General features: G+C 72.9%; 42 protein-coding genes and 2 pseudogenes (1 of these 44 only partly in view). 14 read left to right on the top strand and 30 right to left on the bottom strand.

Annotation, left to right across the window (positions count from 1 at the left end; all coding sequences use genetic code 11):
* A partial coding sequence (locus ACFXKG_RS22805) for a hypothetical protein (protein ID WP_384841948.1) occupies positions 1–271 on the bottom strand: 271 nt, incomplete at its 3' end.
* A 289-nt stretch (positions 272–560) separates the two neighbouring features.
* Between ACFXKG_RS22805 and ACFXKG_RS22800 the strand changes: the two genes are divergently transcribed.
* A complete protein-coding gene (locus ACFXKG_RS22800) occupies positions 561–2,390 on the top strand; it encodes a hypothetical protein (protein ID WP_384841945.1) in 1,830 nt (609 codons plus the stop codon).
* Positions 2,391–2,431: 41 nt separating this feature from the next.
* Here ACFXKG_RS22800 and ACFXKG_RS22795 read toward each other — a convergent pair whose 3' ends face one another.
* Complete coding sequence (locus tag ACFXKG_RS22795; protein ID WP_384841942.1) at positions 2,432–3,289, bottom strand: class I SAM-dependent methyltransferase; 858 nt, start codon at positions 3,287–3,289, stop codon at positions 2,432–2,434.
* Positions 3,290–3,373: 84 nt separating this feature from the next.
* On the opposite strand from ACFXKG_RS22795, the gene ACFXKG_RS22790 reads away from it, so the two are divergent.
* Positions 3,374–3,934, top strand: a complete 561-nt coding sequence (locus tag ACFXKG_RS22790; protein ID WP_384841974.1) for a helix-turn-helix domain-containing protein — start codon at positions 3,374–3,376, stop codon at positions 3,932–3,934.
* Positions 3,935–3,995: 61 nt separating this feature from the next.
* Here the strand turns inward: ACFXKG_RS22790 and ACFXKG_RS22785 are convergent, their stop codons facing one another.
* Positions 3,996–4,394: a RidA family protein gene (locus tag ACFXKG_RS22785; protein WP_384841939.1), complete on the bottom strand. Its 399-nt coding sequence runs from the start codon at positions 4,392–4,394 to the stop codon at positions 3,996–3,998.
* Positions 4,391–5,659 (bottom strand): acyl-CoA dehydrogenase family protein, encoded by a 1,269-nt coding sequence (locus tag ACFXKG_RS22780; RefSeq protein ID WP_384841936.1) that lies wholly within the window; start codon positions 5,657–5,659, stop codon positions 4,391–4,393. Before ACFXKG_RS22780 ends, ACFXKG_RS22785 begins: the two co-directional genes overlap by 4 nt.
* A gap of 99 nt (positions 5,660–5,758) precedes the next feature.
* Here ACFXKG_RS22780 and ACFXKG_RS22775 point away from each other — a divergent pair, with 99 nt between their 5' ends.
* Together ACFXKG_RS22775 and ACFXKG_RS22770 are read left to right on the top strand one after the other, a co-directional pair.
* Positions 5,759–7,447, top strand: a complete 1,689-nt coding sequence (locus tag ACFXKG_RS22775) for an AMP-binding protein (protein WP_384841934.1) — start codon at positions 5,759–5,761, stop codon at positions 7,445–7,447.
* 4 nt (positions 7,448–7,451) lie between these two features.
* Entirely contained in the window at positions 7,452–8,288 is an 837-nt protein-coding gene (locus tag ACFXKG_RS22770; RefSeq protein ID WP_384841932.1) for a PaaX family transcriptional regulator C-terminal domain-containing protein, read from the top strand.
* On the opposite strand, the gene ACFXKG_RS22765 is transcribed toward ACFXKG_RS22770, so the two are convergent.
* Complete coding sequence (locus tag ACFXKG_RS22765) at positions 8,275–10,620, bottom strand: bifunctional salicylyl-CoA 5-hydroxylase/oxidoreductase (RefSeq protein ID WP_384841929.1); 2,346 nt, start codon at positions 10,618–10,620, stop codon at positions 8,275–8,277. The genes ACFXKG_RS22770 and ACFXKG_RS22765 overlap by 14 nt on opposite strands.
* Before the next feature lie 2 nt (positions 10,621–10,622).
* A complete protein-coding gene (locus ACFXKG_RS22760) occupies positions 10,623–11,453 on the bottom strand; it encodes an enoyl-CoA hydratase family protein (protein WP_384841926.1) in 831 nt (276 codons plus the stop codon).
* Positions 11,454–11,777: 324 nt separating this feature from the next.
* Here ACFXKG_RS22760 and ACFXKG_RS22755 point away from each other — a divergent pair, with 324 nt between their 5' ends.
* On the top strand, positions 11,778–12,188 hold the full coding sequence (locus tag ACFXKG_RS22755; protein ID WP_384841923.1) for an ATP-binding protein: 411 nt from the start codon (positions 11,778–11,780) through the stop codon (positions 12,186–12,188).
* A 21-nt stretch (positions 12,189–12,209) separates the two neighbouring features.
* Here ACFXKG_RS22755 and argF read toward each other — a convergent pair whose 3' ends face one another.
* The 21 genes and pseudogenes from argF to ACFXKG_RS22650 all read right to left on the bottom strand — a co-directional run bounded on the left by argF (position 12,210) and on the right by ACFXKG_RS22650 (position 46,096).
* A complete protein-coding gene (argF, locus tag ACFXKG_RS22750) occupies positions 12,210–13,235 on the bottom strand; it encodes an ornithine carbamoyltransferase (protein ID WP_384841920.1) in 1,026 nt (341 codons plus the stop codon).
* Positions 13,236–13,389: 154 nt separating this feature from the next.
* Positions 13,390–14,622, bottom strand: a complete 1,233-nt coding sequence (locus ACFXKG_RS22745) for an arginine deiminase (RefSeq protein ID WP_384841917.1) — start codon at positions 14,620–14,622, stop codon at positions 13,390–13,392.
* A gap of 18 nt (positions 14,623–14,640) precedes the next feature.
* On the bottom strand, positions 14,641–17,109 hold the full coding sequence (locus ACFXKG_RS22740) for a hypothetical protein (protein WP_384841915.1): 2,469 nt from the start codon (positions 17,107–17,109) through the stop codon (positions 14,641–14,643).
* Positions 17,109–19,328: a hypothetical protein gene (locus ACFXKG_RS22735; protein WP_384841912.1), complete on the bottom strand. Its 2,220-nt coding sequence runs from the start codon at positions 19,326–19,328 to the stop codon at positions 17,109–17,111. Before ACFXKG_RS22735 ends, ACFXKG_RS22740 begins: the two co-directional genes overlap by 1 nt.
* Positions 19,325–21,961 carry a hypothetical protein gene (locus ACFXKG_RS22730; RefSeq protein WP_384841909.1) on the bottom strand — a complete coding sequence of 879 codons (2,637 nt, stop codon included), beginning with the start codon at positions 21,959–21,961 and terminating at the stop codon, positions 19,325–19,327. The genes ACFXKG_RS22735 and ACFXKG_RS22730 overlap by 4 nt, the downstream gene beginning before the upstream one ends.
* Positions 21,958–25,692, bottom strand: coding sequence for a tubulin-like doman-containing protein (locus tag ACFXKG_RS22725; RefSeq protein ID WP_384841907.1), 3,735 nt, complete (start codon positions 25,690–25,692; stop codon positions 21,958–21,960). The genes ACFXKG_RS22730 and ACFXKG_RS22725 overlap by 4 nt, the downstream gene beginning before the upstream one ends.
* 57 nt (positions 25,693–25,749) lie before the next feature.
* Positions 25,750–28,233 carry a VWA domain-containing protein gene (locus ACFXKG_RS22720; protein WP_384841904.1) on the bottom strand — a complete coding sequence of 828 codons (2,484 nt, stop codon included), beginning with the start codon at positions 28,231–28,233 and terminating at the stop codon, positions 25,750–25,752.
* A gap of 12 nt (positions 28,234–28,245) precedes the next feature.
* Positions 28,246–28,752 (bottom strand): Pycsar system effector family protein, encoded by a 507-nt coding sequence (locus ACFXKG_RS22715; protein WP_384841899.1) that lies wholly within the window; start codon positions 28,750–28,752, stop codon positions 28,246–28,248.
* Positions 28,749–30,266 (bottom strand): hypothetical protein, encoded by a 1,518-nt coding sequence (locus ACFXKG_RS22710; RefSeq protein ID WP_384841896.1) that lies wholly within the window; start codon positions 30,264–30,266, stop codon positions 28,749–28,751. The genes ACFXKG_RS22715 and ACFXKG_RS22710 overlap by 4 nt, the downstream gene beginning before the upstream one ends.
* Complete coding sequence (locus ACFXKG_RS22705) at positions 30,263–32,611, bottom strand: hypothetical protein (RefSeq protein ID WP_384841893.1); 2,349 nt, start codon at positions 32,609–32,611, stop codon at positions 30,263–30,265. Before ACFXKG_RS22705 ends, ACFXKG_RS22710 begins: the two co-directional genes overlap by 4 nt.
* Entirely contained in the window at positions 32,608–33,435 is an 828-nt protein-coding gene (locus tag ACFXKG_RS22700) for a hypothetical protein (protein WP_384841890.1), read from the bottom strand. Before ACFXKG_RS22700 ends, ACFXKG_RS22705 begins: the two co-directional genes overlap by 4 nt.
* Before the next feature lie 65 nt (positions 33,436–33,500).
* Entirely contained in the window at positions 33,501–34,232 is a 732-nt protein-coding gene (locus tag ACFXKG_RS22695) for a Crp/Fnr family transcriptional regulator (RefSeq protein ID WP_384841887.1), read from the bottom strand.
* Between the two features lie 332 nt (positions 34,233–34,564).
* Positions 34,565–37,249 carry a polynucleotide kinase-phosphatase gene (locus ACFXKG_RS22690; protein WP_384841884.1) on the bottom strand — a complete coding sequence of 895 codons (2,685 nt, stop codon included), beginning with the start codon at positions 37,247–37,249 and terminating at the stop codon, positions 34,565–34,567.
* A complete protein-coding gene (locus ACFXKG_RS22685) occupies positions 37,246–38,739 on the bottom strand; it encodes a 3' terminal RNA ribose 2'-O-methyltransferase Hen1 (protein WP_384841881.1) in 1,494 nt (497 codons plus the stop codon). The genes ACFXKG_RS22690 and ACFXKG_RS22685 overlap by 4 nt, the downstream gene beginning before the upstream one ends.
* A gap of 180 nt (positions 38,740–38,919) precedes the next feature.
* Complete coding sequence (gene mmuM / locus ACFXKG_RS22680) at positions 38,920–39,822, bottom strand: homocysteine S-methyltransferase (protein WP_384841878.1); 903 nt, start codon at positions 39,820–39,822, stop codon at positions 38,920–38,922.
* 31 nt (positions 39,823–39,853) lie between these two features.
* Positions 39,854–40,777 carry an LLM class F420-dependent oxidoreductase gene (locus ACFXKG_RS22675; protein WP_365809504.1) on the bottom strand — a complete coding sequence of 308 codons (924 nt, stop codon included), beginning with the start codon at positions 40,775–40,777 and terminating at the stop codon, positions 39,854–39,856.
* A gap of 296 nt (positions 40,778–41,073) precedes the next feature.
* Positions 41,074–41,571 (bottom strand): annotated as a pseudogene (locus ACFXKG_RS22670) (DUF6099 family protein); the annotation flags it as partial.
* Positions 41,572–41,721: 150 nt separating this feature from the next.
* Positions 41,722–42,066, bottom strand: a complete 345-nt coding sequence (locus tag ACFXKG_RS22665) for a nucleotide pyrophosphohydrolase (protein ID WP_384841874.1) — start codon at positions 42,064–42,066, stop codon at positions 41,722–41,724.
* Entirely contained in the window at positions 42,063–43,220 is a 1,158-nt protein-coding gene (locus ACFXKG_RS22660) for an ATP-binding protein (protein ID WP_384841871.1), read from the bottom strand. The genes ACFXKG_RS22665 and ACFXKG_RS22660 overlap by 4 nt, the downstream gene beginning before the upstream one ends.
* Positions 43,221–43,275: 55 nt before the next feature.
* On the bottom strand, positions 43,276–43,680 hold the full coding sequence (locus ACFXKG_RS22655; RefSeq protein ID WP_384841868.1) for a cell division protein SepF: 405 nt from the start codon (positions 43,678–43,680) through the stop codon (positions 43,276–43,278).
* A 286-nt stretch (positions 43,681–43,966) separates the two neighbouring features.
* Positions 43,967–46,096, bottom strand: coding sequence for a glycogen debranching N-terminal domain-containing protein (locus ACFXKG_RS22650; RefSeq protein WP_384841865.1), 2,130 nt, complete (start codon positions 46,094–46,096; stop codon positions 43,967–43,969).
* Positions 46,097–46,359: 263 nt separating this feature from the next.
* Here ACFXKG_RS22650 and ACFXKG_RS22645 point away from each other — a divergent pair, with 263 nt between their 5' ends.
* From ACFXKG_RS22645 to ACFXKG_RS22615, 7 genes are all read left to right on the top strand, one after another.
* A complete protein-coding gene (locus ACFXKG_RS22645; protein WP_384841862.1) occupies positions 46,360–47,409 on the top strand; it encodes a LacI family DNA-binding transcriptional regulator in 1,050 nt (349 codons plus the stop codon).
* A gap of 148 nt (positions 47,410–47,557) precedes the next feature.
* A complete protein-coding gene (locus ACFXKG_RS22640) occupies positions 47,558–48,802 on the top strand; it encodes an extracellular solute-binding protein (protein ID WP_384841859.1) in 1,245 nt (414 codons plus the stop codon).
* A 5-nt stretch (positions 48,803–48,807) separates the two neighbouring features.
* Positions 48,808–49,986, top strand: coding sequence for a carbohydrate ABC transporter permease (locus tag ACFXKG_RS22635; RefSeq protein WP_384841856.1), 1,179 nt, complete (start codon positions 48,808–48,810; stop codon positions 49,984–49,986).
* Positions 49,983–50,882: a carbohydrate ABC transporter permease gene (locus tag ACFXKG_RS22630; protein ID WP_384841853.1), complete on the top strand. Its 900-nt coding sequence runs from the start codon at positions 49,983–49,985 to the stop codon at positions 50,880–50,882. Before ACFXKG_RS22635 ends, ACFXKG_RS22630 begins: the two co-directional genes overlap by 4 nt.
* A gap of 181 nt (positions 50,883–51,063) precedes the next feature.
* Positions 51,064–51,744: a ferritin-like domain-containing protein gene (locus ACFXKG_RS22625; RefSeq protein ID WP_384841850.1), complete on the top strand. Its 681-nt coding sequence runs from the start codon at positions 51,064–51,066 to the stop codon at positions 51,742–51,744.
* Positions 51,741–52,583 carry a ferritin-like domain-containing protein gene (locus ACFXKG_RS22620; RefSeq protein ID WP_384841847.1) on the top strand — a complete coding sequence of 281 codons (843 nt, stop codon included), beginning with the start codon at positions 51,741–51,743 and terminating at the stop codon, positions 52,581–52,583. Before ACFXKG_RS22625 ends, ACFXKG_RS22620 begins: the two co-directional genes overlap by 4 nt.
* A gap of 59 nt (positions 52,584–52,642) precedes the next feature.
* On the top strand, positions 52,643–53,539 hold the full coding sequence (locus tag ACFXKG_RS22615; protein ID WP_384841844.1) for an endo alpha-1,4 polygalactosaminidase: 897 nt from the start codon (positions 52,643–52,645) through the stop codon (positions 53,537–53,539).
* 54 nt (positions 53,540–53,593) lie between these two features.
* Here ACFXKG_RS22615 and ACFXKG_RS22610 read toward each other — a convergent pair whose 3' ends face one another.
* The 3 genes from ACFXKG_RS22610 to ACFXKG_RS22600 all read right to left on the bottom strand — a co-directional run bounded on the left by ACFXKG_RS22610 (position 53,594) and on the right by ACFXKG_RS22600 (position 55,931).
* Positions 53,594–54,001, bottom strand: coding sequence for a hypothetical protein (locus tag ACFXKG_RS22610; RefSeq protein ID WP_384841841.1), 408 nt, complete (start codon positions 53,999–54,001; stop codon positions 53,594–53,596).
* Between the two features lie 58 nt (positions 54,002–54,059).
* A complete protein-coding gene (locus ACFXKG_RS22605; protein WP_384841838.1) occupies positions 54,060–54,779 on the bottom strand; it encodes an HAD family hydrolase in 720 nt (239 codons plus the stop codon).
* A gap of 231 nt (positions 54,780–55,010) precedes the next feature.
* Entirely contained in the window at positions 55,011–55,931 is a 921-nt protein-coding gene (locus ACFXKG_RS22600) for a ScbA/BarX family gamma-butyrolactone biosynthesis protein (RefSeq protein WP_384841834.1), read from the bottom strand.
* Positions 55,932–56,059: 128 nt separating this feature from the next.
* Here ACFXKG_RS22600 and ACFXKG_RS22595 point away from each other — a divergent pair.
* Positions 56,060–56,722, top strand: a pseudogene (locus ACFXKG_RS22595) (ScbR family autoregulator-binding transcription factor); the annotation flags it as partial.
* 518 nt (positions 56,723–57,240) lie between these two features.
* Positions 57,241–57,296, top strand: the 5' portion of a protein-coding gene (gene iolC, locus ACFXKG_RS22590; protein WP_384841831.1) for a 5-dehydro-2-deoxygluconokinase. 973 nt of this gene lie beyond the right edge of the window; 56 of the gene's 1,029 nt are visible here — the first part of the coding sequence; the start codon lies at positions 57,241–57,243; its stop codon lies off the right edge, out of view.

Here is a 57,296-nt window from a genome sequence, read left to right as displayed (position 1 = left end):
ATATCCGGACGCCCTCGCGCCCCTCCGCGGGCTCGACACGGGACACCCGCCCCTTCGCGTCCACGTGCACCCGGTCCCCGGTGATGAGGGTGACCGCGGACGAACTGCCCTGTGCCTGGCGCGCCTTGGCCTCGAAGGCCTGGATGGCGGCGGCGTCCCCGGCGGTGTTCCCCGCCGTGTCCCGGCCGGCCGCGGCGGCGCCTGTCGTCAGTCCCGCCGTGAGCAGTGCGGCGACCATGGCCGCGCCCGCTCGGCGTGTGCTTCTGTGCAACTCTCCCCCAATGATGGAGTAAAGATTGGTCAAACCCCCGGATCGGCTCTGAAGACGGTGGGAAAGAGCGGCCGGTTCATTCACCCGGTGCTCGAATCCGAGAAAATCTCCCGCGCGCCCCGCGGACCGCGTACAAACACACCGACGTCCCGGGGGCCCACGCGACACCCCGCCATAGGTCTGTACCTGGGCCCTGAACTGGGCCCTTGGACCCTGCCGTTGGGCCCACGTTCATCTTTAGGCTTCCCGCGCTCGGGGTGAACGGCGACGGCACGGGTGAGGAGTACGGATGAGGCGTTCCCATGGGGTGCGCGAGGAGCACGGGCACGTGCCCGTGCGGGAGAAGCACGGGCACGGCGGACGTCCGAGATGGTCGCCGCCCCTCCTCCCTCGCGACAGCAGGGGCCAGACGGGGATCGAGTACCTCGCCCTGCTCGGTGTGGTGGTCCTGCTCATCGGGGGCATCTCGGTCACCGCCCTGTCCCGGGCCGAGAACGCGGGGCTCCAGTACGCGGCGTGCCGTGCCATGAATCCGTGGGGCGGGGCCGAGTCCTGCGAGAAGGTCGACACCGCGGACGGCGACGACGGGGACGGCGAGAACGGGGACGACGGGGACGGCGACGACGATCCGGTCGTCCCCGAGAACGATCCCTTCCAGCCCGCGAAGTGTCTGATCGCCGAGGACTCGGCCAAGACCACGGTCGTGGTGCAGATCCTCTTCATCAAGATCAGCAGCTCGGAGCAGGTCAAGGTCAAGCAGTGGTCGGACGGCACCGTCACCCTGGAGCGCGTCACCGAGGTCGGAGGCGGCGTCACGGCGAGCATCGACGCGGGCATCCCGGGGCTGAAGGACTGGGGCGGTGGCGCCGCGCTGAGCGGCAGCTACACGAAGGGCAGCGGCAGCGGCGGGCAGTGGCTGTTCAACGGGAACAAGAGTGACGACCCGCAGGCCGATCTGGAGGCGAACCTTGAGGACGCCAAGCAGTTCGCCGAATTCCTCAAGGCCTCCGAGAAGTGCAACAGCCGCCCCGCCGGGCCGCGTTCGTCCGAACTGGGCATGATATGCGGCTACCACGCCGGCAAGAAGAAGCCGGACATCGACCCGGAGAAGGCGCCGGACGTCGACATCACCAAGACCTCCACGGAGCTGGCCGGCGGGGTGAGTTTCGGCAAGTCGTTCGCCAAGGACGACAAGGCGGTCAAGGCCCTCAAGGACTCCATCGCCAAGGAGGTCGCCAAGAACAATCCGAAGGTGAAGGGTGAGGCGCTGGACAAGCTCGTCAAGGAGGCCCAGAGCAAGAGTGTCATCGGCGAGGCCAAGGACACCAAGGACGTCGGCAATGTCTCCGCCGACGGACTGGCCGGGGCGATGAGCAAGGACGTGGTGGTGCTGCGCGCCAAGACCGGGCCCGACGCCGGGAAGATCACCTTCATCTACACCTTCTCCCTCAACGGCACGGTCGGCGCGGTCGCACAGGCCAAGGGCAGCCGGATGCAGCAGGTGGCCATCACGTACGACGCGGCCGCCTACGACCAGGAGGAGAAGGACGATCAGCCGCACCACCCCGAGAAGCTGGTGATCACGTCCAGCCAGGAGAACGGGGACGGCCCGGGCATCCAGGTCGGCGGGGGCGCCAACGCCGGTCCGGTGACGATCGACGTCGGCGGCGGGGGCGGCAACATCAAGTCGAACATCCACACCGAGTCGGCCGAGGTCAAGCTCGACAACGACGCGGACAGCACGGCCGTGGAGGACTGGCTGCGCGGACGGGGCGACAACCCGGCCACCGGGTCGATCCCCTCCCCCACCTCGGCGGCCGAGCCGCTGACCGACGACGCGGGCCCGATCGAGCGGCTGCTGCACGACAAGGGGAAGCTGACACGGCTGGACTACGAGGCCAACACCGACTGGTGGAACGCCTCGCTCGGCATCGGATTCGGTGTCTCCGCCGGGCAGTTCAACCTCGGGTTCAAGCTCTTCGGCATCGACATCACGCACGAGGAGCGCAATCAGAAGATCACTGGGAACCCGACCTACGCGACGGGCCCGCAGAGCGGCGGCGGGCGCCCCTGGGTCCCGTTCACCAACTGCACGAAGACCACGCCGATCACCTCGTGACACCCCTGCGAGCCCAGCGTGATCCGAACGCGAGGGCCTGGCTAGGCGCGGCGGGCGATCCAGGTGGTGCGTGTGGTGCGGACGCTCAGGTCACCGCGGCGCGTGATGCCGAGCGGATGGGTCTCGTCCAGGAGGGTGTCGAGGGCGGCCAGGTCATCGGCTTCCAGCGCGTCGCCGACGTGGGAGCGCAGCTTGGTCAGGCAGACCTGCGCGTAGCGGCCCAGCGCCGGACCTGCCTGGGAGGCGGTCAGGCCGATCTCGAAGGGGCGGCGCTCGTCCACGGTGAAGCCGGCGTCCCTGAGCGTCCCGTCCCATGCGTGCGGCGGCTCGGTGTTCGTCACCCCGTGCAGCCGCGCCTCCAGCCCAGGGCGGCCGACACCGGCGTCCTCGGGCAGGAAGCGCGGGAAGAAGTCCATCTCGGTGACCGCCAGCAGACCGCCCGGCCGCAGCCGCCCGTACGCCTGACCCAGCGTCCGGGCCGGATCGCTCAGATGGTGAAGGAAAGCGGCGGCCCAGATCAGGTCGTACGGCTCCTCCTTGTCCGGCAGGGGCCATGGCTCGTCCAGGTTCGCCTCCAGAGTGCGGACGCGTGCCGCGACGCCGCGCGCGGCTGCCTGCTTCCGCAGCCGGTGCAGCATCTGGGGCGAGAGGTCCACGGCCGTCACCGACGCGGCGGGGAACCGGTCGGCGAGTGCGAGACTGCCGGTTCCTGGACCACTGCCCATGTCCATGATCCGCGCCGGGACGGAGTCGGCGAGACGCGCGATCCAGCCGGTCAGCTCCGTGAGGTACGGCTGGAGAACCTCGGCGTCCAGCTCCAGCATCTCCGCCATCGCGACGTCGGAGCCGCTCGCATGCCCGTGTCCGATAGGACCGTGATCGGTGGGGTGTTCACTCATGCCCCGACGGTATGACGATCGGTGCCGGCTGGTCATATGCTCTTGCCGGTGAAGCAAGAATCGACGCTCGACACCATCGTCAGGATGCGGATCCGGTCCCTGCGCACAGCACGCGGCTGGTCACTGGACAACCTCGCCGAACGCGTCGGCATCAGCCCGTCCCAGCTCAGCCGGATCGAGACCGGGCACCGCCGCATCAGCCTCGACCAGCTCACCGCCATCGCGAGCGCCCTGGGCACGTCCCTCGACCAGCTCGTCGAGTCCCCCGACGACTCCGGCGTCGTCATCCGTCCCGACCGCGACGAAAAACGGGGCCTGACCACCTGGCTCCTCGGCGGCGGCAACGGCCCCCAGGGCCGGACCGTCGCCAAGCTGCGGGTCACCGACCCTGCGGGCGCCGTCGCGCCGGGCGACCTCGGAGTCCACCCGGGCCGGGACTGGCTCACCGTGCTGTCCGGCACGGTCGTCCTCTACCTCGGCGAACGCGTCGTACGCGTCGAGGCGGGGCAGGCCGCCTCCTTCTCCACCATGACCCCGCACACCCTGCGCTCCGACCGCGGGCCCGCCGAGGTCCTGTGCATCCTCGACCACAACGGCGAACGCGACCACAACGGCGTACGCGACCACCTCCACCCGAGCCCGTGAACCGGACGGCGCGTCGGGCTCGAACCGCTCCCGCGCGTCCGCCGATCCGCGCGGCCCGACCTCAGGACAGGACCGCGATGCCGTCCAGTTCCACCAAGGCCCGCTCGTCCCACAGGCGTACGACGCCGACCACCGCCATCGCCGGGTAGTCGCGGCCCGCCAGCCCGCGCCAGATCCGGCCGAGTTCCGCCGCGTGCGCGCGGTACTCCGCGACATCGGTGGCGTAGACCGTGACCCGGGCCAGATCGCCCGGCGCGCCGCCGGCTGCCGCGAGCGCGGTCAGCAAGTTGCCGAGGGCGGTGGCGAACTGCTCGGGCAGACCGGCGCCGACGATCTTCCCTTCGGCGTCGAGAGCGGTCTGCCCGGCCAGCAGCACGAGCCGGCCGCCGGTGGCGACCACGGCGTGCGAGAAGCCGGTGGCGGGCGCGAGCCCGGCGGGATTGACGCGTTCCGGGCTCATCCGTACAGCTCCTTCGCGATGATCGTGCGCTGGACCTCGGTCGCGCCCTCGTAGATCCGTGGCGCGCGGACCTCCCGGTAGAGGTGCTCCAGCGGATGGCCGCGCTGGAGCGCGCGGGCGCCGTGGAGCTGGACGGCCGCGTCGACGACGTACTGCGCGGCCTCGGTGGCGTACAGCTTCGCCATCGCCGAGCGCGCGGGCACCTCCGGGGCGCCGGTGTCGTACGCGCAGGCCGCCGCGTACACCAGCAGCCGCGCCGCCTCGGTCCTGGTCGCCATCTCCGCGACCTGGTGCGCGACGCTCTGGAGATCCTTGAGCGGGCCGCCGAACGCGGTGCGCGTGGCGGTGTGCTCCAGCGTCGCGTCCAGCGCGGCCTGCGCCATGCCGACGGCGAACGCGCCGACGCTGGGCCGGAACCGGTTCAGGGTGGTCATCGCGGTACGGAAGCCCCGGCCCACCTCGCCGAGAACGTCCTCGGGGGTCACGGGCACCGCGTCGAAGACGAGGGAGCCGACGGGGTGCGGGGAGAGCATCTCGATGGGGGACCCGGTCAGCCCCGGGCGGCCGGCGGGGACGAGGAACGCCGTCACGCCCCGCGAACCGGGGCGCGAGCGCGTGGCCGGGTCCCGGCCGTCCCTGGCGTCCCTGCCTCTGCCGTCCGTGCCGGAGGCCGGGCTCCGGGCCGAGTCCGAGGCCGGGCTCCGGGCCGGGTCCGAGGCCGGGCTCCGGGCCGGGTCCGAGGCCCCGTCCGGGTCCCGGGCCGCTCCCTCGGACGTTCGGGCGAAGACCGTGTAGAAGTCCGCCTCGGGCGCGTTGGAGATCCAGCGCTTCTCCCCGGTCAGCCGCCAGCCGCGGCCGTCCGGCTCGGCGCGCAGGGTGAGCGCCGCCGCGTCCGACCCCGCGCCCGGCTCGCTCAGTGCGAACGCGGCGACCGCGCGCCCCGCGGACACCTCCGGCAGCCACCGGGCGCGCTGGGACTCCGTACCGGTCAGGACGACGGGACAGGTACCGAGCCCCTGGAGCGCGAGCGCCGTCTCGGCCTCCGTGCACCCCTGGGCGAGGGATTCCCTGAGCAGACAGAGGTCCAGCGCGGAGGAGGTGAACACCCGCTCCAGCAGACCCAGTCGGCCGAGTTCCGCGAGAAGGGGTCGGTTCACCCGGCCGGGGTCGCCCCGGTCGGCGAGCGGGCGCAGCCGCCGCGCGGCCAGGGCGCGCAGCTCCGCGCACCACGCGGTCTGTACCGGATCGAGCGAGAATACGGGCATCCGGGCCCCACTTCCAGCACGTCTATGGCGGACCGTTGACTGTCGTCAACTTCACGATACGCTCGATGGGCGACCCCACACACCGTCAGGGGGCGAACGATGGAGCCGACACACTCCGCCCATGTCGACACCTTCCCGCGCGACCAGCTGCCGCCGGTGGAGCAGTGGCCCCGGCTCCTTCCGCTCCCGCGCGGGGCGCGTCCTCCCGAACGCCTCAACTGCGCGGTCGAGTTGCTGGACCGCACGGCCGAGCGGTTCGGCCCCGACCGCCCCGTCTTCCGTACGGCGGTGGGCGAGGTCTGGTCGTACGGTGAACTGCGGAGCCACGTCGACCGGATCGCCCATGTGCTCACGGAGGATCTGGGGGTGGTGCCCGGCAACCGGGTGCTGTTACGCGGGCCCACGACGACCTGGCTGGCAGCGTGCTGGCTCGCGGTGCTGAAGGCGGGCGCGGTGGCCGTCACGGTCCTGGCGCAGCACCGGGCGCCCGAGCTCGCGGCCATGTGCGAGATCGCCCGGATCCGCCACGCCCTGTGTGACGTAAGGGCGTTGGCGGATCTGACCGGGGCGGGCGTGCCGGGGCTGCGGATCACGGCGTACGGCGGGGACGGACCGGAGGATCTGCTGCGCCGGGCGAGCGCCAAGCCGGAGCGGTACGCGGCGGTGGAGACCGCGGCGGACGATGTGGCGCTGATCGCGTTCACCTCGGGGACGACGGGGCGGCCCAAGGGATGCGCGCACTTCCACCGCGATGTGCTGGCGGTGGCGGACACGTTCTCGCGCGAGGTGCTCCGTCCCGGGCCCGGGGATCTCTTCGCGGGCAGCCCGCCGCTCGGTTTCACCTTCGGTCTCGGCGGTCTGGTGATCTTCCCGATGCGGGCCGGGGCCTGTGCGCTGCTGCTCGAACAGGCGCAGCCGAGGCGGCTGTTGGCGGCGATCGGTGAGCACGGGGTGTCGGTCCTGTTCACCGCGCCGACCGCCTACCGGGTGATGCTCGACGCCCTTGAGGAGGCCGGGTCGCGGGCGCCGGACGTGTCCAGTCTGCGACGGTGTGTCTCGGCCGGTGAGAATCTGCCCGCCGCGACCTGGCACGCCTGGCACCGGCGCACCGGGGTGCGCATCATCAACGGCATCGGGGCGACCGAGCTGCTCCACATCTTCATCTCGGCGGCGGACGAGGCGATCAGACCCGGCACGACGGGCGTGCCGGTGCCCGGGTGGCAGGCGCGCGTGGTGGACGGGGCGGGCGCGCCGGTGCCCGACGGGGAGCCGGGGCTGCTGGCCGTACGGGGCCCGGTGGGATGCCGGTATCTCGCCGATCCGCGCCAGTCGGAGTATGTGCGGGACGGCTGGAACCTGACCGGCGACACGTATGTGCGCGAGCCCGACGGCTACTTCCGCTATGTCGCCCGCGCCGACGACATGATCATCTCCGCGGGGTACAACATCCCCGGGCCGCAGGTCGAGGAGGCTCTGCTGGCCCATCCCGATGTGGTGGAAGCGGCGGTCGTCGGCCGCCCGGACGCGCTGCGCGGCCAACTCGTCGCCGCGTACGTCGTCCTGCGGCACGGGGCGGTACCGGGTGAGGAGGGCGTGACGGCGGCCGCGCTGCGGGAGTTCGTCACCGCCCGGCTGGTGCCGTACAAGTGCCCGCGTGTCTTCGTCTTCCTGGACGCGCTCCCCCGTACCGCCACCGGCAAACTCCAGCGCTACCTGCTGCGCGCCCAGGACCCGGCCGCCCCGGCCGCCCCGCCGGCCGCCGGAACGGAAGCAGGGCCCCTAAAGTGATCACGTGGCAGAGCAGCACACCCCCCGATCCCTGATCGTCACCCTGTACGGCGCGTACGGCCGGGCTCCGGACGGCGCGCCGCTCCCCGTCGCGGAGCTGATCCGGCTGCTCGACGCGGTCGGCGTGGACGCGCCCTCGGTGCGCTCGGCGGTCTCCCGGCTCAAGCGGCGCGGGCTGCTGGTCCCTGCGCGTACGGCGGCGGGCGCGGCCGGCTATCTGCTGTCGGGCGAGGCGCGCCAGCTCCTCGACGACGGGGACCGCAGGATCTACGCCCGTCCCGCGCCGCTGCTCACCGAGGGCTGGGTGCTCGCGGTCTTCACCGTCCCGGAGGCCGAGCGCCACAAGCGCCATCTGCTCCGCTCCCGGCTGGGCAGGCTCGGCTTCGGCACGGCCGCGCCCGGCGTCTGGATCGCTCCGGGGCGGCTGCACGAGGAGACGAGCCACACCTTGCGGCGGCTCCAACTCGACTCGTACGTCGACCTGTTCGGCGGCCGGCATCTGGGCTTCGACGCGACCGCCGAGGCCGTGGCGCGCTGGTGGGACCTGCCGGCGATCGCCGGCCGGCACGAGGCGTTCCTCGCCGCGCACGAGCCGGTGCTGCGCCGCTGGGAGGGCGCGGGCCCCGCGGCGGCCGGGGGCACGCCGCGGGACGCCTACCGGGACTATCTGCTGGCCCTGGACTCCTGGCGGCAGCTGCCGTACGCGGACCCCGGACTGCCCGCCGAACTCCTGCCGGACGACTGGCCGGGGGAACGTTCCGCCGAGGTGTTCACCCGGCTGCACGCCCGGCTGCGGGACGCGGGCCTCGCGTTCGTGACGCCGCCGGTCAGCGCAGGGTGAGCCGCGGCTTCGGCGCGTCGGCGCGGCCGGCCGGCGGTGGGCGGCTGCCCGCCCGGTACGGGAGCGGCCAGGGCGCGCCCGGACCCTCGTACCCCTGGGCCGCCGCCGCGTGCAGGGTCCACTGCGGGTCGTGGAGATGGGGGCGGGCGAGGGCGCACAGGTCCGTACGGCCCGCCAGGAGCAGCGAGTTGACGTCGTCCCAGGAGGAGATCGCGCCGACCGCCACCACCGGGACGTGCAGGGTGTTGCGTATCCGGTCGGCGAACGGCGTCTGGTAGGAGCGGCCGAGCTCCGGACGTTCGTCGGCGACGACCTGGCCGGTCGAGACATCGATCGCGTCGGCGCCGTGCGCGGTGAAGGCGCGGGCGATCTCGACGGCCTCCTCTGCGGTGGTGCCGCCGGGTGCCCAGTCGGTGGCGGAGATCCGGACCGTCATGGGCAGGTCGTCGGGCCAGTCCGCGCGGATCGCGTCGAAGACTTCGAGCGGGAAGCGCAGCCGGCCCGCCAGCGATCCGCCGTAGGCGTCGGTCCGCCGGTTGGTCAGGGGGGAGAGGAAGCCGGAGAGCAGATAGCCGTGGGCGCAGTGGAGTTCGAGCAGGTCGAAGCCGCTGCGCCGGGCCCGCCGCGCGGCGGACGCGAACTGCTCCCTTATCGTGTCGAGTTGACGGATCGTCAGCTCCTTCGGCAGCTGACTGATCCCGGGACGGTACGGCAGCGGCGAGGCGGCCCACACCTGCCAGTTGCCCGTGGGCAGCGGCTCGTCCATGCCCTCCCACATCGGCCGGGTGGAGCCCTTGCGGCCCGCGTGGCCGAGCTGGACGCCGATGGCGGTGCCGGGCGAGGACGTGTGGACGAAGTCGGTGACGCGGCGCCAGGCGTCGCCCTGCTCCCGGGTGTAGAGCCCCGTGCAGCCGGGGGTGATCCGGCCCACGGGGCTGACGCACACCATCTCGGTCATGACGAGCCCCGCGCCGCCGAGCGCGCGGGCGCCGAGGTGGACGAGGTGGAAGTCCCCGGGCATCCCGTCGCGCGCCGCGTACATGTCCATGGGCGAGACGACGATCCGGTTGCGCAGGGTCAGTCCGCGCAGCCGGAAGGGCGTGAACATCGGCGGGGTGCCGGGCGGGCAGCCGAAGTCCCGCTCCACGGCCCGGGTGAAGTCCGGGTCGCGCAGCCGCAGGTTGTCGTGGGTGACGCGGCGGCTGCGGGTGAGCAGCCCGAAGGCGAACCGCCGCGGCGGCTGGTCGGTGTAGGTGGCCAGTTCCTCGAACCAGCGCAGGCTGGCCGCCGCCGCGCGCTGGGTGGACTCGACGACCGGGCGGCGTTCGCTCTCGTACGCGGCGAGCGCGGCAGGCAGGTCGGGCCGCTCCTCGATACACGCGGCGAGGGCGAGGGCGTCCTCGACGGCGAGCTTGGTACCGGAGCCGATGGAGAAGTGGGCGGTGTGCGCCGCGTCGCCGATCAGTACCGTACGGCCGTGGCTCCAGCGGCCGTTGGTCACGGTGCGGAACGCGGCCCAGGCGGAGGCGTGGGAGCGCAGCGGGCGTCCGCCGAGCGCGTCCGCGAAGATCCGGGCACACCGTTCGGTGGACCGCCGCTCGTCCAGCGCGGCGAAGCCGGCGGCCCGCCAGACCTCTTCGCGCATCTCGACGATGACGGTGCTGTGGTGCGGGGAGTACGGGTAGCCGTGCAGCTGCATCACCCCGTGCGGTGTCTCGGCGGTCTCGAAGCGGAACGCGTCGAAGGCGAAGTCGGCGGCGAGCCAGATGTAGCGGCAGCGGTGGGTGGTGACGGTGGGGGCGAAGACATCGGCGTGGGCCTCACGGGTACGGCTGTGCACCCCGTCCGCGGCGATCACCAGGTCGTGGGTGGCGGCCAGTCGCCCGGCGGGCGGGGCCTCCGCACGGAAGAGGAGCCGTACACCGAGGGACGCACACCGTTGGCGCAGGATCTCCAGCAGCCGACGCCGGCCGAGGGCCGCGAAGCCGTGGCCGCGGGAGGTGAGCGTACGGCCGCGGTGCACGATGTCGATGGCGTCCCAGCGGACGAACTCGGCCTGGAGCGCGCGGTGCACGACGGGGTCGGCGTCCTCGATACCGCCGAGGGTCTCGTCGGAGAGGACGACGCCGAAGCCGAAGGTGTCGTCGGGTGCGCCCCGTTCCCAGACGGTGATCTCGCGGGCGGGGTCGAGCCGTTTGAGCAGGGCCGCCGCGTACAGCCCGCCGGGCCCGCCGCCGATGACGGCGACCCGCCGCACACCGTGCGCGGTGCCCGCCGCCGGGGCCGGTACGCGGGGTGCGGTGCGGGGTACGGAGTCCGCCGTTGCCGCCATCGTCAGCTCCCCTGCCACTTCGGGGGCCGCCGCTCGGTGAACGCGGCGTGGAACTCGGCGTAGTCCTCGCCGTGCATCAGCAACGCCTGGGTGGCGGCGTCGAGTTCGACGGCCGCGGCGAGCGGCATGTCCAGTTCGGCGGTGAGCAGCGCCTTGGTCTGCGCGTACGCCAGCGAGGGGCCGGAGGCCAGCCGCCGCGCGAGCTCCGCGGCGCGTGCGTCGGCCCGCCCGTCCTCGGTCAACTCGCTGATCAGGCCGATCCGTTCGGCCTCGGGCGCGTGGACGGGTTCGCCGAGCATCAGCAGTCGCGTCGCGTGGCCGAGGCCGACCACGCGGGGCAGTAAGTAGGCCGCTCCCATGTCACCGCCGGCGAGTCCGACACGGGTGAAGAGAAAAGCGAACCGGGCGGAGGGGTCCGCGATCCGGAAGTCGGCGGCGAGCGCGAGGACGGCGCCCGCGCCGGCCGCCACCCCGTGCACGGCGGCGATCACCGGGAAGGGACACTCACGGATCGCCCGGACGACCTGACCGGTCATCCGGTTGAAGTCGAGCAGCCGTGCGGTGTCCATGCCGAGCGTCGCGCCGATGATCTCGTCGACATCGCCGCCCGAGCAGAAGCCGCGCCCCTCACCGGCCAGCACCAGGGCCCGTACGGAACGCTCCCGGGACAGCTCGGCGAGGAGGTCGCGCAGATCGGCGTAGGCACCGAAGGTGAGCGCGTTGAGCTTCTCGGGGCGGGTGAGGGTGACGGTGGCGACTCCGTCGTCACCTCGTGCGAGCCGTAGATGGCGCCAGTCCTGGGTGCGGGGCGCGGAACCGGAGAACGGGCTCATGGAGCGGCCTCCTTCGGCGAGCGCCGTGGGCCGCGGTGGCGGCCACCACCGATGTACGGCCCTTGTCACAGGCTCGCCACGGAACGGTATCACTCGTACGTGACCGCCGTCACGAGGGCGCGATAGACCTGTGACATGGTCGCGACATGCCTCCCGTAGGCTGACAAAGGTCCCGCCCGGCACAGGACATAGGTCCCAAGTCCGGCAGGCCGCCGCCCCTTGTCAGCCCGCTCACCCTCCGTATGGTTGAACGCGCCAGCGATTTCACCCATCACCCCCGTCCCCCACCACGGCCGCGACCGTGCCCCGATCGGACCGTCCCCCATGCCAGAAGCCGCCGATGCCTCTCCCTGGAGAGTCACGCTGCCGCACAGCGCCGAAGCCGTACCGCTCGCGCGCGCCCTGGTCCGCTCGGCACTGGCCCACCTGGACGAGCCCACCCACAGCGAGACGGCGGAACTGCTCACGGCGGAACTGGTCGCCAACGCCATCCAGCACACCACCGGGGAACACCCCATCGAGCTGGTCGTGGAGCTGCTGCCGACCGGCTGTCAGGTCGAGGTCCACGACGGCGACCCGGCACCCCCGGGCAATCTGACCCACCCCGGGTCCATGCCGGACCCCTGGCAGGAGGACGGCCGCGGGCTGCTGCTGATCAGCACGCTCAGCTCGGCCTGCGGCCACCGCACCACGGACCAGGGCAAGGCGGTCTGGTTCACCCTGCCCGCCGTCTAGGAGTGTCGTTCGGCTCGGGTCCTAGAGCGCGACGCCCTCGGCCTCGTCCTTCGCCAGCGTCGCGACCAGCACCGCCTTGATCGTGTGCATCCGGTTCTCGGCCTCGTCGAAGACGACCGAATGCGCCGACTCGAAGACCTCGTCGGTGACCTCCAGCTCGGTCAGCCCGTGCCGCGCGTGGATCTCGCGGCCGACCGCCGTTCCCAGGTCGTGGAAGGCGGGCAGGCAGTGCAGGAACTTCACGTCCGGATTGCCGGTCGCGCGCAGCACGTCCATGGTCACCGCGTACGGGCCGAGCGCCTTGATCCGCTCGTCCCAGACCTCCTTGGGCTCCCCCATCGACACCCAGACATCCGTGACCACGAAGTCCGCGCCGGCCACACCTTCCGTGACGTTCTCGGTGAGGGTGAGCCGCGCACCGCTGACCTCGGCCGCCTCGCGGGCCAGGGTCAGGATCTCGTCGGCGGGCCAGTAGGCGCGCGGCGCGACGATCCGTACGTCCATACCGAGCAGGGCGCCGGTGACGAGATACGAGTTGCCCATGTTGAACCGGGCGTCGCCGAGATAGGCGTAGGCGATCTCCGGCAGCGGCTTGGGGCTGTGCTCGGTCATCGTGAGCACGTCCGCGAGCATCTGCGTGGGGTGCCAGTCGTCCGTCAGACCGTTGAAGACGGGGACTCCGGCGTACGCGGCCAACTCCTCGACCGTCGCCTGACCCGCCCCGCGATACTCGATACCGTCGAACATCCGGCCGAGGACACGGGCCGTGTCCTTCGCGGACTCCTTCGAGCCGATGTGTGAGCCCGCCGGGTCGATGTACGTGGTCGACGCGCCCTGGTCGGCCGCCGCCACCTCGAACGCGCAGCGCGTGCGGGTCGAGGACTTCTCGAAGATCAGCGCGATGTTCCGGCCACCGAGCCGCCGCACCTCGGTGCCCGCCTTCTTCGCCGCCTTCAGCTCGGCGGCCAGATCGATCAGGCCGCGGAACTCCTCGGCCGTGAAGTCCAGCTCCTTGAGGAAGTGGCGGCCTTCGAGGTGTATGGCCATGGTGGCTGCTCCTGGGGCGCGAATCATGAGTGCGAAAATAAGCCGAGATTGGAACTATATACGATGATCCGCATTGCTATACAGACTGACGCGCGGCCGGCGCCGTAACGGGACCCGGAACCGAGCGCCGTAACGGGGCCCTGGACCGGAGGCTCTAGACAGCGTCCCGCTCGACGGGGCAGCTCATGCAGCGCGGGCCGCCCCGGCCCCGGCCCAACTCGCTGCCGGGGATCTCGATCACCTGGATGCCCTGCTTGCGCAGATGGGTGTTGGTGGTGACGTTGCGTTCGTAGGCCACCACGACACCCGGCTCGACGGCCAGCACGTTGCAGCCGTCGTCCCACTGCTCACGGGCCGCCGAGTGCACGTCCTGGGTCGCGGTGAGCACCCGGATCTCCGGCAGCCCGAGCGCCGCCGCGATCGCCCGGTGCATGTGCTCCGGCGGATGGTCGGTGACCTTCAGCTCCGTACCGTCACCGCCCGGTTCGATGGTGTACGAGCGGAGCATGCCGAGCCCCGCGTACTGGGTGAACGTCTCGCGGTCGACCATCGTCATCACCGTGTCCAGGTGCATGAACGCCCGCCGCTTGGGCATGTCCAGCGCCACGATCGTGGTGGCGGAACCGGCCGCGAACATCCCCCGGGCCAGCATCTCGACCGCCTGCGGGGTGGTGCGCTCGCTCATCCCGATCAGTACGGCGCCCTCGCCGATGACCAGGACATCGCCGCCCTCGATGGTGGAGGGGTAGTCGTCCTGCCCCTCCGACCAGTGGTGGAACGCCCCGGCGGACTCCGCCCCGAAGAGCGGGTGGTGCCGGTAGATCGCCTCGAAGTGCACGGTCTCGCGCTGCCGGGCCGGCCAGCGCATGGCGTTGATGGAGACGCCGTCGTAGATCCAGGCGGACGTGTCACGCGTGAAGAGGTGGTTGGGCAGCGGGTCGAGCAGGAAGTCGTCCAGCGCCATCACATGGAAGCGGACCGAGGTCGGCTCCTCGTGCCGCTCCAGGAACTCCCGCTTCGTCAACCCGCCGACCAGCGCCTCCACCAGGTCGGGCGTCGGCAGCCCGTCGAAGATCTCCCGGAGGTGGCCGGTGGCGAGCGGACCGTACTCCTTCTCGTCGAAGACCCGGTCCAGGACGAGACGGCGCGCCTCGGGCAGGGCGAGGCAGTCGCGGAGGAGATCCCCGAAGAGATGGACCTGGACCCCCCGGTCACGCAGGACCGCCGCGAACGCGTCGTGCTCCTCCTGGGCCCGGCGCACCCAGAGCACGTCGTCGAAGAGCAGCGCGTCCTTGTTCTCGGGGGTGAGGCGCTTCAGCTCCAGATCGGGGCGGTGCAGGATGACGCGGCGCAGCCGCCCGGTCTCGGAGTCGACATGGAATCCCATACCCCCATCCTGGCGCGATCAGCTGGACATCTCTATCACCAGATACGGCACGACCACGACAAGGAAGACAATCAGGGCGGCCACGAAGATCCTGCCGTCCGACGGTCTCCGTCCGGGCTCGCGCCCGCCGCCGTCAGCCGCGGCGTCCGCCCCGATCCCGAAGAAGCGGGCGAGGGAGCGGAGGAGGGGAGCGCCGGACGCCCGGTCCGGGGGCCGACCCGGCCGGGGCGGCTCGTGCGGCAGACCCGGTGCGCCGCCGCTTCCGGGGGCGTCGGGGGAGCTCTCCTGGCGCGGCGGGAGCGGGGGGAGCGGTGGTGCCGATGGTGGTGGGGAGGGTGGTGGGGAAGGTGACGGCGGGGGTGATGACGGTGGCGTCGGGGTCCGGTACGGGGTCGCCGACGGGCCAGGGACGGGACCGGGACCAGGACCGTAACCGGGTCGGGCCGGAGTGGCGGGTGCGGGTGCAGGTCCGGGTCCGGGTCCGGCCGGAGTGGCGGGTCCGGGTGCAGGTGCAGGTCCGGGTCCGGCCGGAGTGGCGGAACCGGGTCCGGTGGCGGGGCCGGTCCCGTACGGCGGTCGCGGGGTGGGTAACGCGGGCGTACCGGGCGGCGTGGGCGGGGACGGCGGCACCGGGGCGGGGCCGCCGTCGCGCCAGCCGGCCCGGACGATCGCCAGCCAGACCTCCTTGCCCAGTCCCGGGGCCTTCTCGCCCTCCAGGATCTGTTCGACCGCGGCCCGGCCCGCGCCGCCCGCGTCACAGCTCAGCCGGGGCAGCAGTTCGAGGAGCCGGACCCGCACCGGGTTCAGGCCCGCGAACGGCCCGACCGCCCAGCCGTACAGCGCGGCGGCGTTGGCCGCGCGGGTCTCGCGGGACGGCAGGCCCACGGCGGCCGGCCACGGGCGGCCGCCCACGAACAGCTCCCTCCTGAGCACGGCCTGGCACAGTTCGTGGCGTCTGTCCCTGGGCCAGTCGCCGTACCGCGTGGCGATCTCCTCCACCAGGACCGTGACCGCCGCGTAGTGCAGGCCGTCCTCCTCCATGGCGGCCACCAGACTCTTGTTGCCGCTGCCGCGCAGGGCGTCCCTGACGTTGCGCGACGAGGCGTTCGGTTCGTGGAAGGTGTGCAGCACGGCCAGGAGATGGTCGAGTGGGACCGTGATCTTCCGGCTCCGGCGGGCCGTGAAGAACCCGGCCGATTCCGGCGCGACCGGCCACTCCGGGGGAACGGGCCGGAACATCCGGCGTCCCTGCCGTCGCGGCTCGGGCGCCTGGCGTACGGGCGGCGCCGGGTCGGGCGACGGCGCGGGGTGCGAGGAGTGACGGGACGGGCCCAGGGGTTCGTGGGCGGGGCGCGCCGCACGACGGTCGTCGGGGCCGGACGGCGTCGCGTAACGGTCGTCGGGGTAGGCGCCGCGCCGGTCACCGTACGGATCCTCGTACGGGTCGGGGCTGTGACGGTCGTACGGCACCCGTTGCGGGGACGGCGGGCGCTCCTCGTACGGGTCCCGTTCCCTCGGGTCCCGTTGTCTGAGGTCCTGTTCCCCCGGGTCCCGTTCCCTCCCGCGCGGCTGTCGTTGCGTCAGCCGTACGAGCGCTTCCTCCGCCGTGTCGAGGAGCCGGCCGCGGGCGCCCGGCTGTCGCGGGCCCGAGACCGCCGCCAGTGCCGCGGCCACCTCGTACTCCCCGCCCTCGCCCCGCCCGATGAGGCGCAGGTAGTGGTCGACCAGCCCGGTGGCCAGTGCCTGGGCCCGGTCGTCGGTCCGCTCCACGGGATCCGTACGCAGCCGCTCGGTGGACTGCGGGGCCGGGCCCGGCCAGCGCCGGACGAAGACGAAGCGGGTCGCCGGGGTCTCCACCGTGTCGTGCGTCGCGAACGTCCACCCCTCGGGGAACACCCCGCTGAAGATGCCGTACAGCCCCCACAGCATCCGGCAGGGGCCGTCGCCGCCGTGCCGGTCCAGCACCGTAAACCGCTGGCCCGGGTGGCGGAGCAGTTCCGCGGCCATCGTGGTCAGGGACTCCGCCAGCTCCGGTAACCCGGCGAGCAGTGCGTGCCGGCCGTCCTCGGCCGACGCCAGCAGCTCCGCCACGCGCACCTGTTCCAGCGCTCCCCTGACCTCGCCCAGCGGCAGTCCACCGCCCTCCCACGCCCAGTGGTGCAGCCCGAGGCAGGTCTCGGGGTCGAGGATCTCGGCCGACCCGTACAGCGCGTGGCACACGGCGCCCGAGTGTCCGTCGGGGTCGAGCACGGGGGCCCGGCGGACGAGCAGCGCCTGTCCCCGCCGCTCCAGCCTGACCAGGGCCGGGACCGTCTCCGAGGCCGTGGTGCGCAGCAGCGGCGCGGCGCTGTTGAACAGGGTCTCGGCGGTGTCCCGGTCGCAGGACCAGGCCACCGGGCCGAATCCGGTCGTACCGAGGCTGTTCTCGGTGTCCCAGCGGAAGACGATCTGGTCCACCAGATCCTCCTGACGGGCGATCAGGGCCATCAGGTGCCCACCTCTCTCAGTTCCGCTCCGGGGAGGAGCCCGCACATGGCGAAGATCGACAACAGCGGTGCCAGGACGCGTCGCGGTCTGACGCCATGGGGGTAGACGTCACCGCGTTCCTGCGCCCCGGTCGCCGCCACGAAGTGGAGCGTGCAGCGCGCGCAGTCGTCGAACGGCTTCAGCCAGGCGGGGCTGCCGTGGTGGGCGACGAACGCGTAGGCGTCGCGGCTCTCCGCGCGCAGGGTCTCCTCGTCCAGTTCGGCCGGCAGGGCCCGGCTCAGCCAGCGGTCGGCGGACGGGTCGAAGCGGATCAGGTCGCTCTTGTTGAGGGCGACGGCCGCGGGCGCCTCGATGTAGGAGCCGAGCCGCGGGATCCGGTTGAGGACGGTGGTGAACGCCTCGTCGCCCAGGTCGCGCTGCTGGAGCCTGGTGCGCGCGCGCACCGGGTCGAGGGACGGCAGCCGCAGGGCGCGCAGCGGGTCGAGGACGAAGATGAAGGCGCCCACGCCCATGAGGAAGCTGGTCACCTCGCCGTTCTGCGCGAGGTCCTCGCCCGCCAGGTCGAAGAAGACGACGGGCCGGGTGCCGTCGGCTCCCGTGACCAGCAGTCCGTCGGTGAAGTGCGCGAAGGAGGCGTGCCCGGTGGATTCGAGCACCTTTCCGCGGTGCAGCCGCTGGACCCGTTCCTGGAGGAACTCCCGGTGGGTGTCCGGGTTGAGGGGCAGACACTTCAGTCCGTACGGTTCGAGGCCGCCCTGCTCGATCTCGCCGAGCATCGCGGCGAGCAGATGGGTCTTGCCCGCCGCGGAGCTGCCCACGAGGGCGATGGTGAGCGGTTCGCCGCTGTTGAGGTAGGGGACGGGCAGGTAGTGCGGCGCTCCCGCCGGGGCGTGCGGGCAGGCCTGGTACGCCTGGCGCAGCGCGTCCTGGTAGTGCATGGGACGCCGCTCCGCGCTGAGGTCCAGCGGATTGGCCACCTTCTTGGAGTCGAGGGTGACCAGCCGGCTCTGGTCGAAGGAGACCGGGAGCAGACAGTGCGGGCAGAGCGTGGGGCGGCGCAGCGGCTGCGCGGGGCGCGGCGCCTCTTCGGCGGGGCGGGACGGCGGGACCGGGGCGGTGCCGGTCAGCCAGGAGCGCAGGGTGCGGCGCGGGGGCGGCGACTCGTAGTACGTGCGGGCCTCGGCCAGGTCCGCCGGCGGGTCGTCCCGCCCGGTCTCCTGGCGCTTCTTGGCACGCTGGACGTCGAACTCGGCGCGGGCCCTGCTGAGTACGTCGGGGCCGCCGGGTGCGTGGGCGAGCGGATCGGGGACGTTCAGGAGCCGCATCAGCTCGCCCGCGGCGGGGCGCTGGTCGGCGCGCGCGGCGAAGGCCCCGCCTTGGTGGAGCGCCGCGAGTCTGCGGAACTCCCCGAGGTCGGCGGGGGGTCCGGAGCCCGGCCCGGGGCGTCCGGACAGCAGGAAGTAGACGAGCTGGGCGACGGACCACAGGTCGTCCCTGGAGTCGGCCCTGCCGGTGCCCTCGCGCTGTTCGGGCGAGGCCCAGGGCGCGGCGCCGTAGGCCTCCCGGGGCTCGTCGGCGCGGAGGGCCGCGCCCGGCTCGGCGAGCCGGACATGCGTCCCGTCCCAGCGGACGGTGTACGGAGTGATGGCCCGGTGGACCAGTCCCACCTCCTCCAGCAGGCGTACGGCGAGGACGAGTTGCGCGATCACCTTGCCCTGCTCCTCGACCGTGAGCATGCCCTGGCGGCGGGCGATCGGCTCGCCGTCCGGGACGCGGTAGAGGACGAAGGGCTCGGACGCCTCCAGGTCGAAGCCGACCATGCGGGTGAAGACCTCGCCGTACCGCTCGGAGCCGTACCGCCGCTCCATCGCGACCCCGGCGCTCACCTGCCGCTCCAGCGCGCTGTACGCGGCGGGGTCGCTCTGCGCGCCGACCGGCAGCCGGTACTGGAGGACGCGCCACCCCTCGCCGAGGGTGACGGGACGGACCAGCAGCGGCGCGGAGCCGGGGAGCCTGAGGTCGGCGTGGAGCCGGGCGGCGAAGCGGACCGGCTCACCGCTGTGGGTGAGGAAGTCCAGCTCCACGGAGTCGGCGTCCGCCCCCGTACCGCCGTCGGCCCCGCTACCGGCGGAGTCGCCTCCGTGGTCGCGGGGTGCCCGGCCGGGGTGGCCCGTGGTGGGGTCGTGGTCCTTCCTCGTGCCGTCGTTGCCGGTGATCATGGCGCGTCCCCCTGCTCGGCCCGGACGGTCCTGACGATCTCTCCGCGCAGCGGGACGAGCCGCAGCACGCCCGCGTGCCGCCCGCCCGGTGTCCACACCACGTCCTCGCCCGCCCCGGCTCCGCCGTCCTGCGCGGGGTCCGCTTCGGTGCCCCGGCGCATCGCCTCGGGGGCGAATCTGACCTGCCGTACCCCCGCCGGGTCCTTGGAGAGCATCCGGCGGTCCTCGGCGGCGCACAGCGGCACCGCGTCGTCCGTCCCGTCGGCGGTGGCGACCAGCCGGGCCGCGTGGTCGGCGGCCACCCCCAGCAATTCGGCTGCCCCTGGGCGCAGTTCGGGGTCGCGGGCGAAGTGCGGCGCCGAGGTGGCGCCGTCGCGCCGCAGGACGGTGTGCTCCTCGTCGAGCACATCGAGGAGCGGGGCGCGCAGGGAGACCCGGCCCGCCTCGGCCGGGTCGCGTTCGACGGCGGCCCACCGTCCGGCGAGGATCCCCCGGACGCCGTGGGCGAGATCGTCGAGGAGCGTGTCGACGAGGGCGGGCCCGCCGTCGCCCCACTCCCGCTCCAGCCAGGGCGGATCGGCCGGTGCGGCGGGCTGCCAGGGATCCTCGGGTAGTTCGTACTCCGGCGGGGCCGCCGGCTGCGTCCCCGTCAGACTGCCGGACCAGCCGTCGTCGGCCGAACTGTCGCCCCAGCTGTCCCAGTTCCAGGCATCGCCGGGCTGCTGTCCGGTCCTGTCCTGTCCGGTGCGGTCGTGTCCGGTGCGGGCCCGGGCGCCGTCGGCGGTGGCGCTGTGGGCCGTGGGGTACTCCGGGAAACCGCCGCCCGCGTGCCCGGCCCGGCCCCGGGCGGCCGGGGACGCGGCGGTCATCAACCGGTCCTCGACCGTCTCGGCGAGGCTCCGCACCATCAGGGAGACCGCGCGCGCCCCGTCCGAGCAGTGGTAGCGGGCCTCGGCGAAGAGCCAGTCCTGCACCACGGTCTCGGTGAGCAGCGCGTCGACGGCGTCGAGGGCGTCCGCCGCGAACTCCGTCTCCGTGTCCCGCCACCACGCGTCGACGGCCGCCGTCCAGTCCCGGGCCACGAGCAGCCCGAGGGCGAGGAGGGCCACGACCAGCCCGGCCGCCCCTGCCCAGCGCGGCAGATCGAGCACCTGCCCGGTCAGCGCGCCGGCACCGCCGCCCACCAGGCCCGCGACCAGCCGGCTCCCGGAGCGGGTGCTGCCGCCGCCGTCGAGCCGGCCGTCGTAGGAGCGGCTGGGCCTGCGCCGCACCATGAGCAGGGTCAGGGCCGCCGCGGCGAATCCCGCCAGCGGGCCCAGCGCCCAGCCGAGCAGCGGCCACAGTCCGGCGGCGAACGCCAGCAGGAACACCGGCGCCGCGTGCGCGAAGCGCGAGCCCCGCAGGGTGAACGGAGGTGGCACGGCCAGCTCCGCCACGCGGCGGCCGGGACAGATCTCGTCGAGCCGGGCCAGCCGCGCCGCGCTGCCCGCCGGGGCGGACAGGTCGGAGAGCGCGGCGAGCCGGGCTGCGACGGAGCGCAGCGGCAGCCCGTACGCCAGCAGCCGTTCGGTGTACGTACGCAGGCCGGGGCCGACGTCGGCGCGGGGCGCCTCGGGGAGTTCGGGCAGTTGGATGCCCCGCTTGAGGAGACGGGCGCGCTGATCGGGCCGCAGCCGGTCACCGCCGCCGTCGGTGAGGGCGCCCGCCACGGTGTCGCGGTACGCGCCGAGCGCGTCGGAGAGCGCTTCGAGCCGCTCGGGCAGATCCACGGCGCGGGCCGGCGGGGTGAACAGGGAGGCGGGGCGGCGCACCAGTTCGTAGCCGTCCTCGGCGTCGCGTAACGCCCGGTCGCAGGCGCGCCGCGCTTCCTCGGCCGGTCCGCCGGGCACCAGACAGGAGCCGTCGGCCGGGGTCCCGGCCGGCATGTCGCCGAGGAAGCGGGCCAGCCCGGCGGGGACGGAGTCGCTCCCGCCGGCGCCCGGCCCGTTCGAGGCCGTCCCCGGACGCGTGCCCGACCGGGTGGCCGCAGCCGCGCCCGGAGAGCCCTCGGTGACGAGGACGGGCGCCGGGATGTCCTGGCCCGCCAGGTTCTCCAGCGTCCGCCGCCAGGCGCGGGTCCTGGCCTCCTCCGTCAGGTCGTGCTCGAGAACTTGGGCGGCGGGCACCGCGACGCTGTGCAGCACCTCGCCCAGTTCGCCGAGGACGGTGTCGAAGAGGGAGGCGTCCGCCAGCAGTTCGACCAGGGGGCGCAGCGCCTCGTCGGTCTCCTCGGGGAGCGGTACGGGCCCGCCGTCCCGGCCGCCCGACCCGGCGAACACGTCGGGGATCCACAGCACCCCGGCGGACGGCGGGCTCAGGGCGTGCGGGCGGCGCAGGGCGCGGTCGCCCCCGCCGCCCTGCGCCAGACAGAGCACCTGGGCCGGGCCGTACGCGTACAGCCGTTCGTAGAGGAGCTGGTGCGCGACGAGTTCGGCGGCGTCGTCGAGGACGAGGAAGCGCCGTACGTCCGACTGCCGCGTGCGGGCCAGGGCGTCGTCCACCTCGCCGTGGAGGGCGTCGGGGGCGTCGGCCGGATCGCCGCGGTGGCGCAGGTCGAGGCAGACCACCCCGGCCTGGAGTCGGTCCGTGATCACAGCCTGGTCCCCTCCTGTCCGTCACCGCGCCGGCGCGACACGCCCCGTCCCACATCGCTTCGGTCGGGGGCGTCGGTGTCGTCGGGGGCGCCGTCCCCCCACTCGCCGTCGTCCCACGGGTCGGCCCCGCGCCCCGCGTCCGCCGGGCCCCCGCGCTCGTCGGACCCCGGGTCCTGCTCCCGCTCCCGTTCCCGGTACCGGGAGGTCTCCTCGTACCGGGACTCCTCGTCTCCGGGCTCTTCGTGCCGAGGCTGTTCGTATCGCGAGTCTCTGGGCTCCTCGTACCGGGGCTCCTCGTATCGCGGTTCTTCGTATCGCGCCTCCTCGTACCGGGATTCCGGGCGCCGGGGCCGTTCGTAACGAGGCTCCCCGTACGGCGGGTCGTCATACCGCGGCGGCTCGCTCCGTTTGTCGTCGTACCGCGGGTCGTCGTCGTACCGGGAGTCACCGTCGTGCCGCGGGCCGCCGTCGTGCCTGGTCGGCTCCTCGCGGCGCGGGGGTTCCTCCCGGCGCGGTGGCTCCTCGCGGCGCGGCCGGACGATCCTCGGGTCCTCCTCGCGGCGGTGGCCGTTGGCCCTGGCGGAGGTACCCCGGCCGGCCCCCGGTCCCTGGGTGTGGCGCTGGTCCAGCGCGCGCAGCGTCGGCTTGATGGGCCGCTGCGCGCCCGGGAAGCGCAGGTCGAGCGCGCCGGCGAAGGTGTGCTCCCAGAAGTCCCGCAGCGGTACGAGCCACTCCTCGTCCTCCGCCGCGAACCGCCCCGACAGCTCGTTCAGCAGGGCCAGTTGGCGCGGCGCCACCTCGTGGACCAGTCTGCGGAAGAGGCGGGAGGGCGGGACGGGCGTGGTCGAGAGGCCGGTGGGCTGGGTCCGCATCAGCCGGTCGCAGAAGTCCTCGATGATCTGCCCCTCGTCCAGCAGCGCCCACTGCTCGTACGCGCGCAGCAGCCCCGCCCAGCTCGACACGTTTCCGTCGAAGGAGTCCAGCCGCAGCGTCATCGTCGCGGAGTCGCCGTCCTGGAGCCGGATACGGATCAGGTCGGGCGAGGCGGGGTCCCCCTCGAAGTCGACGCGGTCGTTCCACATCGCGCAGAGCAGCCGGTGCAGGATGCGCCGGCGGTCCTCCTCCGTACTGGCCAGCCAGTCGTCGCGGTAGCCGAGGCGCTGTCTCCAGTGCAGGAAGTCGTCCCCACCGGTCGCGTCACGCGCCTCCGCCCACAGCCGCAGCGCGTGCCGGACCTCGGAGACGTCGGTGAGGCTCATGCCGCTGCGGAAGAGCACCACCGTGATGGCCTCCGCCTCCACGGCCCGGAACTCCGGTGCGGTGCCGGGATCCCTCGGCAGGTTCAGCTCCTGCTGGAGGTAGCGCGCGGCCCGCCCGTCCGCCTCGCTCTGCGGGTGCACGATGAGCACCTTCAGCGGACCGCTGCCGTCCGGGGTGAAGCCGACCGGCAGCAGCCCGGCGAGCCGCGACCTGAACTGCTCCAGCCAGCGGCTGTCGACCGTGGCCACCGCGTCCTCGTCGCCCGCCGCCGCGCGCAGCAGTACGCCGAGGGAGGGCAGCAGGGGGCGGTCGTCGAGCACGCTCGCCTCGCCGAACAGCGCCTTGACGCGCCGCTCCACGACCTGCTTGACCTCCTTGACCGCGGCGCGCGGGGAGCGGCGTACCGCGTCCAGGGCGCGCTGCCAGTCCTCCGGCTGGACCAGCCTGCTCAGCAGCCCGGCCGCGTCAGCGTTCTCCGGCAGGCTCTCGTGCTGGGCCAGCCGGTCGAAGACGTCGTCGTAGAAGGCCCGGAGGTTGTTCTGCGGGGGCAGCAGGTACGAGACGCCCGTCCGGTCGTCGCGGTACAGCTCCTTGCGGCGCTCCGCGAACAGCTTGCGCTCGTCCTCCTCGTGCGCGCGCAGCGCCCGGACCAGCTCGGTGACCTCCTTCATGGAGCGCATCAGCGGCGGGCGCCAGCGGGACTCGTGCTCCTTCCAGCCGCGGTGCCACTGCCGGTTGGCCCGCCAGCGGTACCACGCGTCCTGCTCCTCCAGCGCGTCCTGCACGTCGGGGTCGCCCCAGCGGGCCGGGACCATGCCGGCCACGGAGCCCTTGATCCGGGGGATCGGCGGCGCGGAGGGCTCGACGCCCTCGGGGCGCTCCGGGTCGTTCTTGCGGTTGTCCAGCATCCCGGCGAAACCCGCCTCGGCCGGCCGCTGCGGGTGGCCCGGCAGCCCGGACAGCACCCGCTCCAGCCGGAACGGACCGAGCAGGCCGAGCAGTTCGCGGGCTCCCGTGCCCGGTTTGAAGTCCTCCACCAGCCGCGGAATCTCCCGGTCCAGCTCCCGGTCGAGGCGGCCGAGGCCGTCCTCCATGTCGCCGATCCGGTCCCGCAGCGCCTGGGCGATCGCCTTGCTGCCCTTGGGCAGCGGGTCGGGCGCGGGCACCTCGGGCGCCTCACGGGTCCAGAGCCGTCCGATGCCGGACCGGTCGAAGAGGTCCCTGACGAGCTGGGTGCCGTCCTCGTCGGGGCGCCGGGCGTCCTCGGCCATGCCGCGTACGGCCTGCGCCAGCAGCCGTCCGGCCACGATCTCCGCGAGGTCGTCGACGGGGACGGTGAGGGAGGCGGCCAGGCTCGTGGACATGCCCCGGTAGCCGATTCCGGAGCGGGACGGGGTGGAGCGCTCCACACTCTTGTTGACGAACCCCGCGGCGAACGACTGGTGATCGCCCTCCGCGCGCCCCTGGGCGGTGTCGTCGCCCAGCTCCGTGCCGATGAGTGACAGCACCATGGCCGTGATCGACCGGCGCAGGTCCTCGGGCCGGATGCCGGAGGGGCGGCTGAAGAGGAACGCGGTCTGTACGGTCGAGGGACGCAGCGCGACGTGGCCGTCGCCGGGGTAGCGGACGCTGAGCGTGCCCTGCTGCTCGACGTCGCCGAAGTCGGCCTGCGCGTTGGGCACGTTCTGGTCGTCGACCAGCCGGGAGAGGTCCACCAGCGCGCGGGCCGAGTTCAGCTCCGCCTCCCGGCCGCCGCCCGCCTCCGGCGGGAACGCGGACGGCATGACCACCAGCGGATAGATCTTCACCCCCGGCACCTTGGACTTGCGGAACTCGTGCCCGATGAGGTGGAGGAAGTCGTAGAAGATCCCCGCGCCGGTGCCGCCCGCCACGGAGAACGCCACGAACACGTCGCAGCCGCGGATCTGCCGGCCGCCCATCTCCCGCAGATCGCCCGCCGAGTTGGCGATGACGCCGATCGCGGCGCGCAGCTGCCGGAGGACCGGCTCCAGGCCGCTGCGCAGGGTCGCGAAGAGCGCGGCCCGGCCCACCGTGGGGAGCTGTCCCGCGCCGTTGTGCAGCGGCGCCACGCGCGGCTGCCGGTCCTGGGGCGGCAGCCAGTCGTGGGTCTCGTCGTGCAGGGCGACCCGCAGCATGCGGGTCACCTCGGGCGAACTGTCGTAGTTGGCCGGCAGCAGGTCGTGGACCACCCGCGCGGTGCGCGCGTACGCCGCCGCCTCGGTGCCCTTCGCGCTGAGATGCGGCAGCCGGTTCAGCTCGGACTCGCTGAAGTCGGCGTACACGAACTGGAGGCAGTCCGGAAGCTGGAACGGAGCACGCCGGCCGTCCGACACCAGTTTCGTACCGTCGGGGCCGCACAGTTCCCGGCGCAGGCCGCGTTCCAGCTCGGCGCCGATTCTGCCGCCGGTGCCGCCCAGACCGACGAACAGCATGGGCTGATAGATCTTCATGTCGTCTCCCGTAGGGCCGTCGCCGGGTCACGACGACGGCCCGTCGTCACTCAGAACTCAGAAATTCGGGTCGAACCGGCTCGCGCCCGCCCGCCGTTCGCCACCCCCGGAGGAAGGGCCTCCGCCGTCGCCCGGCGCTCCGCCCTCTCCCCCCGAGGAGGGGCGGGGCGGTCTGACCCGGGCCCCGTCCCGGTCACCGTCGCCGCTCCGGTCCCGCGTATCCCGCGTATCCCGCCTGTCCCGTCTGTCCCGCGTACGGCCTCGCGCGCGGTCCCGCGCGCCCCTCGTACGCTGCCCGTTCCGGTCCCGGACGCCGCGTCCGCGGCCGGTGGCCGCCCGCCGGTCGTGGACGACGAGCTCGAACCCGTCGCCCAGCGCGGCGGCCTCCTCGGGCCGCAGGGCGCGCTCCCGGCCCTGCGGCGGCTTCAGCAGGAACTCCCCCGAAGGGGTGCGCCGCAGCCGGTACGAGGCCGCCGTGCCCGCGCCGCAGCGCTGGAGCGAGGGCGCCGCGCCCCGGGCTCGGTCCACCACGAAGTGGAACTCCCCGCCGGGGCTCTGCCCCGCCCGCACGGTCAGCTCGTCCGGGCGGACGCCCTCGCCGCGCAACTCCAGCTTCACGCCCGCGAGATCGCGGCGGCGGCGCTGCGCCACGTACCACACCGCCGCGAACACGGCGAGGGCCAGCGCCGTCGCGCCCGCCGCGGCGACCGCCCACCACCAGCGGTCCCACCAGGTGGGCACGGGGTCGACGCCGATCTCCAGGAACGTGTTGTCCAGGACCCGGCCGCCGTCGTCGCTGTCGGTGACCGTGACCCGGGCGCCGATCTCACCGGGCGCGGTGCCGGATCCGACGCCGACCCGGAAGGGAACGCTCCTTCCCTCGCCCGCCGTGACCTCCACCTGGGCGGGGCTGACCGTCAGCTCCGCGCCGGGCGGCTGGTCGGCGAGGCCGAGCCGCAGCGTGCGCGTCTCCTTGCTCTTGTTGTCCACCTTCAGCAGGCCCGTGACGCTCCCGCCCGGGTGCACGGTGGCCCGCTCGACGGTCAGCGCGGCGGTCACCGGCGGGGGGCCCGAGGTGATCCGCGCGTTGAACGGCCGGTGGTCGCTCGTGACGCCCGGCGCCGACATCTCGGCGGTCAGGGCGAGATCACCGTCGGCGGTGGACGGCACCGTCAGCGTCCCGGTGAACCGGACGTCCGCCGCCTTCGTGTCCGGGGCTCTGCCGTCGTCCTTGAGCGGCACGGAGACCGGTTCGAAGCCGCTGCCCGTGAGCCGGGCCGCGACCGTGATGCCCTTCACCTCGTCGGGGTCGTCGATGACGACGCCCCGCCGGGTCTGCATCCGCACCTCGACGGTTGTCTTCTCGCCGGGCCGAGGGGAGGCGGGGTCGAGGATGACGGAGGAGCGCAGCTGGCCCTGCCAGATGGCCCGTACGGCGACGACCCGCTCCCGGTGTCCTTCCGGCGCCTCCAGATGGACGCGCCAGCGGCCGGGGCGCGGGTTCTTCACCCGCAACGCCTCGACCGGGCCGCTCTGACCGGTGATCTCGAAGGTCGAGCCGTCGAACGCGCCGTCGGTGCGGACCTTCCGGCCGCGCGGGTCGTAGTAGGTCGCGCTGACCTTCGGGTCGTGCTTGCTGACGGTGATCGACCCGTCCGTGGCGATCTTGGGGATGGTCACGTACAGGTCGGCGGGCGGCTTGCCCTCCGTGCCCTGGACGACCTGGGCGCAGCGGGCGGCGGCGAAGGTCTCCTGGAGCGCCTTGTCGATCCCGGCGGCGCTGCCGACCACCCTCATCCGGGGTGTGGCCGAGGGCAGTTCGGCGCAGCCGTTGCGGAAGCCGCCCTCGGCCATCTCCTTGAGGGCGTCCCGGTCGATGGCGTCGCCGAAGCCGAGCGGCCAGATCTGCACGGACTCCTCGCGGGCGCGGGCGAGCTGTTCGCCGAGCTGACGGGCGGCGTCGGACTGGCGGCTCACCGCGTCGGCGCCGTACTCCGGACTATCGCGGACGTCGAGCTTGCCGTCGGTGAGCAGGAAGATCACCTTCGGGGTGCCGGCCCTGTCGTCCTGGGTGAGCCGGGTCAGCGCCTGGCGCAGCGCGGCCGGGAAGTCGGTGCCCGGGCCCATGCGGGCGTCGCGGCGGGAGAGCTTCTTGACACAGCCGTTCAGATACGAGCGCCCCGAGGAGTCGACGACGGTCGGCGGGCACACCTCGGTGACCGGGGTCTGGCCGTGCTTCTCTGAGCTGCCGAAGCCGATGACCGTGGCGCGTGAGCGGTCCGAGATCTCGCCCTGGGCGATCAGCGCCGCGGCCTCCACCTCGCGGTCCAGGTCCTCCTGGGAAAGGCTGTCCGACTGGTCGACGACGACGGCGAAGTCGATGGGGTCAGCCCCTTCGGTCACCGCCCCGGTCCGGCCGGGCGCGCCGGTGGCATGGCCCGGGGCCGCGCCGGTGGCGGCGATCAGACCGGCCAGGGCCAGCAGGACTCCGGCCAGACGTCTCGCTCCGGCCCCTCGCGTCGCACGCGATGTGATTCTCATGTGCACCGTCTCTCACCACAGCTCACTCAGTAGGACCAGCACGGCGCCGAGCATCAGGGAGCAGCCCCCCATGCGCAGCCAGCGGTACTTGGCGGCCAGGACCGCGGCGTGCACGGTCGCCTGGCGCAGCAGCCAGCCCACGACGTCCTCGCCTGTCGTGTTCAGCCGGGCCAGCAGTTCGTCGGTGGGGGTACCGGCGAGGAGGTCGTTCAGAAAGGTGTTCCGCGCCCCTATCCGGGTGCGGGGCAGGACGACCGCGATGAGCATCAGCAGTCCGGCCACGCAGAGGACTCCGCCCGCGGTGAGCAGGGCGAGCCGCAGCGGGGAGAGGGGCTGGTGCAGTCCGTCCTTGGTGAAGGCGACCGCGCAGAAGGCGATGGCCCCGGAGAGCAGGATCGCGGCTTTCGTGTCGGCCCTGGCGATGTCCTCGCGGACCGACGCGACCAGCCGCTCGGCCAGATACCTGACCTCGGTTGTGTCGGGTCCCTCCGGCCGTGCGGCCGGGGCTCCGCTGCTCATTCGTCCCCCCAGTCGTCGAAGTCGGCGCTGGGCCTGGAGCCGCGCCGCGCGCTGCCGCGCTCGTCCTCCCGGTCGGCGCGCTCCCGGCGCGCGTCGCGGTCGCGTTCCGCGGACGACTCGACCCTGGTCGGCCGGTAGACCCGCGGTTCGTCGTCCCACGGGGGCCGCTCCGGTTCGCCGCGGTCGTCCCCGTAGCCGTACTCCGGGTCGTCGCGACGGCCGCCGCGTCCGCCGTTCCGCCCGCCGCTCCGCCCGGCGTCGCGTCCGTCCCTCGACCCGTCGTCGCGCCCGTCGCCGCGTCCCTCGCCGCGTCCGTCGCCGCGTCCGTCGCCGCGTCCCTCGCCGCGTCCGTCGTCGTCGAAGGTGTCCCAGTCGTCCGCCCGGCCGTTTCCCGGCGGCTCCTCGCGCCGGCGGCGGGCGCTCCGGCCCTCCTCCAGCTCCCGCCGCGGCCCTTGGCCGAGCAGCAGTTGGTCCGAGACGCCGCCGATCACCGCTCCCCCGCTCTCGCGGAGCAGCCGCAGCGTTTCGAACATCTGGTCGCCGATGTCGTGGCGTTCGAGATGCCCGGTGTCGAGCAGCCGGTTGAAGAGGTTGATGAGGTCGGTCTGTCCCTCGCGCTTCTCCTGCCGGATGGCCTCGCGGATCTCCCACTCCTTGGCGGGGTTGCGCGCCATGAAGTGGATGATCTCGGCCTCCTGGCCGCGGCGGAGCACCGCTTCGAGTTCGGCGGCGCGCTCGCTGACGAGCCGGCGCTCCATCGCCTCCTTGCGGCGGTCGGCCTCGGCCCGCATCTCGTCCCTCGACATGTCGAAGTCGATGTCGTCGCGCTCGCCCTTGCGCTGCCTGACCGGGTCGCTCAGGTCGATGAACACATGGATGCGCAGCCGCAGTCCGAGATCGCGGCCCAGATCGATACGGCCCCTGGCCAGTTCCTCCTGGACCGCCTCGTCGACGCGCTGCGCGTCCGTGAGCCGGAAGCGGCGGGAGACCTGGCGCAGCATGGCGAGGAGTTCGCCGTGGAGCAGTTCACCGACGTCCCACACGCGCTTCATGACGACCGCGTACGGCTCCTCGACCTCCCAGTGCACCTCGGCCCGCGCGTCGAAGAACTGGGCGTCGCCCGCGGCGGGCAGGGCCAGTTCGAACGAGGTCACGTTCCGGCCGAGCAGGACCTCGAACACGGTGTACGGGGTGCGGAGTCTGGGTCTGTCGTGGTCGTCACGGGGGCGGTCGGGCCACACCACGCTGTATCCGCCGTTCCGGTACAGGAGTACGGCGGCGATCTGACCGCTCTCCTGCCGGTAGGGCGGCCTGCGCTCACGCAGCAGCGGGCCCACGGCACCGTCCTTGTACTGCTCCACCGTCTCGTCGTCGTCCGCCGGCCGGCTCGTCACCGCCACACCTCCCCGCTCAGGTGCCCCGTGCTCGGGACGCCGCTCCTCGTGCAGCCACTGCGCGTACTGCTGTTCCCGGTTCCCCTGTGCGGGTCGCTCCTCGTACGGTGACGGGCTCATGCCGCGGCCCCCTCTCCCACCGCGTCCCACATCGTGCGCGCCGCGGTCCTGTCCAACGGTTCGTCGGGGTCCTTGACCAGCCGCGCCAGCAGGTGGCGCAGCCGGTCGCGGTCCCTGCGCCCCTCGGCCAGCCGGACCAGGAAGCCGCAGACGGCCTCCAGCTGCTGTGTGTCCCCGGCGGCCTGGCGCAGCAGCAGGGCGAGGGAGTCCTGGGCGGCGGCTCCGGCGCGCGGCGTGGCCAGCGTGCGGCGGACCAGCGAGGCCAGCCGCCCGGTCAGTCCGGGCTCGGTCTCCAGCAGGGCGGAGAGCAGCATCCTCTTGCCGCGCGCCTGGAGTTCGGGCATGTCCTGGAGGCCCCACAGGAAGGTCGTGCGGGTGCGCAGGGCGCCGATGACGGTGAGCAGGGCGAGGTCGGCGGGGCCCCGCCGGGTGTCGCGGAGCCACGCGTCGAGACGGTGGACGACGGCCTCCGGCTCCGGTCCCGCCAGCAGCCGGGTCACGCTGAACGACGCGTTGGACAGGACGTCCGTGTCATGGGCGGTGTCGGTGTCGTCGTGGGCGCGGACCGCCACCTTGGCGAGGGCGTCGAGCGACGCCGCGACGGAACCGGCCGCCATTCCGTAGCCGTGCGCCAGGACCGCGGTGGTCAGCAGTTCCTCGTGGCTGCTCTTCGCCCACTCCTTGAGCAGGGCGGCCACCGCGGGCTGTACGGACGGCTCGCGCGCGGCCTCCGCCAGCGCGGTCGCGGCCGACATCCGCTGTACGGGGCTGTCGGAGGCGGCCATGGGCACGATCAGTTCGCCGGAGCCGTAGGGCAGGTCCCAGGAGCAGAGCACTCCGGCCGCGATGGAGGCCCGTACCCACAGGACGGGCCGGGGGTCGTCGCACAGGGCGCGCAGCCAGCGGACGAGAGGGCCGCGCACATTGTGGTAGCCGTGCCAGACCTCCCTCAGGACCGCGGTCGCGAGGGCCTCGCCCTGGAAGCGGACGGCCTGTACGGGCACCTGGGCGTCGCCGAGGTCCAGCTCGCCGTCCTGGAGCACGGACCGGGCGGCGACCGGCCGGGCCTCCGCGTGGGTGCCGAAGAGCCTGCGGCCCACGGGGGTCTCGGGGTCGAGCGTGACCGCCAGCTCCCAGGCGAGCTGTTCGCCCGCCTCCGCGGTGAGGCTGTACGGCGAGCCGTTGAACACGGCGACGGCGATACGGAAGGCGGCGGCGCTCAGGGTGGGCAGCGCCTCGGGCAGGGTGCCGGGCCGGTCCGCGCCCGCGAACCAGTCCCTGGCCTGCGCGTCGACGAAGGTCGAGCAGGCGGCGAGCAGCCGGCGGTGCGTCAGTTCGCCGCTCTGGCGGCGGGCGAGATGGCCGGCGAGCCGCGCGCTCTCGCCCGGCCGCAGCTCGTCCAGGCCGAGGGTTTCGATGACGTCGTCGCCGGCGGCCAGCGCCAGGGCCTCGTCCAGGGCGCCGTCGGGCGCGTCCGCCAGAAGCACCCGGAGGTGCTGGCGGAGGACCTTCTCCCAGGGCGGTGCGGGGCAGGCCACTCCGTACCGGCCGCGCAGCAGCCGGTCGGCCAGCTCGCCGTTCTCGACGAGGAGCACGCCGAAGGCGCCCGCCTTGACGAGTTTGCTGCGCAGGCCGTCGAGGTGGAGTTCGGTCGGTCCGGCCCGCCGGACACGGGGCCTGCTCCGGCCGTCGGTCTGCTCCGGCTCCTGCCACCCGGTGTCCTCGGACTCGATCTTCAGGAGATGGCCGTGGCCCGGCCGGATCTCCTCGATCTCGTGGACCTTGACGCCGGGGTCGAGCCGGGTCACCCGGTCGCCGGCGACGCCCGCGAGCAGGGAGAGGCCCGTCGCCGTACGGCCGCTGTTGTGTTCTCCGCAGAGGACCAGGAGGCCGCGCTCGCGAAGCCGCTGCTCCATCTCCTCGTAGCCCGGCGCCTCGCAGTACACACCGGCGAGGCGGGTCAGCTCCTCGGCCGGGACGGGGCCCTGGACCATGGCGTGTCCGCCGCCGAAACCGAGCTGGTTGATGAAGGTGTTGCCTTCGTAGTACTGGCCGTCCGCGCCGAAGCCGATGGCGCGCCCCGTCTTGCCGGCCGCGAAGGTCTGGAGGGCGGCGTGTGCCGTACCGGAGCCGCCCGTGCCGCCCGAGGCGCCGAGCGGATTACGGCCCGCCTGGTCGAAGGGGTTGGACTCGGGAGGTTCCTGGCCGTCGCCCGGCGTCCGCCGGTCCGCGCCCTTCTCGGGCTTGTCGGCCTTCTTGTGGTCGGCCGCGTTCTTCTCGGGCGACCGGTCCTCGGCGGCGTCCTGGGGATCCGGTGCGTCCGGTGTCTCGTCCTGGTCGCTCACGCGGGCTCACCCGGCCCGGAGGCCGGTCCCCGCCTCTTGTCGAATCCGGTGAAGCCGTGGATGACGTTGTTCTCGAAGTGCTGGAAGTCCCCCTGGACGGAGATGCTCCTCCCCGTGGGAGGAGGCGATGGGCCGTCCCCCGGTGTCGGCCCACCGCCGGTCTGTTGCCGCGCCGCGCCCCCGTCGTCGTCCGGGGGCGGGCCCTGGCCGGGCCCTCCGGACGTCCCGGCCAGGCCGGAGAGCGCGGACGCGGATAACCGCGGGATGTGTAACCAGGCGCTCTCGTCCGTCTCCTTGAAACGGACGCGTGAGCGTACGTAGTGCTCGGGCTCCACCTGGCGCCCGCCTTCCGCCACCACGTTCACGTACAGCCAGTCGGAGACGATCAGCAGCAGGTCGGAGCCCGGGGCGTCCGCCATGACCCGCTTGGCCGTCGGGCTGTCGCAGAGCCGGCAGGCGAGGTCCACGGCCCGGCCCACCAGCCCCCTGCCGTCGTCGAGCACGGGCCCCGCGTTCATCCCGATCCGCAGCCGCAGCCGCTGCGCGCTGCCCTCGTTGTGCTCGCGCAGGTACTGGTACAGCGTTTCGAGCCAGCCCCCGACCATCAGGGACGACGGGGTGCCCGGGTCGAGCGCGGTGAGGATGCCGTCCCCGCGGTCCTCCTGGTGCAGACCGCGGGGGTCGATGTCCATCGCGGCGAACGCCTCGTCGAACGCGCCGTACAGGGCGTTCCGCATCCGCTTCTTGGCCGCCATCCCCAGCGTGCCCGAACCGCAGGCGTCGCCGAAGACCACCAGTCTGCTGACCGCTCCCACACTGCTCACTGCTCCCCCTGTGCCGTGGTGACAGAACAAGCCTCGCCGCGAAACGCGGCGGGCGATGTAGCCGTTTACACAGCCGGAGGAGTTTTCTCCGGCCGTTCCGCCCGAGGCCGCTGCGACTGCCGCCCGTCGGCGAGCAGCCGCAGCACCTGTATGTCCGTGACCGTGAGCCGCCGAGTGCCCGTCCGTACGACGTCCTGCTCCCGCAGCAGGCGCAGCGCCTTGGCGACGGCCTCCCTGGTGGCGCCGATCGCCGCCGCCAGGTCGTGCTGGGGCAGCGGCAGTTCGACCACGGTGCCGTCGCCGCCGGGGCGTCCGACCCGTTCGGTCAGCTCGACCAGCCGGGCCGCGAGGCGTTGCAGGACGGAGCCGGAGGCCAGCGAGCGGCGTTCGACGTCGGCGCTGCGCAGCCGGGCGCTGAGCTGGCGCATGATCAGTGAGGTGGCGTGCGGACGCGCGGCGAGGAAGCTGCGGAACCGCTCGCCGGAGACGGCCGTGGCCTCCACGCGGCCGAGCGCGGTGACGGTCGCGCTGCGCGGCCCCTGGTCGAACGCGGCCATGTCGCCGACCACTTCACCCGCGCCGCGCAGCGCGAGGATCAGCCGGGCTCCCCGGTCGGTGTCGACGGAGACCACGGACCAGCCCGAGCGCAGGGCGAGTACGAAGGTCGTCGTGTCCCGTTCCCTGAGCATCACCTCGCCCGGGGCGTAGGCCCGGCGCGTGCCGAGGGCGAGCAGGGCGGCGCGGTCCTGGGGAGTGAGGGCGTCGAGGAAGGAACGATTGCGTTCGATAAGACTCATACTCACCCCCGTGAGAATGTGCGCGTTCCGGACAGCCGTCACACCGGTCACAGCTGTTCGCCCCGTGCGCTGGTTATGCGCCAACCAGGCTTGCTGGTAAAAGTTTTGACTACTGATCAATCAGCGGTGACGAAACGTTAGGACCTCGTCACAGCGCCGTCAACTCGACCATGATGCTCCTCGGAACCTCCTGTTACGTGCGAAATGGCAGGATCGATTTCAGGACGACGGCGGACGTGGTACAGGCGTTCGTCCCCGTGCCTGGAAAACACCGTACGGGGAGGCACTGACAGCGCCTCCCCGTACCTGTGGAAAACCTGCTCCTCAGCAGGTCAGAGCCTTGGGTCCACCGGTTCCGACTCCAGGGCCAGGACCGCGAAGACCGCTTCGTGGATCCGCCACAGCGGTTCGCCGTCGGCCAGCCGGTCGAGCGCCTCCAGGCCGAGGGCGTACTCCCGGAGCGCCAGCGAGCGCTTGTGGCCGAGGTACCGGCCGCGCAGCCGCGCCAGATTCTCCGGCCGGGTGTACTCGGGACCGTAGATGATCCGCAGGTACTCACGGCCCCGGACCTTGATCCCCGGCTGCACCAGCCGCCCCTTGGCGTCCTTCACCAGCGCCTGGAGCGGCTTGACGACCATGCCTTCGCCGCCCCGTTCCGTCATCTCCAGCCACCAGTCCACCCCGGCGCGCACCGAGTCCGCGTCGCCCGTGTCGACCAGCAGCCGCCGGGTGACCTGGAGCAGCCCGGCCGGATCGTGCTCGACCAGCCGGTCCAACCAGGCCAGTTGGCGGTCGTGCGGCACACCGGCGAGGTTGCGGCCCCGTGCGGCCAGCAGTTGGAACGGCGCCAGACGCACACCGTCCAGGCCGTCCGTCGTCCAGCAGTACCGCCGGTACGCCTCGGTGAACGCGGCGGCGTCGGCCGCCCGTTCGCGCTGCGCGGCCAGCAGGCCGGCCGCCGGTACGCCCCGGGACACGGCGGCTTCGAGGGCGCGGGTGACTGCGGGGAACGCCGCGCCCGCCGCGGCGCCCACCGCCGCGTACTGGGTGCGCAGCAGGCCGGTCGCCTTCAGCGACCAGGGCATCAGTTCGGCGTCCAGCAGGAGCCAGTCCGTGTCCAGTTCTCGCCAGAGTCCCGCGGCGGTCACGGCGGTCCGCAGCCGTCCGAGGATCTCCTCGGTGACCGCGGGGTCGTCGAAGAACGGCCGTCCGGTACGGGTGTGCAGCGCGCCCGTGGCTCCGCGCACCCCGAACCGCGCCTCGGCCACCGCCTCGCTCGCGCAGACCAGCGCCACCGCGCGGGAACCCATGTGCTTCTCCTCGCACACGACCCGCGCGACGCCGTCCGCCGCGTACTGCGCGAACGCCTCTGCCGGGTGTTCCAGGAAGCCCTCCTCGTGCGAGACGGCGGTCGGCGCCATGGTGGGCGGCAGATAGGCGAGCAGCCGCGGGTCGATCGCGAAGCGGCTCATGACCTCCAGGGCCGCCGCCGCGTTCTCCTCGCGCACCGCGAGGCGCGCCATGTGACGCGTCTCCACGATCCGCCGGCCGTGCACGTCGGCGAGGTCCAGCGGCCGGCCCTCCCGGCCGCCGGGCGCCTCGGTGGTGAGCGGCTTGGCCGGCTCGTACCAGACCCGCTCGGCCGGTACGTCGACCAGTTCGCGCTCGGGCCAGCGCAGCGCGGTCATCCTGCCGCCGAAGACCGCTCCGGTGTCCAGGCAGAGGGTGTTGTTGAGCCACGAGGTGTTCGGTACGGGGGTGTGGCCGTAGACGACGGCCGCCCGGCCCCGGTAGTCCTCGGCCCATGGGTAGCGCACGGGCAGGCCGAACGCGTCGGTCTCGCCCGTGGTGTCGCCGTACAGGGCGTGCGAGCGGACCCGGCCCGAGGTGCGCCCGTGGTACTTCTCGGGCAGCCCTGCGTGGCAGACCACCAGCTTCCCGCCGTCCAGCACGTAGTGGCTGATGAGCCCGTCGATGAACTCCCCGACCTTCGCGCGGAAGGCGTCGTCCTCCCTGTCCAGTTGCTCGGCCGTCTCGGCGAGTCCGTGGGTGAGCTGGACCTTTCTGCCCTTGAGCAGGCGTCCGAGCTTGTTCTCGTGATTGCCGGCGACGCACAGGGCGCTGCCCGCCTCGACCATGCCCATCACCCGGCGCAGCACCCCGGGGCTGTCCGGGCCCCGGTCGACGAGGTCGCCGACGAAAACGGCCGTACGCCCGTGCGGGTGGACCCCGTCGACGTAACCGAGCCGGCCGAGCAGGGTCTCCAGCTCCGAGCGGCAGCCGTGGACGTCACCGATGATGTCGAAGGGGCCGGTGAGGTGGCGGAGGTCGTTGTACCGGCGTTCGAGGACGATCTCGGCCGCCTCCACCTCCCGTTCGCCGCGCAGGACGTGGACCTTGCGGAAGCCCTCGCGCTCCAGTCCGCGCAGCGAGCGGCGCAGCTCACCGCGGTGGCGTCTGATCACCCGGCGGGGCATCGAGGCCCGCTCGGGGCGGGCGGCGTTGCGCGCGGCGCACACCTCTTCGGGCAGGTCGAGAACGATCGCGACGGGCAGCACGTCGTGCTCGCGGGCGAGCCGTACCAGCTCCTTGCGGCTCTCCGTCTGCACGTTCGTGGCGTCGACGACGGTGAGCCGGCCGGCCGCGAGGCGCTTGCCGACGATGTAGTGGAGCACGTCGAAGGCGTCGCCGCTCGCGCTCTGGTCGTTCTCGTCGTCGGCGACCAGACCGCGGCAGAAGTCCGAGGAGACGACCTCGGTGGGCTTGAACCGGGTACGGGCGAAGGTGGACTTGCCGGATCCGCTCGCCCCGATCAGCACCACGAGGGAGAGGTCGGGCACGGGAAGACGCCGGGCCGCGCGGGCCTCGGAACCGGTCGCACTCACATCGGAACCGGTCACGCTTCCATCAGAACCGGTCGCACTCCTGCCGGAACCGGCCGCACTCCCACCACCGCTCGCCTTCTCGTTCCCAGCCGCGTTCGCGCGGTCGACCGCGTGCTCCTGGTCGCGGGTCATCGGCCCTTCCCCTCCGTCTCGTCCTTCGCATCCCTCGCCTGCTCGACGAAGACCGCCATCTGCGTGGGCGGTCCCACCTCCGGGTCGTCGTCCCCGACCGGGGTGTACGTCACCCCGTAGCCGTGCCGCCGCGCCACCTCCCCGGCCCAGGCGTGGAACTCCGCCCGGGTCCACTCGAAGCGGTGGTCGCTGTGGCGCGTCTGCCCGGCGGGAAGGGTCTCCCAGCGCACGTTGTACTCGGCGTTGGGGGTGGTGACGACGACCGTGCGCGGCCGGGCCGCGCTGAACACCGCGTACTCCAGGGCGGGCAGCCGCGGCGGGTCGACATGCTCCACGACCTCGCTCAGCACGGCCGCGTCGTAGCCCGTGAGCCGCTTGTCGGTGTACGTGAGCGCGCCCTGGACCAGCGAGACGCGTTCGGCCTGGCGCTCCCCCATCCGGTCCAGCTTGAGCCGGCGCGCGGCCACGGTCAGCGCCCGTACGGACACGTCCACGCCCACGATCCGGGTGAACCGCGCGTCCTTCAGCAGCGCCTGGACGAGCCGGCCCTGGCCGCAGCCGAGGTCGAGCACCGTGCTCGCGCCCGCGTCGCGCAGGGCGGCCAGGATCGCGGCGCACCGCAGCTCCGCGAGCGAGGGCGGCTTCCCCGCCTCGTCGCCGGTGTCGGCGGGGGCCTCCGCCTCGACCGCGTTGTCGAGCGCCTCGACCTCGATGTCGTCGGCCTCGGCGAGCCTGACCAGTTCGAGCCGGTTCATGGCCTCCCGGGTCAGCCCCCAGCGGCGGGAGAGATAGCGGCTGGTGATCAGCTTCTGCTCCGGGTGGTCGGCCAGCCACCCCTCGCCCGCCCGCAGGAGCTTGTCCACCTCGTCGGGTGCGACCCAGTAGTGCTTGGCGTCGTCGAGCACGGGCAGCAGCACATAGAGCTGGCGCAGCGCGTCGGCGAGCCGCAGCTCGCCCTCCAGGACGAGCTGTACGTAACGGGAGTCGCCCCACTGCGGGAACCGCTCGTCCAGCGCCACGGGGTGTGCCTCCACCGAGGCCCAGCCCAGCGGTCCGAAGAGCTTGCCGACCAGTTCGGCGCCGCCCCGCGCGGGCACCGCGGGGATCTCGATCCGCAGCGGCAGCGGACTCGCGGCGCGCTCGGGCCGCGCGGCGCAGACGCCGCGCAGCGCGCTCCTGAACACCGTGGACAGCGCGACCGCCAGCAGCGAGGAAGCCGCGTAGGGGCGGTCGTTGACGTACTGGGCGAGCGCCGCGTCGGGGGCGCCGCCCCGGCCCTTCCCCTTGCCGCGCCGGACCAGGGCCACCGGATCGACCTCCAGCAGCAGCGCCGCCGTGCAGCGCTCGGCGGACGCCTCGGGGTAGAGCACCTGGGCGGTGCCGTGGGACGTGGAGAACGACTGCGCCCGGTCGGGATGTTTGTGCAGCAGAAACCCGAGGTCGGTCGCGGGGCGCTCTGGGGTACCGGTGGTACTGATCGTCAGGAACACCTGATCGAGTATGGCCCGCCCGGCCCCTCGCCACGACGGGTTTTCCCGACCGGCACCCCCGCCCGACCGGCACCCCGCCCGACCGGCCGGCACCCCGCCCGCCCGGCCGACACCTCCGCCCAGCCTGCGCCTCCGCCCAGCCTGCGCCCCCGCCCGGGCGCCGTTCCCGCCCGGACGCCGTCAGCGGCCGACGAGAGCGGCGAGTCCGGTGATCTCGGCCGGGCCGACCCGGCAGCAGCCGCCCACCAGCCGCGCGCCCGCCGCCCGCCAGGAACGCACCCGGGACGGGTCGAACGTGGGCTCCCCGCGCCAGCCCCGCGCCACCGCGTCCCACTCCTCGCCGCTGTTCGGGTAAACGACGACGGGCTTGCCCGTCACCTCCGCGGCGATCTCCACGGCACGGTCCGCGTCCCCGGGATCGCAGCAGTTGACGCCGACCGCGATCACCGAGGCGTTCCCCGCCGCCAGGGCGAAGGCGCCGGCCAGCGGTTCGCCCGCCCGGGTGCGCTCGCCCGCGACGGAGTACGAGAGCCACACCGGCACCCCGCATCCGTCGACGGCGCGCAGCAGTGCCTCCGCTTCGTCGGAGTCCGGGACGGTCTCCAGCGCGAGCACATCGGGACCGGCCGCGGCGAGGGCCTCGATCCTCGGCCGGTGGAAGCGCTCCAGCTCCGCCACGGAGAGCCCGTACCGCCCGCGGTACTCGCTGCCGTCCGCGAGCATCGCGCCGTACGGGCCGACCGAGGCGGCCACCCACACCTCCCGCGACCCCGCCCCGGCCGCGGCGCGCGCCAGCTCCACGCTGCGGGCCAGCAGCGCGCCCGCCTCGTCCCGGCCCACCCCGCAACGGGCGAACCCCTCGTACGTCGCCTGGTAGCTCGCGGTGATGAGCACCTGGGCACCCGCGCGCACATACGCCGTGTGAGCGGCCTCGATCTGTTCGGGGCCCTCGGCGAGGAGCCTCGCCGACCACAGCTCGCCGGACAGATCGCACCCCTGCGCCGTGAGCTGGTTGGAGAGACCTCCGTCGAGGACGACGGTCCCCTCGGCGAGGGCGGCGGCGAGTGCGCGGACGGGCTTCACGGTGGCTCCCGTACTCCGGATCCCGGACGGTTCAGCTCAGCTGCGACTGGATCTGCGAGGAGATCAGCTCCAGGTGGTCGAGATCGTCCAGATCCATCACCTGGAGGTAGATCCGCGAGGATCCGACGGCGGCGTACCGTCCGATCTTGTCGACCACCTCGGCGGGCGAGCCCGCCAGCCCGTTCGCCTTCAGCTCCTCCACCTCCCGGCCGAGAGCGGCGGCGCGGCGGGCCACCTCCGCGTCGTCCTTGCCCACGCAGACGACCAGCGCGTTGGAGTACACGAGGTCGTCCGCCGCGCGCCCGGCCTTCTCGGCCGCGTCCCGCACCCGGCCGAACTGCCGCTCGGTGTCCTCGATCGAGGCGAACGGGATGTTGAACTCGTCGGCGTACTGGGCGGTGAGCCGCGGGGTGCGCGTCGCGCCGTGTCCGCCGATCAGCACCGGCACCTTGCGCTGCGCGGGCTTGGGCAGCGCGGGTGAGTCGGTGAGCTGGTAATACGTGCCCTCGTACGAGAAGGTCTTGCCGGTCTCGGTGGCCCACAGCCCTGTGACGATGGCCAGCTGCTCCTCCAGCCGGGCGAACTTCTCCTTCGGGAACGGGATTCCGTACGCCTTGTGCTCCTCCTCGAACCAGCCCGCGCCGAGGCCCAGTTCGACCCGGCCGCCGGACATCTGGTCGACCTGCGCGACCTGGATGGCCAGCACGCCGGGGAGGCGGAACGTCCCGGCGGTCATCAGGGTGCCCAGCCGGATCCGCTTGGTCTCCCGGGCGAGCCCGGCCAGGGTGATCCACGCGTCCGTCGGGCCGGGGAGACCGTCCACGGAACCCATCCGCAGATAGTGGTCGGACCGGAAGAACGCGTCGAAGCCAAGGTCCTCGGTGGCCTTGGCCACGGTCAGCAGTGTGTCGTAGCTCGCCCCTTGCTGGGGCTCGGTGAAGATGCGCAGATCCATGGCTCCATCCTGCACCTTCACGCGAGTACCGCTCCGACCCGCCCTGTCGAACCGCCCGGTCAGAGGGGTCCCACCGGCGAGTCGGCCGCCTCTTCCCTGCCGCGCCCTCTGCCGCGCTCCCGCCGGTGGTCCCCGCTGTGATCCGCGCCGCGTTCCCCGACCCGGTCCGGCAGATGGTCCCCGACCCGTTCGGGAAGGCGGTCCCCGGCGGCCCGGCCCCGGTCACGGCCGCCGACGGGCATCCCGTCCCACCCCCGCTCGCGTCGCCACTCGCTCGGCCACACCCTCTCCTCCTCCCGGTCCCGCTCCCGCTCCCTTTCCCGTTCCCTCTCACGCTCCTGCGTGAGGAGGCGCCGCAGCATCCCACCCACCCGGTCGTTCGACTCGTCCGCCGCGTCGATCGCCTCTATGCACTGCCAGTACAGCCCCTCCTCGTCCGTCGCACACGCCACCGCGACCAGCGCGATGCCCACGTCGCCCAATAACGCGCCGAGTCCGGTCAGCGTCTCCCGCACGTCCCGCACCCCGGACAGCTGCAGCGCCCGTATCGCTCCGGCGCCGAGCCCCGGTATGTCCGGCGGAATGCCGCCGCCCCCGCCCGCCCCGTACAGATCCGGGAGATCGCGCAGATCCCGCGCCTCCCCGCGCAGCTCCTTCGGTCCTCTCAACGCCAGCTGATGCCCGATCGCCTGAGCGAGGGCCTGTGCCTGCCACGCCTCCGCGACGACGTCCATTTCCTCCGCGCTCGCCGCCAGGGCATGCCGGCTCACAGCGATGAGCCGTTCCGCATCCATCCGCACTCCCCACTCCCACGAGAATCCTGCCCAAGAACTCCACTACCCAGAGTGAGCGCATCGGCGCAGAAAAGCTAGAGCATTGCGGAAATCTGTGGACAGCAGGCTCGTTGTGCATAACTCGGCCACTCCGGAGAGTGACAATCGCGCTCAATCGTCCTGATCGGCGGGCCTCTTGGGCGGGAAGCGGAGCTCATTCCGCTCCACCTTCGCGGCGAGCGCCGCGAGCGGGTCGACACCCAGCACCGCGCAGAACTGGAGGAGATACGCGAGCACATCCGCGACCTCGTCGCGCACCCGGTGGGCCGACTCCGGGTCCGCCATCACCCGGGCCGACTCCTCGGGGGTCAGCCACTGGAAGATCTCCAGCAGCTCCGACGCCTCGACGCTCAGCGCCGCCGCCAGGTTCTTGGGGGTGTGGTACTGCTCCCAGTCCCGCGCCGCCGCGAACGCGGCCAGTCTCCGCTGCAGTTGCGCCACATCAAGTTCGGTCACGGGTCCAGGTCTACCACCGTCACACCGGCCGCCCCGCGCGCGTACGACGCGTCCGTGACCGCCCCCACCAGTCCGAGCCGGCCCTCCGCGCAGACCGACGCCGCCAGGGAGAGCAGTTCGCCGGTCTGCCGCCGGTCCAGGGCGCGGTCGAACCCGTCCGCGAGGACGGTGAGGGAGCGCAGCGCCGGATCCGTCCCGGCCGGCCGGTCCACCGCCAGCACGCCGGGGCCCGCCAGCAGGACGAGCGCGAGCGCCAGATGGCGGAGTTCGCCCTCGCCGAGCCGGTCCACGGGGGTGGCGGGACGGAGGCCCGAGGCGTCCCTGGCCAGCAGCGCCCGCACCGTGCCGTCCGCGAACCGCTCGACGGCCAGCTCCGTCACCGGGCCCGCGCACCCCGCCCGCGCCGCCGCGGCGAGCCGTCCGGCGCACCGGTCCCGCCGGTGCTCCAGGGTCCGGTCGAGCACCGCCGCGAGATTGCCGCACCCCCGCCGCAGCCGCCCCTGCCCGCGGGCCACCGGCAGGCGCATGAGCTGCGGGTCGCAGGCGAAGACCGACCGCAGCGCGAGCACGGTCTGCTCGGCGGCGGCGAGGACCCGTAACTGCCCCTCCGTGCGCCCCGCGACGCGCAGCGGCAGCAGCGCCGTGCCCAGCCGGTCGCCGGGGAGCGGGGCGCGGGTCACCGGTACCGCCCCCGCCGTGTGCCAGGCCGCCTGCACCGAAGGGCGGCCCGGGTCCCGCGGCGCCGTGGTCAGCAGGGTCTGCCCGCCGCCGGTCAGCCGCTCGCCGACGATCCGGAGTTCGGGTTCGGCCTGGACGGCGAGGTCGAGCCGGACGGGGCCGGCCGGGCCGTCGACCGTGCAGCCGATCCGGAAGCCGCGCCGCCCCTGCGCGTCGGCCGCGGCCCGCTCGGGGACACAGGCCACCGGGTCGGGGAAGGCCTCGCCGAGCGTGGCGCCGGCGCCGAGCCGGCCCAGCGACTCGTACGCGGCCGGCGCCGTCGACTTGCCGCTGCCGCTCGCGCCCGTGAAGAGCGTCACGGGACCGATCGGGAAGGCGGCCCCGCGGTGCGAGGTGAAGGCGGAGAGCCGCAGTTCGGTGACGGCGGGCCAGGGCCGGACGGCGGGGCGCCGGCGCGGGGGACGGAAGGCTTCCATGGCCGGACCGTATGCGGCGGCCCGGGTGACGAACCGTTCCTCCCGCGGGTCCTTCCTACGATCGGGGGATGGTGTCCGCCGCGATCCCCTCGACCTCCGTGCCGATCGGGGCGAGCAGGAAGACGTTCTTGTCGACCCGGTGCATCCCGCTGCCCAGCCCGAAGACCACCCCGCTGCTGAAGTCCAGGATCCGCTTGGCCACATCGGTCTCGGCGCCGGTCAGGTCCAGCAGCACCGGGATCCGCTCGATGAGATGGTCGGCGACCTCCCGCGCGTCCGCGAACACCTGGACCCGCAGCACGATGAAGCGCCGGTTCTCCTCGACGGGTTCCCGGGGGACGGTCCTGTGGTCCACCCGCGAGGGCCACTCGTTGCGGCCCCGCAGTGGAACGACCTGGGCCAGGCCCTCCCACTGCTCGTCGGTGGCGTCATACCCGTCGTAACGGCCGTACCTGCTCACCGGACCACCCGGCCCGCACGCTCTGTCTGCATCAGGTCATCCTCCCGCGCCTCACCCGTTCGGCCCATCAGCGACACGGCTGTGTGCGGCTCTTGTCCGGCTGTGTGACGGTCACGCATGTGTGACGGTCACGCATGTGTGACGGTCTCCGGCTGTGTGACGTCCGGCTCTTCCGTACGTGACCGGAGGAGCCGGACGGACGCGCCGGTCTCCGCCGGACGTGACCGGAGGGACGGGGCCCCGTGCCCCTCCGGGACCCCATCCTCACATCACACGCGCCCTCGTCTCAACGGGGGCCGCCGTGCTCCCTCTTCACCTCTAGACCGGCGGGCGCCTCGATGTGCGCCGTGCCGTCCGCGTCGACGGTGATGTCGAGCCGGCCGCCGGCCACGTCGAACCCCTCGGCCTTCAGCGGCCGGTACGCCTCGGTGAAGGTGGGCGCGACGGTCACCGTGCCGCCCGGCACATCGGCGGAGAGCCCCAGCGCGGACTGGAGGACCAGCACGGACGAGGCCGCCGCCCACGCCTGCGGCCGGCAGGACGCCGGATACGGCGAGGGCACCGGGTCGGTCGCGACGCCATGCCCCGCGAACAGTTCGGGCAGCCGCGCGTCGAAGCCCGCGGACGCGGTGAGCAACCCGGCCGCGAGCGGCGCCGCCGCGTCCGGGAAACCGGCCCTGACCAGCCCGTGGACCGCGATCGCGGTGTCGTGCGGCCAGATGGAACCGATGTGGTAGCCGAACGGGTTGTACCCCACGGAGTCGCTGCTCAGCGTGCGCAGCCCGTGCCCGGAGTCCAGGTCGGGCGCGCTGATCCGGGCGGCGAGCAGCGCGCTCTCCTCGTGGTTGAGCAGCCCGGTGCCGAGCAGGTGGCCGAAGCCGGAGGTGACGGAGTCCACCGGCCTGCCGTCCCGGTCCAGCGCGACGGCTGGGTACGCGCCGCGCTCGTCCTCCACCCAGAAACGGTCGCGGAACCGGTCGCTCAGCCGCTCGGCCCACTCCTCCCAGCGGTCGGCGCCGGGCCGGCCGAAGGCGCGCAGCAGGGCGGCGCCGCCGCGGGCCGCCTCGTACGCGTACGCCTGCACCTCGCAGAGCGCGATCGGCGAGGTGGCGAGGCGTCCGTCGCGGTGCCGGATGGCGTCGCCGGAGTCCTTCCAGCCCTGGTTGGCCAGGCCGCGGCCGGTGCCGTCGATGTACTTCAGGAAGCCGTCGCCGTCGGCCGCGCTCTGGTCGTGCATCCAGCCGAGGGCCGCCTCCGCGTGCGGCAGCAGCTCCTCGACCTCCTCGGGGGCGAGCCCCCAGCGCCAGGAGTCGTGCAGCAGCGTGATCCACAGCGGGGTGGCGTCGACGGTGCCGTAGTAGCTGGGCGGCAGGGCGAAGGTGTCGTGGAACGACTGGGCGGCGCGGCGCACTTCGTGCAGGATCTTGCCGGGCTGCTCCTCGGTCTCCGGGTCGTTCCGGAGGCCCTGGCGGCGGGCGAGCGTACGGAGGGTGCCCGCCGCGAGTCCGGTGCCCAGGGGCAGCAGCATCCGGGCCGCCCACAGCGAGTCGCGGCCGAAAAGCGTGAGGAACCAGGGGGCTCCGGCGGCCAGGAACTGGTCGGCGGGGCGCCCGGGTGCCGTGAGCGCCCCGGCCCCGCCCGGTGCCACCGGGTCGCTGAGCCGCAGCCGGTCGAGGTCGGCGGCGGACTGGCCGAGCCACTGGTCGAAGCGGCGGTCGGCGCTGCGCAGCACCGGCGTGCGCCACGGCACGCTCTCCGCCGGCGGCGCCGGGAACTGGTCGCCGTCCTCGTGGGCCGCGACACAGCGCAGTACGGCGGTCCACTCGGTGCCGGGCGCCAGTTCGACGTCGTACGTCAGCCGTCCGGACGCGGCGTCGACGGCGGCGGGCTCCGGGGCGCTGGTGAGCCGTACGGAGAAGGACTCCTTGGCCCAGTCGAGCCCGGCGTCCGTGGCGGTGGCGGCGACGGCGGGCCGTGCGTCGCCCTGCTTGACGCGCTCCATGAGGGCGAGGTCGGTGGCGGCGGTGACGATCAGCGTGACCCGGACGTGTTTCCGCCCCGCGTTGCCGAGTTCGAGGGTCTCCTCCAGGCATCCGGGGGTGACGCGGCGGCGGCGCCACAGGGTGACGGCGGGGTCCGGGGTGGACTCGCCCAGGCCGCGCAGCACCCCGCGGAAGGACGCCCGGTCGGCTCCTTCGAGGGCGCCCCGTACCGGCGCGATCCCGACGCCGTCGGCCTCGACGGTCAGCCGTGCGAGGGCTCTGCTGTCGCCGTGGTAGAAGCCGTCGGCACCGCCGTCGAACTGCCCGTCCGCGTGGGATATCGCGAAGCTCGGCGCGTACAGCGTGACGCTGGCGTCGTGCAGGAACGGCTGCAGTGCCTCGGCCGCCGGGACGGCCTCTGCGACGGAGTTCATAGCGTCGTGGGTCTTGACAGTGGTGGACAACAGAGCAGAACCTCTCAGTCATTGGAGCGTTCCAAGAACCCTAACGACGACTTCAGCTCGTTGACAATGGGATTTGAACGCTCCAATAAACTCGTAGAGTCATCAGAAGATCCATCCGCCCGCACGAGATCCACCCGCCAGACCCCATCGCCAGACCCCATCGCCAGATCCACCCGCCAGATCCACCAGCCAGGTTCACCCGTCGACGCGTGAGAACGGTTCCGGAGACAGTCATGCCCCGCTCCACCAGGCCCCCTTCGTCCAAGCCGGGTCCCGTGACCCTGGCCATGGTGGCGCGGCGGGCCGGTGTCTCCCCTCAGACCGTCTCGAACGCCCTCAACGCCCCGGGGCTGCTCAGACCGGAGACCTTGGAACGGGTCCGCGCCACCGTCGACGCGATGGGCTACCGCCCGCACCGGGCCGCGCAGACGCTGCGCACCCGCTCCAGCAAGCTCATCGGGTACGGCATCCGCCCCACCGCCCCCGGCGCCACCGCCCCGGTCATGGACCGCTTCCTGCACGCCCTCTCGCAGGCCGCGGACGAGGCCGGTTACCGGATCCTGCTCTTCGCCTCGCCGCCCGGCAGCCCGGGGCTCGACGGCCACGAGGAACTCCTCGACCTGCACAGCGTGGACGGCTTCGTGCTCAGCGGCACCGACCGCGGCGACCCCCGCCAGGCGTGGCTGGCCGGGCGCGGCGTGCCGTTCGTGGGGTTCGGCCGGATGTGGTCGGGCCGGCAGATCGGCGACTGGGCGGATGTCGACGGCGCCTCGGGCACCGACGCCGCCGTCGACCATCTGGTCGCCCAGGGCCACCGGAAGATCGGGTTCCTGGGCTGGCCGCGCGGCTCCGGCGTCGGCGACGACCGCGCCGAGGGGTGGCGGCGCGCCATGCGCCGGAACCGGCTGCCGGTACGCGGCCGGCGCGCCCAGAGCCTGGACGACCTGGCCGCCGCGCGCGCCGCCGCGGGCCCCCTGCTCGACTCGGGCGTGACCGCCGTGGTCGCCGCCAGCGACATGCTCGCGCTCGGCTGCTACCAGGCGCTGCGCGACCGCGATTCGGTGCCCGGCCGGGACGTCGCCGTCATCGGCTTCGACGACTCGCCGGCCGCCGCGCTCCTCTCCCCCGGACTCTCCACGGTCGCCCAGCCGCTGGAGGCCGTCGGGCACGAGTGCGTCCGCCTGCTGCTGGCCCGGATGACGGCCCCGGACGCGCCGCCCGAGCGCGTCCTGCTCGAACCGTCCCTCGTCATCCGGGACAGCACGCCCCCGCCGGGCGGCTGAGCCCCCGGCCCCTGAACCCCCGGGGCGGGCCCGCCCCGTCACCGCCCCGGGTCCTTCTCCCCGTACGCCCCGGCCATCCGCCCCCATCGGACGGCCGGGGTCCGTACCCGAACCCGAGCCGCATTTTTCATCTTTTCTGGAGGAATACATGGTCACCCGTACGGCCGTCGCCGCCCTCGCCACCTGCGCGGCGCTGCTGGCCGCCACCGGCTGCTCGTCCAGCTTCGACAAGGGCAAAGAACCGGCCCAGGACACCACCGCCAAGCAGAACCTGACCGTTCTGATCGCCACATCCGGGGACGCCGAGACCCAGGCCGTCAAGAAGGCCGCCGCGGCGTACGCGAAGAAGTCCGGCAACACGGTCGACGTCCAGGTCGCCAAGGACATGAACCAGCAGCTGGCCCAGTCGTTCGCCGGGCACAAGCCGCCGGACGTCTTCTACGTCAACTCGGACCAGTTCGCGAACTACGCCAAGGGCGGTTCGCTGTACGCGTACGGGGACCAGATATCCGACGCGGACGACTTCTCGGAGCAGCTCCGCACGTCCTTCTCGTACGACGGGAAGCTGGTCTGCCTGCCCAAGGACACCTCCACGCTCGCGCTCACCATCAACACCGAGCTGTGGAAGAAGGCCGGGCTGACGGAGAAGGACTACCCGAAGACCTGGGCGGAGCTGAAGACCGTCGCGGACAAGCTCACCGGCGACGGCGTCACCGGCCTGGTCACCAGCGACGAGTTCCAGCGCCTCGGCGTCTTCATGCGGCAGACGGGCGGCTGGATCACCGACTCCGGCCAGACGAAGATGACGGCCGACTCCAAGGAGAACGCCGAGGCGCTCTCCTACGTGCAGTCGCTGCTCAAGTCCGGCTCGATGAAGTTCGCCAAGCAGGTGGACACGAGCTGGGGCGGCGAGGCCCTCGGCAAGGGCAAGGCCGCCATGACCATCGAGGGCAACTGGCTCGACGGCGGGATGAAGCTCGACTACCCGGACGTGAAGTACACCGTCGCCCCGCTCCCCTCCGGCCCGGCCGGCCAGGGCACGCTCGCGTTCAGCAACTGCTGGGGCGTCGCCGCCGAGAGCCCGCACCGCGCGGCCGGCGTCGACCTGGTGAAGCACCTCACCTCCGCCGGCCAGCAGCTCGCCTTCGCCGACGCGTTCGGCGTCATGCCCACGCGCACCAGCGCGCTGAAGACGTACGCCGAGCAGAAGCCCCAGGCCAAGGCGTGGGTGGACGGCAGCGCCTACGCGCAGGGTCCGGTGACCATCGCCGGGTTCGACAAGGTCCTCAGCCAGTTCAACACCGACCTCCAGTCGCTGCGCACCGCCGACCCGAAGAAGATCCTCGCCGACCTCCAGCGCAACGGCGAACAGGCGATCGCGAAGGGCAACTGAGCACCATGCCCCTCCGCACCACGCCACGCTCCGCGGCGCGCGCCGAGCGCGCACCCCGAGCCGCCGGCGCGCCGGGCGACCCTGACACGCCCGGCGCGGCCGGTTCGACCGCGAAGGGCCGCGCCTCGCGCGCGGCCCTTCGCGGGGAGGGCGCATGGGGCTGGCTGTTCGTCAGCCCCATGCTGCTCGGCCTCGGCTGCTTCCTGGTCCTGCCGATCCTGATGGCGCTCTGGGTCAGCCTGCTGAACTGGGACGGGCAGTCCAACCCGTTCTCCGGCCAGGCCGACTTCGTCGGTCTCGACAACTACCGGGCGCTGCTCACCCAGGACGGTCTGGACCGCACGCTCTTCGCGACCGCCCTGCGCAACAACGCCTACTACGTGGTGCTGACCGTGCCGCTCCAGACCGGCCTGGCGCTGGGACTGGCGCTGCTCGTCAACCAGAAGCTGCTGCGCGGGCGCGGCGCGCTGCGCACCGCGTTCTTCTTCCCGTCGGTCACCAGCGCCATCGCCGTCTCCACCATCTTCCTCTTCCTCTTCCAGGGCAGCGGGGCCGTCAACTCCGTGCTGTCGTGGATCGGGGTCAAGGGGCCGAACTGGTTCTCCGATCCACGTGGTGTGCTCTCCCTGCTCCTCGGCTCCCTGGGTGTCGTCGACCCGGAGCAGCCCACCGGGATGCTGGCCGAGCACACCACCATGGGGCTGTCGTGGTTCGAGTGGCTGTCGGGCCCCTCGGTCGCGATGTGCACGATCATCCTGCTCTCGGTGTGGACCACTTCGGGCACGTTCATGCTGATCTTCCTCGCGGCGCTCCAGGACATCCCGAGGGAGCTGGAGGAGGCCGCGGCGCTCGAAGGCGTCAACCGCCGCCAGCTCCTGCGGTACGTGACGCTCCCCGCGCTGCGTCCCGTGCTCTTCCTGGTCCTCACCCTGGGGCTGATCTCCACCTGGCAGGTCTTCGACCAGGTGTACGTGATGGGCCAGGGCGCCCCGGGCAACACGACGCTGACGCCCGCGTTCCTCTCGTACTCCGCGGGCTTCGACAACGCGGACTTCGGCCAGGGCTCGGCGATCGCGTTCATCCTGCTCGCCCTGATCCTCTTCTTCACCGCCTTCCAGCGCTGGGTGCTGCGCGAGCGCGGCGCGGGCAGCAGGGGGAACCGACGTACCAGGAGGAACCGATGACCGCCTCGGGTACGCGGGTACGCGACCGGGTCCGCCCCGTACTGCCCCGGTTCCCGCTGCCGCTGCGCACCGCGGGGTACGTGCTGGTGGTGGGCATGGGGCTGCTCTATCTGATGCCGTTCGCGCTCCAGTTGGTGACCGGGTTCAAGACCGACGCGGACGCCGCGGCCAATCCTCTGTCGCTGCTGCCCACGACGCCGACGACCGCCGCATATCAGCGGCTGTTCGGGCTGGGTCAGGGGGAGGACGGGGTGCCGTTCCTGCGCTGGCTCTCCAACTCCGCGCTGGTGGCGGTGCTGGTGACGGCGGGGCGTGTGTTCTTCGACTCGATGGCCGGGTACGCGCTGGCGCGGCTGCGCTTCCGGGGCCGCTCGCTGCTGTTCGGCTTCGTCGTCGCGCTGATCGCGGTGCCCGGGGTGACGCTGCTCATCCCGAAGTTCCTGGTGCTCAACACCTTCGGCATCTTCGACACGTACACCGGCATGATCCTGCCGCTGCTGGTGGACGCGGCGGGCATCTTCATCATGAAGCAGTTCTTCGAGTCGGTGCCGCGTGAGGTGGAGGAGGCGGCGCGGGTCGACGGGGCGGGGGTGTTCCGGATCTTCTGGTCCGTCGTCCTGCCGATGGCGCGGCCGGCGCTGATCACCCTGACGATCCTGTCGTTCCAGGGGTCGTGGAACGAGTTCACCCACTTCCTCATCTCCACGCAGTCCGCGCAGTACGAGACGCTCACCACGGGTCTGGCGCGCTTCACCTCCGGCGGGCTCGGCGGCGGAACCCAGTACCCGCTGAAGCTGGCGGCGGCGCTGCTCTCCACCCTGCCGGTGGCCGCGCTGTTCTTCTGCTTCCAGCGGTACTTCGTCAACGGCGCGAACTCGGGGGCCGTCAAGGAGTAGCGCGGCGTCCCGGGGACAGCGGGGCGGGGGACGTACGGCGGCGGGGCGGTGCGCGGGATCGGCTGATCCGGTGAAACACCCCCGCCCGCCGGTGCCGTCCCCCGCCCCGTCCGCGTCTCTCTCGCGAAGGTGTCGGGGGCGTGCCCGCGGCCGTGCGGGCCCCGAGGAGAGAGGGGGCGCGATGGGCAGGAAGCACATCGACACCCGGCTGCTGGCACAGCTCACCGAGCAGTCCCAGGACCTGCACAGCGACGCGCTGAGGATCACGGGCCGGGCCATGGCGCCGACCGCGTCCGCGGAGGACGTCATGGCGCTGCAGACGGCGGCGTCACTGGAGAATCTGGCGGTCGGCGTCTACCGCACCGCCGCCCGTCTGCCGTTCATCAGGAGCGGCAACAAGACGCTCGTGGCGTTCATCTCCACGACCACGCGGCAGCACGAGGAGCACGCCAAGGCGTTCAACGCCGCGGTCACCCGGGCCGGCGGCCGGGCCCAGACCGGGACCGACCCGAAGTACGCGGCCGTGGTCAGGAAGACGCTGCCGACCGTGAAGACCCCGGCGGACGTGGTCAAGCTGGCCATCTCCCTGGAGGACGTGGCCGCGCAGACGTACACCAAGAACGTCGGCCAGGTCAGCAGCGGGCCGCTGCGCCGGCTCTTCGGTTCCGTGGCGCCGGTGGAGGCGCAGCACCGCGCGACGCTGCTGGCGGTGCAGGCGCTGCTCAGCGCCGGGGACGAGAGCCTGATCGCCATCCCCACCGATGTCGCGAAGCTGCCCCCGGCGGTCGGTTCGGTGGGCTTCCCCGACGCGTTCTACCCGACGGCAGACGCGTCGCCCGTCTCGGAAGGGGCAGTCCGATGAGTACCGCTACGAGTACCGCTACGAGTACGGGTACGAGCACCGGTACCGGTGGCACACGCGACGGCTGGGAGCTGCCCGTCGGCGAGGACGGGCTGGGCCGCCTCACGCGGGAGATGACCGAGGCGCACCGGGAGACCCTGCCCGTGATGCGGGCGCGCGCCGCCGCGCTGGCGGCGCGCCTCGGCGGCGGCCGTACGGGGCGGGAGGGGCCCGTGGACGCCGGGCGCCGGCGGTTCCTGCTGGGCGCGGGCGGCGCCGGGGCGGCGTTCGCGCTGGCGGCCTGCTCGGGCGGGTCCTCCGACGGCCCGGCGAACCCCGTCGCGGACACGGTCACGTACACCGGGGATCTGCGGTACGTCGCGCTGGCGGCGGCCCTGGAGAACCAGGCGGTCGACGCGTACCGGGCGACGCTGGCGGCGGCGAAGGCGGGCCGGCTGGGCACCGTACCGCCCGCGGTGTCGTCCTTCGTCACGACGGCGAAGGCCCAGCACACCGACCACGCGAAGGTGTGGAACTCGGTGCTGACCGGGGCGGGCAGGCCCGCGATCAGGGGGGTGCCGCTCACCGACCGCGAGGAGATCACGACCGCGCTGGGCAAGGCCCGGAACGCGGGCGACGCGGCCGCGCTCGCCCTCCGGCTGGAGGATCAGGCGGCGCAGACGTATCTGCTGTCGACGTACAGCGTGAAGAGCGCGTCGGGGATCGAGACGGCGGCGACGATCGCGCCCGTGGAGGCGATGCACGCGGCGATCCTCCGTTTCGTGCTGGGGGAATACCCCGTTCCGGACGCGTTCCTGCCGGTCGACAAGGCGGCGAAGCCGAGCCTCCTGACGGTGTGAGCGAGGGCGGTGGGAGACTGGGGGGTCCCACCGCACCACACCGAGATCGAGGCACCACCTTGCCGTTCGTCCCGGCCGCCCGTGCATCGGCGGCCCCTCTCCTCGCCCTCTCCCTGGCGCTCGTCCTCGCGCTCACCGGCTGCGGCGCCGGCCCGGACTCCCCCGGCGGATCCTCCCCCGGCGGATCCTCCGGAAACGCCCCTTCCAAGAGCGGGAGTTCCGCCGCCCCGGCGGAGCGGGTCGGGCAGCCGAAGGCGAACGATCCCTTCGACTACCAGCTCGGCGGGGCGTACGACCCGCCCGCCGGGGTGCGTACGGTCATCAGGGACCGTACGGCGAAGCCCGCGCCCGGGGTGTTCAACATCTGTTACGTCAACGCCTACCAGACGCAGCCGGACGCCGTGGGGTGGTGGCAGAAGAACCATCCGGACCTGCTGCTGCGGGACGCGGACGGCGACACCGTCATCGACGAGGACTGGGACGAGCCGCTGCTGGACATCTCCACCGCCGATCGCCGCGAGCGGCTGGCGGGCATCGTCGGCGGATGGATCGACGGCTGCGCGCGGGACGGGTTCGACGCCGTCGAGGCGGACAACCTGGACTCGTACCTGCGGTCGGACTCCCTGCTCGACCGCGAGCAGGCGACCGCCTTCGCCCGGCTGCTGGCCGCGCGCGCCCACCGGGCGGGGCTGTCGATCGGCCAGAAGAACGCGGTGGAGATGAGCGGGGCGCGGGACGCCATCGGCTTCGACTTCGCGGTCGCCGAGGAGTGCGGGCGGTACGACGAATGCGGGGAGTACGCCGAGGCGTACGACGACAAGGTGCTGGTGGTGGAGTACCGGCGGCCGGACTTCACCGCCGCGTGCGAGGCGTGGGGCGACCGGCTGTCGATCGTCCTGCGGGACCTCGATGTCGTCCCGGCGGGCGAGCCGGGGCATGTGAACGAGCGCTGCTGACACCGTGTGAGACCGGCCCCGCCCGTTCCTCCGGACGGGGTCCCGGCACCGGGGTCACCGGCGCCGGAGCCAGCGGGGCCGGAGCCAGCGGGGGCCGCGCCGGGGGCGGGGCGGCGGAAGCACGGGGCCCGTGCCGGGGGGCCGGGGCCCGCCGCCGCTGTCGGCGTCGACCGGCAGGCGCAGCCCTTCCTTGTCGTACCGGGTCGCCGCGATCACCTCCACGAGCCGCTCCTCGTCGAAGCTCTCCGAGTCCCGCACGTGCGGGACGAAGCCGACGAGCACCCCGTCCTCGACGACCTCGGCCCGCAGTCCCAGCTCCCCGTCGATGTCCCAGACGGCCTCACCGCCGTCGTACAGGACGACCCGTACACCGCACTGGTACACGCCCAGATGCGCCAGATGGGCCGGCACACCCCGGGCCCGCAGCGACGTCACGAGACGGCCGGCACGTTCCTCATCCATCCGATGGCCATCTCCCCGTGCGGCGACCTGTGGGCGACTTTTTTGCAGGGATATGTCCCTACGGCTTCATGGTAGGCCGATTCCCCGGGATCTGGGTGGGCACCCGGTCGCCCGCCCACCCCCGCAGCTCCGGCTCGTCCAGCGAACGGACCCACAGGTCGACCAGCGCCATGGTCCGTTCCGCCGGCCACGGGCCGACGCCCAGGATGCGCATCCCGGCCCGTTCCGCGGCCTCGATCCCGCAGTGGGAGTCCTCGACGGCGAGGGTGTCGGCCGGGTCCGCGCCGCAGAGCCCGGCCGCGGTGAGATAGACGTCCGGGTGCGGCTTGGGTCTGATGCCGTTGTCGTCGTCGGGTACGACGACATGATCGAAGCGGTCGAGCAGGCCGGCCGTGCCGAGCGAGGACTCCACCACCTCTTTCGGGCAGTTGCTGGCGACGGCCAGCGGGGCGAACCGGGCCGCCTGTTCGACGAGTTGGCGCGCGCCGGGCATGGTCAGGGGCCGGTCGGCGACCAGGGCGCCGAAGTGCCCGAGCAACCGTTCCGTCAGATCCGCGCCCAGCTCCGGGTGGCCCGCCTCCTCGGCCATGAGAGCGCCGCACTCCGTGTAGTGCAGCCCCTTGGCCCGCTCGGTGAAGCCCGGCGCGGGGGTGAATCCGAACTCGCGCAGGGCGCGGAGGCGTGCGTCCTGCCAGTGGCATTCGGTGTCCATGAGAGTGCCGTCACAGTCGAAGACGATGGCGGCAGGTGTCCAGGAAAGGATGCGTTGAGCTGTCATCCGATTGTTTCCGTTCAGGAGAGCCCTGACAGCGGTAGCGCTGGCCACCGCATCGATGTGAATACACCGCGGGCGCGAGGGTCACCCGCGAAGAGAAGCGGGTGCGGTTCCAGGCGGGCGCGACCTCGGAATGGAGGCCGGATCCAGCGACCACCGAAGAACATAACGATCGCTACGCTAGAGAGAGAAACATTGAGCAGTCAAGCGATCGCATTTAGTATCGCTATCTGCTTATTGGTACCGCAGCACCCCGAAAGCCTTCTGCAGACCGTCCTGGAAAAAGCGGAAAACGCAGGTCGCGTGGTGCGGAACGCACAACACGCGGGCGGGCGGGTCGTATTCGATGAAGCGCGACGTTTTCAGCCGACCGGCGGTAGGGCGGAGCAGTCTGCCACGGCTCACGAAGGCCGCCGCCTGACGCGCCGCCTCCAGAACGATCATCCCCGGCAGATGGTCGGTCGCGTGGTCGAAGAAGTACGGGTGCCTCATGTCCGCGGGTTCCACCAGGAGGGTGGCGCCGTCGGTGCCGATCACCACGTCGTGCGCGCCGCTCACCCCGACCCCGGCCGGGTCGGGGCGCGTCCGGTCCGCCGCTCCGGCGGGCGCGGTGACCGCCGTACGGCCCTCCCGTACGGCGTCGTACTGCTCGGGCCGGAAGAACCGGGCGCCGCCCCCGGCCCGGGCGAAGCGCACCCCGTCGGCCAGGTAGTCGACCTCCAGCCGGATGCCGCTGACCGCCCCTTCCGTGTCATGGCGCAGGCCGCTCACGCCGACGCGGCAGCGGACGCAGGTGGCGCCGGAGACCAGCCGCGGCTCGGCGGACGGGTCGATCTCGTAGAACAGGTCGGTGATGATCAGGTTCGCCGACGGCCGGACCGCGAAGTACCGCAGGGGGATGTAGATGCCGAGCTGGCGCAGCGTCTCGACGATCATGAGCGGGCTGTGGAGTTCGCCGCCGCCGCGCGGGAAGGTCGGGTGGGAGCGCGGCCAGGAGGCCGCGGCCTCGAATCCGCCGCCCCTCGCCCGCCGTACGTCGGTGAGCAGCACCTCCGCGACGGAGGCGCGGTGCACGAGCTCGCGGGCCACCGTGCGCGACCAGGACAGCGGTCGGTCGTATCCGTCGTACCGGCCGACTTCACCCGATGTGTTCATGCGACCAGAACATCTTAATTCTTCTGCATACGCACCCTCTCCCGGCCCGCGGGGAGCACCGGCAGGGCAGCCGACAAAGACGCTAGATTGCGTACTGTCATTTATCGGAACGGCAATCCGGAGTGTACGTGCAGGTACGGGCGGAGCAGGTACGGGCGAAAGCGACGCGGAGGTTTCTGCTGGAGGCGGCGGCACACCTGTTCGATGAACGGGGTTATGTCGGAACCAGCATCAGTGATATCAGCACACAATCAGGTCGCACCAGCGGAGCTATTTATTTCCATTACGCCAGCAAGGAGAATCTGGCGCTGGCCATTGTCGAGGAGCATTTCGCCGCCTGGCCCGATCTGATCGGCCGCTACCGGACGGCCGGATTCCCGGCGCTCGAACGGCTGGTGGCCCTGAGTTTCGACGTGGCCAGAGCCTTCCGCGACGACGTGGTGATCCGCGCCGGTTCCCGGCTCTGGGCGGAGCGCTCCGCCATCGACGCCACCCTGCCGCGCCCCTTCGTGGGGTGGCTGGAGACGGTCACCGGACTGCTCGAAGAGGCGCGCGAGGAGGGGGCGCTCGCGGAGGGGATCGCCCCGGAGATGGCCGCGCACGGACTGGTCTGCGCCTTCTTCGGGCTGCACACCGTCTCGGACGCGCTGGAGGGGCGCCGGCAGATCGAGGAGGGGCTGCACGATCTGTGGCTGCTGCTCCTGACCGCGCTCCGGCCCGGCTGCGACGCGCGGGCGCTGATCACCCGGGCGCGTGAACACGGCGAACGGATGCGCGAGGCCGTGGCGGAGAAGGAGCCCGGGGCGAAGGGCGAGGGGAGGACCCCGCGGAAGCGGAAATCAACAGGGAAGGCGACAGGCAAGGCGACGGGGAAGGGAACGGGGAAAGGAACGGCGGCCGGCAAGGGAACGGCCGCGGGAAAGGCGAAGGGCAAGACCGGCCGGGCGAAGGGGACGGCGGCCGGCGTGGGGCCCTGAGCGCCGCCGCGGTCATCCTGGGTCTGTCGTTCCGTCAGACCCCGGGGCCGGTCGTACGGATCGGGCCCCTGCTCCTGTCGCTCGGTCAGGCCGTGGCCGGCTGAGCCGTGCTCGTCCGCCGTACCGCCAACTGCGCGCCGAGGGCGGCCTCCCGGGGCGCGAGGGACGCCCCGGGAGGCCGTCCACCGCCTCGCTCTCCTCCCCGCCTCCTCCCCGCCTCCTCGCGGAAAACCGCACGTAACAAGCTATTGACAGGACATATGGACATCGAGCATCGTACGAGCAACTAGAGCGCGCTAGTAGAGCGTGCCAGGTGCTGGAGGTCCCCTTACATGGCAGTCCTGGACGTCCTGACCATGGGACGGGTCGGAGTCGACATCTATCCGCT

The sequence above is a fragment of the Streptomyces sp. NPDC059255 genome (assembly GCF_042752355.1).
Taxonomy (GTDB): Bacteria; Actinomycetota; Actinomycetes; order Streptomycetales; family Streptomycetaceae; genus Streptomyces.
This window is presented reverse-complemented; position numbering and strand designations above follow the sequence as displayed.

Excerpts from the sequence above, each read along its gene's own strand:
- ACFXKG_RS22800 (WP_384841945.1), top strand. The coding sequence starts at position 561 with ATGAGGCGTTCCCATGGGGTGCGCGAGGAGCACGGGCACGTGCCCGTG.
- ACFXKG_RS22795 (WP_384841942.1), bottom strand. The coding sequence starts at position 3,289 with ATGAGTGAACACCCCACCGATCACGGTCCTATCGGACACGGGCATGCG.
- ACFXKG_RS22790 (WP_384841974.1), top strand. The coding sequence starts at position 3,374 with ATGCGGATCCGGTCCCTGCGCACAGCACGCGGCTGGTCACTGGACAAC.
- ACFXKG_RS22785 (WP_384841939.1), bottom strand. The coding sequence starts at position 4,394 with ATGAGCCCGGAACGCGTCAATCCCGCCGGGCTCGCGCCCGCCACCGGC.
- ACFXKG_RS22780 (WP_384841936.1), bottom strand. The coding sequence starts at position 5,659 with ATGCCCGTATTCTCGCTCGATCCGGTACAGACCGCGTGGTGCGCGGAG.
- ACFXKG_RS22775 (WP_384841934.1), top strand. The coding sequence starts at position 5,759 with ATGGAGCCGACACACTCCGCCCATGTCGACACCTTCCCGCGCGACCAG.
- ACFXKG_RS22765 (WP_384841929.1), bottom strand. The coding sequence starts at position 10,620 with ATGGCGGCAACGGCGGACTCCGTACCCCGCACCGCACCCCGCGTACCG.
- ACFXKG_RS22760 (WP_384841926.1), bottom strand. The coding sequence starts at position 11,453 with ATGAGCCCGTTCTCCGGTTCCGCGCCCCGCACCCAGGACTGGCGCCAT.
- ACFXKG_RS22755 (WP_384841923.1), top strand. The coding sequence starts at position 11,778 with ATGCCAGAAGCCGCCGATGCCTCTCCCTGGAGAGTCACGCTGCCGCAC.
- argF (WP_384841920.1), bottom strand. The coding sequence starts at position 13,235 with ATGGCCATACACCTCGAAGGCCGCCACTTCCTCAAGGAGCTGGACTTC.
- ACFXKG_RS22745 (WP_384841917.1), bottom strand. The coding sequence starts at position 14,622 with ATGGGATTCCATGTCGACTCCGAGACCGGGCGGCTGCGCCGCGTCATC.
- ACFXKG_RS22740 (WP_384841915.1), bottom strand. The coding sequence starts at position 17,109 with ATGGCCCTGATCGCCCGTCAGGAGGATCTGGTGGACCAGATCGTCTTC.
- ACFXKG_RS22735 (WP_384841912.1), bottom strand. The coding sequence starts at position 19,328 with ATGATCACCGGCAACGACGGCACGAGGAAGGACCACGACCCCACCACG.
- ACFXKG_RS22725 (WP_384841907.1), bottom strand. The coding sequence starts at position 25,692 with ATGAAGATCTATCAGCCCATGCTGTTCGTCGGTCTGGGCGGCACCGGC.
- ACFXKG_RS22720 (WP_384841904.1), bottom strand. The coding sequence starts at position 28,233 with ATGAGAATCACATCGCGTGCGACGCGAGGGGCCGGAGCGAGACGTCTG.
- ACFXKG_RS22715 (WP_384841899.1), bottom strand. The coding sequence starts at position 28,752 with ATGAGCAGCGGAGCCCCGGCCGCACGGCCGGAGGGACCCGACACAACC.
- ACFXKG_RS22710 (WP_384841896.1), bottom strand. The coding sequence starts at position 30,266 with ATGAGCCCGTCACCGTACGAGGAGCGACCCGCACAGGGGAACCGGGAA.
- ACFXKG_RS22695 (WP_384841887.1), bottom strand. The coding sequence starts at position 34,232 with ATGAGTCTTATCGAACGCAATCGTTCCTTCCTCGACGCCCTCACTCCC.
- ACFXKG_RS22690 (WP_384841884.1), bottom strand. The coding sequence starts at position 37,249 with ATGACCCGCGACCAGGAGCACGCGGTCGACCGCGCGAACGCGGCTGGG.
- ACFXKG_RS22675 (WP_365809504.1), bottom strand. The coding sequence starts at position 40,777 with ATGGATCTGCGCATCTTCACCGAGCCCCAGCAAGGGGCGAGCTACGAC.
- ACFXKG_RS22660 (WP_384841871.1), bottom strand. The coding sequence starts at position 43,220 with ATGGAAGCCTTCCGTCCCCCGCGCCGGCGCCCCGCCGTCCGGCCCTGG.
- ACFXKG_RS22650 (WP_384841865.1), bottom strand. The coding sequence starts at position 46,096 with ATGAACTCCGTCGCAGAGGCCGTCCCGGCGGCCGAGGCACTGCAGCCG.
- ACFXKG_RS22645 (WP_384841862.1), top strand. The coding sequence starts at position 46,360 with ATGCCCCGCTCCACCAGGCCCCCTTCGTCCAAGCCGGGTCCCGTGACC.
- ACFXKG_RS22640 (WP_384841859.1), top strand. The coding sequence starts at position 47,558 with ATGGTCACCCGTACGGCCGTCGCCGCCCTCGCCACCTGCGCGGCGCTG.
- ACFXKG_RS22635 (WP_384841856.1), top strand. The coding sequence starts at position 48,808 with ATGCCCCTCCGCACCACGCCACGCTCCGCGGCGCGCGCCGAGCGCGCA.
- ACFXKG_RS22630 (WP_384841853.1), top strand. The coding sequence starts at position 49,983 with ATGACCGCCTCGGGTACGCGGGTACGCGACCGGGTCCGCCCCGTACTG.
- ACFXKG_RS22625 (WP_384841850.1), top strand. The coding sequence starts at position 51,064 with ATGGGCAGGAAGCACATCGACACCCGGCTGCTGGCACAGCTCACCGAG.
- ACFXKG_RS22620 (WP_384841847.1), top strand. The coding sequence starts at position 51,741 with ATGAGTACCGCTACGAGTACCGCTACGAGTACGGGTACGAGCACCGGT.
- ACFXKG_RS22610 (WP_384841841.1), bottom strand. The coding sequence starts at position 54,001 with ATGGATGAGGAACGTGCCGGCCGTCTCGTGACGTCGCTGCGGGCCCGG.
- ACFXKG_RS22605 (WP_384841838.1), bottom strand. The coding sequence starts at position 54,779 with ATGACAGCTCAACGCATCCTTTCCTGGACACCTGCCGCCATCGTCTTC.
- ACFXKG_RS22600 (WP_384841834.1), bottom strand. The coding sequence starts at position 55,931 with ATGAACACATCGGGTGAAGTCGGCCGGTACGACGGATACGACCGACCG.